Here is a 44,687-nt window from a genome sequence, read left to right on the forward strand (position 1 = left end):
CACCAAGCGGTGCTCCTCCGTAATTCGTCTGGACCAGGCACCCGTAGCGCCATACTTCAACTGCTCGGGTTTACCTATACCGGAGTAAGGGTCACGCAGGGATGCATCAATCAGCGTGTTAATACGCTTCAATATCTTGCGATCAGCCCTCTGCCAGTACTTATAGTCCTCCCAGGCATGGGAGTCCCACACTAACCGCACAGTCAGGCTCTGCGCTCAGTTCGGTCTAATTCGTGCTTTTCAACACTCCCCGAGCGCGCGCGTTCGTACGCATCAAGCAACCGTCGGGCGTTGGCAGGAGAGCTGAAGAGATATGCAGTCTCTTGCCAGGCTGCGTACTGATCAGCCGGCATGAGTACGGCATTCCCCCGGCGGGACACAATCTCGACGGCATCTCGATCCGCGTTGACACGTTCAATGAGTGGAAACAGGGTCCGTCGGGCTTCGCTAGCACTAATCGACATCTCGTTACCTCCTCCAGTACCGGTACAATATTATGGTACCACCGATGAGGTTTATTAGGCCTAGACTGCGAAGGCTTTCAGGATCAAGCGGGCACGAGGATGGCGACGCATTCCACGTGGTGGGTTTGGGGGAAGAGATCGAAGGCGTCGATGCGCTGCGGTGCGTAGCCCTCGTTGGAGAAATAGCTGAGGTCTCGCGCTAGGGCCGACGGGTCGCAGGCCACGTAGGCCACCCGCCGCGGCTGCAACTTCGCGACTGCTTGCACGGTTCGCTTTCCTGCGCCCTTGCGGGGTGGGTCCATCACGACGAGGTCGGCGCGCTTGGGGAGGCGGTGAAGAAACTGTTCTACGGGGGCCGCCTCAAACCGGGCTTCCGGTACGTTGCGGCGTGCGTGCAGCACTGCGCGTTTGTTGACCTCCACCCCCAATACGTCACACCCCGCTCCGGCAAGGGCACCCGCGAAGAGCCCGACGCCGCAATAGAGATCAACGGCGCTCTCCCCCGCCTGTGGCTTCAACCCATCCAGCACTGCATGAACGAGCGTGTTCGCAGCCTGGGGGTGAATCTGCCAGAACCCGTCGGCGTCAACTGTGTAATCTCGACCCGCAGCCCGCTCCTGCACCGACGGTGCACCTTCCACGATGTGCCCGTCGACAAGCACCACCCGTCCAGACGCGGCTTCGACTACCTCGACGCGCTCCCCCAGCACCGCCGGCGCCTGAGATGCAGCGATGCGGCATCCACCGTCGGGAAGTGCAACGACATCATGGCTGCGTCGAGCGCGAAGCCCGAGGCCATCACCACTGCCTGAGTACTGCATCCTGGTACGCCAACCCGTGAACGGCGTGACGGCGTGCACCTGCCCACTCCATTCCAAGCCCGCCAGGCGCTGCAGCTGCTCCGCAACCACCCGTCGTTTCAAATCAAGCTGTAAGGCTGGGCTTGCATGCTGCCAATCGCATCCGCCACAGATTCCCGCGACGGGGCACGGCGCTGGCACACGTTCGTCGTGGGCATTCAGCACCCGCGTAACCCGTCCCCTGTCGAAGCGCTTGCTGTGCTCGGTGACCTCCACATCCACGCGCTCACCAGGTAGCCCTCCGGAGATGAACGTCACTTTGCCGTCGATTCTGGCCACACACCATCCGCCGTGCGCCACATTACCCAGCACCACGTCGGCTTGGATCTCGGTCACGATTTACCTCCAGGGTTTGATAGCGTGCAATGGATTCTAGGAGTATCCATGCACATCGTGATCATGGGCTGCGGGCGCACGGGCGCCATGCTCGCCCGAGGCCTCGAGAACCGAGGCCACTCACTCGCCGTGATTGACGTCGAAGAAGAGGCGTTCGGGCGTCTCGGGTCCCAGTTCAAGGGGCAGACTGTCAAAGGCGTCGGCTTCGACCGCCAAGTATTAGAGACTGCCGGCATTCGCAACGCCGGCGGTTTCGCGGCAGTCTCCAGCGGTGACAACTCCAACATTCTTGCTGCCCGAGTGGTCAAGGAGATCTATCACGTCGAAAACGTGGTGGCGCGCATCTACGATCAGGGTCGGGCTCAGGTGTATGAACGCCTCGGAATTCCGACGGTCGCCCCGGTCCGGTGGAGTACCGGCATGGTGATGCGGCGCCTCCTGCCAGAAGGTTCCGAGCCCGTGTGGCGCGACCCGTCGGGACAGGTGCGCATGCTGCAGGTGCATGTACACCCAGGCTGGGTGAATCGCCGGATCTCCGATTTGGCTGACGCGGCCGGCTGCATTATTCCCGTGATCACGCGACTGGGTACCGGCATCGTGCCGACTGCGCAGACGGTCTTCCAAGACGGCGACCTGGTGTTCGCGTGCTGCGAAGTGGAGCAGACATCAACGTTGGAAATGGTGCTCGGCAATCCTCCGAAGGGAGCTACCCGATGAAGGTATCGATCGCTGGCGCGGGTCAGGTGGGCCGTTCCATCGCCCGCGAGCTGCTGGCAAACGGCCACCAGGTCACACTGATCGAACGCGACGGCAAGGCGCTTAAGCAGGACACGGTGCTGGGAGCGACCTGGCTTCATGCTGATGCCTGCGAGATGGAAAGTCTCGAAGAAGTCGAACTCGACACCTTCGACGTGGCCATCGCCGCCACCGGCGACGATAAGGTGAACCTCGTCCACGCGCTGCTGGCGAAAACCGAGTTCAGCGTGCCGCGCACCGTGGCGAGAGTGAACCATCCAGGCAATGAGTGGCTCTTTGACGAGCATTGGGGTGTTGACGCCGCCGTATCCACCCCGCGACTCATGGCCGCGCTCGTAGAGGAGGCCGTCGGCGCCGGCAACCTGGTGCGCATCTTCAGCTTTCAAGACGACGATACACACCTGTCAGAGGTCACGATTACGGAAGAATCCGGCCTCGTCGGGCGAGCGATCGGGGAACTGACGATCCCCGACGAGGTTGCCGTCGTTGCGCTGGTGCGCAAAGCGAAGGCGCAAGCACCGAAGATCGACGAGCGCCTTGAGCTGGGCGACAAGCTCTTCTTCCTCACCCCCAACCACGCGGAAACTGACCTCGAGGAACAGTTTGCCGCCGAAGAGCCGAGCGTCACTCTCAATGCTCAAACGCTATCGGGCAGTACGGAGAACTCGGGGTTGTAGAGCACCAACTGATCGTCGAGCTTCGCCAGACGCCCGCGCGCCGTCACCACTGCCCCGTCGTGCAGGCAGTCGACACACTGCCGCCCCATCCAGATCAATAGGACGCTGCCCGTCGGATCCGTGAGCTCGGCTTCAAACCAGCCGTACACAAGATTGATACCGTGCTGGGTGATAGTGCCGCCAATCTCTACACGTTCGCGAGGCTGGCAATCAGCAATGCGGGCGCACTCCAACGCATCGCGCCTTGGAGTGCGTTCAGGTTCCGCCAAGAACCAGCGTTTTAGCCGGGTCCCGAGCGAGTTCGGCACGGCTACTCCTTCGACTGCGTTTCGTCAGCGTTGCTGATCTCCGGCAGCGTGAAAGGAATCACTGTGCCGGGGGCGATGGGCTGTTCCCCGCGGCGCACGACCAGGTTGGCGAAGAACTCCTCCAGGGTGACGGTGACGTCCTCGTTCTCCGGCTCGGTGGCCGCCTGACCAAACACGACTCCGCGAAGCACCCATGACGGTCCCTCGGCGAGCCATGTGCGCGTAATCTGCACGCCCTGGCGGCCATCTTGGGTCTGCACAGGCACAGCGCGCCTGATCTCGGTGCCGAATGGCCCCTTCGACATGGATATGCGAGTGCCCTGCTGTTGGCTGGCAGCAGCGATGAGTTCCCGACGGATTTCTGGCACGTAGGCGCTGCGCAGCGGTGCGCCGAATAGGGCAACCTCGATGGCGGAATGCTCGTCTTGCACGATAATCGCCTGCGGAACCTGCTGATTGTTGACCGAGATCTGCATCTTCATATCGGGGAACGGGGTAACGACGATGCAGCCCAAGTCGAGGCGCTTGATGTCGTCTGCGTGGAGGTCGACCTCGTCGATGTCGAAGGGGCCGTCCTCGCGATCGAACTCCTCGTCCCATGCGAGCCATTGCGCTTCGTGCTTCTCCATGGCGTGCCGGTCCTTGGCCTCATCGTCCCTGTGTTCGGGTTTCGTGTGCGAGTCGTCGTCTGCAGAAAGTTCTCCCTTCACATCGTCGACGCGCTCGTCGTCCGTTTGGGCACTCTGGCGCTTCTTGCGTCCGAAAATCACTTACGCTCCACTCAACAGTTGGCTTCCACCACTAGAACCATAGCCACGAACGCCGCGCTCGGTGGCATCCAGTTCGTGCACTTCAACGAAATTCGCCGTCACAAACGGGACAATCACTAGTTGTGCGATGCGCTCACCCCGTCTGATCTGGATGTCGTCTCGACGGTCCAAGTTCACCAGGCATACCTTAATCTCCCCCCGGTACCCCGCGTCAATGATGCCCGGAGCGTTCACGATGCTGAGCCCTGCCTTGGCTGCCAGCCCGGAGCGAGGCGTCACCATGCCGACGGTGCCTTCCGGCAGCGCGATCTGCACGCCGGTGCCAACCAGCCGCCGCTCGCCCGGAGCCAGGCATACCTCTTCACTGGCTCGCAGGTCTGCGCCTGCGTCCCCGGGGTGGGCATAGGTGGGGGCTGTGCCAACAACAGGAATGTCCATCAGTGCTCCTTCACAGCTTGGATCGCTGCCACGAGCTCGGCCGGGCGACGGGTGGAGATAAGCCAGGCCGGGTGCGGATCCGCAGGATCATCAATCCATACTCGCACCTTCTGCTGCACGTACGGCCTGGTCAGCATGAAGCTGCGCTCGTCGGTATCAGCGCGCACATCCCCGTCGACGATTTCTGCGCGGCCAACATACGGCGCCTCGAGGAGGTAACGTCCGACGGCCAGGCCACGCTCGTCGACCTTGATAACCAGCGAGAAACCAAGAATTCCAAGGACCACCACTAGCGTCGACAGCACTGCGAGGGTGATGACCAGCCAGAGGTCGACGAAGACGAATACAGCCAGGATGACCGATGCGACGAGGCCCGCACCGAGGAGCCACCACAGCCAGGGAGCTCGGAGACGTTCATGGTAGGTCACGTCGGCAAATGTACCCTGAGTCGGTAATAATGGAGCGCAGGAGGACCACCATGAAGCTGACCGAAAAGGTAATTTGGAATGTCTACTCAGGCATCCTTGGCGCGCTGGCCACGTTTATTGCGCAGAAACTCATCACGATGGCGTGGCAGGCGTCCACTGGCGAGGAGCCACCGGACCCCAACGACCCTGATACTCCCGGATTTCAGGCGATCGTCTGGGCTGCGGCGAGCGGCCTCGGCGTGGGCGTGACGCAGATTATGATGAACCGCTACGTGCAGCGCCGCTGGTGGTCAAATACTGGCCACGGTGCCCCCGGCAATCGCCGCAACCTGCTTGACGCCGCAGCAAAGCAGAAAAACAAAAAGAAGTAGTAAGGGTATTCAACACCCGGGGCGCCGGTCTGCGTCGGCTGTGACTGCTTTCATTCAGACACAGTCGACGCAGAACTGTTCTTCACCCCGACTCTCAGCCAGCTGGCTGCGCGATTTGACGAGGTAGCACGATGCGCACGTGAACTCGTCTTGCTGGCGCGGAAGCACGCGAACCGTCAGTTCCTCGTGCGATAGGTCCGCGCCTGGAAGCTCGAAGGACTCGGCCGCCTCGACCTCATCTTCGTCGACTTTGCCGGAGTTCTGGTCGTTGCGACGAGACTTCAACTCCTCGAGGGAATCTTCTTGCATCTCCTCATCTGTCTTGCGAGGAGCATCGTAATCCGTTGCCATTGCAGTCCTTATCGTTGTAATAGCTCGCGCATATTGATACCACACCTCGCCGGAGCGCACGAATATGGTCCCGGCGATCTGCGCTTTCGCTGGTAGATTGGCCCGGAAAGGTTCGACCCCGAGGAATCCAACGATGAACAGTGCACTGTCCCCCCGCGAGATCCAGGCCCGCATTCGCGGTGGTGAATCCGTCGGCGACGTCGCACGCGATGCCGGAGTTGAGGTTTCCGCGATCGAGGGATTTGCGGGCCCTGTGCTCGCTGAGCGCGAATTCATGGTGTCCAACGCCTTGAAGTCCACCATTCGCCGCCGTGGAGAACAGGCCCACCGTCGCCTGGGAGAGCTGGTGAGTGAGCGCCTTCAGCAACGCGGCCTCGACGCTGATGCCATCCTGTGGGATGCGTGGCGCCAGGAAGACCTGCGCTGGAGGGTAATCGGAATCCTCGGCGACGAAGCCGGCAACCGCACCGCAGAGTTCCTCTTCGACCACAAGCGCCGGTTCAGCGTCGCAGATAACGCCGACGCGCGTTGGATGATCGGCGAAGAGCTGCCCGACGCGGAGGGCCAGGATGAGAACACCGTCGATTTTGACGACGAGTTGGCCTTGCTGCGCGCCACCCGCGAGGCAAGTCAGCCGGCGCCCGCATCGCCTGGTGACGATGTCCCCGTCGCTGATGCGATGCATGACAGCCACGAAGATACCTCCTCGCTCGATGAGCTCTACGACATGTTGAGCGGCATTTCCGAGGATTCAGTGCGCATCTACACCGGCTTGATCGAGCCCGACGCTCCCGCCGCGCCGCAGGAGGCGTCCGGCGTCGAGGAAGCCACTCCAACCGAGCAACCACTCACCGTCGAGGAAGAGGAACCCGCCCCGGAGCCTACGCCTCCGAAGGAGCCTGTCGATACGCAGCGAAGCGTCCCTGAACCGGTACAAGAATCGCTGGTGGATGACCCAGAAGACGAAGCTCAGAAGCCCAAGCAGAAGAAACCCCGCAAACGCCGCGGGCGCGCCCATGTGCCGAGCTGGGACGAAATCATGTTCGGTGGTCCGAAGGGCTGACACCGCCCGAGCCTTACGTCCAGGCGTCGTTGTCAAACGGTAGCGGGTCGGGAGACAACGTGGCCTGCGCCATCGCCTTCGTTACCTTGCGACGATGGTGCAGCCTGCACAGCACCTCATAGCGGATCGCATGCTCGCCCCCTTGTGCGGTGTCTCCCACCTCGACCTGTGATCCCTCGGTCACCATCTTGCCATCGACGGTACGCGCATTGTGGGTACCTTTGTTGCCGCACCAGCACAAGGGCCCCAGTGGCAGCGTCTCCATGCGGTCGGCGAGCTCAACCAGGCGCTGCGATCCGGGAAACAGACGGGTGCGGAAGTCAGCCAGGATGCCGAACGCGTACACGTCGATCTGCAATTCGTCGACGATGCGCGCGAGCTCATCGATCTGGTCGGCCGTGTAAAACTGGGTTTCGTCGCAGATGAGGTAGTCGATGCGTTTAGCGTGCGTGAGTTCACGGATCACGAACGTCCAGAAATTGAACTCGTCGTCTACTTCGAGTGCCTCCGAGGACAGCCCGAGCCTGGAGGTTACCGCGGGCCTGCCGGAGCGGTCTTGCCTAGTGAAGAGCCGGCCTTGGCGGCCGTGCTGCGACTGCGTGAAATCCATCTGCAGCGCGAGCGTCGACTTGCCGCAGTCCATCGGACCCGTGTGGAACACCAGCTCAGCCACCGCGTCTCCCTCGTTCAATTGCCGTGCGATACACCTCGACATAGCGCTCCGCCATCGATGCCGGCGTGAGCCCCTCCACCACGCGAGCCACATTGGCCCGCAGCGCGGAGCGTGTGTCTGGATCTGCCAGGCGGCGCATCCCCTCGGCGAGTGAGACTGCGTCCGGGCGTACCAGCAGGCTCGATTCTGGGCTCACACCGGTGGTCAAGCGATCGTCGCAGTACAACACGGGTAGGCCTGCGAGCCCCGCTTCGAGCAGAACCATGGGCTGCACGTCAAATCGATACGATGCGAGCACGAGCGCGTCGGCCTCGGCGTACTCCTTGGCGATCTCAGCTCGGCTTTGCAACTGTCCACGGAAGATGACACCCGGCCCGGCCAAGTGTTCAAGCCGCTCACGCTGGTCTCCGTCACCCACGAACACGAGCTCAGCGCCGGGGATGCGTGCGTGGTTGAACGCTTTGACCAGTACGTCGAGGCGTTTCTCCCGAGATAGCCGTCCAACGCTGAGAAAACGCACCGTGACGTCGCCGCGGTCCGTCTGGGCCGCCGGCACGGGTTCGATCTTGGCTCTTCGGCACGCGTTCGGAATCTGCACGCCACCGATGGGTTGCCCGACGGCGTTCTCAATGTTGGTGATCATGTAGGCGGCAGGGCTCGTCACCTCGTCGACGTGCGCCGCGATCCAGCCAAGCGAGCGCCAGTCAAGCCGCGAGAAGTAGTTGTTGTTGTCTGGTTCCGGGGTGGCCGGCGGCAACGTCGGGTAGAACCTTGGCGAGCGCCCCGATGCGACGGCAAGGATTCGCGTCACCAGGTACTCGTAGCTCAGCGATCCCCACATCGCGGAGAACGGAAGCGTCGCGTGCGTGCCTGCAATGTTGGCATGGAAGGTGTGCACGTGCGGCACACCCTGATTACGAGCGATGCGGGCACCGAGCACCACGGCCCCCCGTTCGGTTTGGGAGTGCACGATGTCGAATCGTTCACGGATCATGCGCGCTGCCCACCGTGAGGAGTGCAGTACGTTGAGGTGCGCCGGAAGCCCTTCGATGTAGTGCGACTTGCAGGCGATGGTGCGGCACTGCTCGGGAATGCTCAGGTGCTTGGCGGGAGCCAACAAGGTGACATCGTGGCCCAACTCGGTGAGCGCCTCGATCTGGGTTTGCATCGAGCGCGCGATACCGCCTGAGGCGGGGAAAAAGTCGTCCAAGAGGAGTGCGATCCGTAAGCGTCTCACTTAGTTCCTCCTCGCGACAGCAGCGGCATCACCATTTCGGCGTGGGTTAGTGAACCATGCATACCAACCAGGCCAAACTCGTCGGGGAATCGCGTGCTCATCACCGCCCAATCGTCTCGCATAGCGACGAGCACGTCGCCGATGCGCTCGCGGGTGTCGGGTGTGACCTGCTCGCCGAACCATCCCGCGGCGACGGCTTCGTCTCGCAACACCACATGGGCGCGCTCCCCCAAGAATTCCTGCCAGGCCTCCGCCAGGGACTCGGGCGCGTCGGTATAGAGCTGGCGAAAGCGTCCTTCGCCGGCGATTCGTTGGAACCCATCCAGACGCGGTTCGTGCTCTGCAACGATCCTGCGGTGCGGTGGAACGGTAATCATGCCGTGGTCACCCGTGACCAGCACGCACACATCGTCGTCGGCCAGGGCAACGATGCCCGCGACGAGGTCGTCGACGGTCTCCAGCTCCTGCAGCCACCGCCACGACCCTGGCCCCGACGTGTGCCCAGCGTGGTCAAGCAGCCGCTGGTAGCAGTACACGACGTCGTGGTTAGTCAACGCCTCTTCTACCAGCGCGACAGTGCCGTGCACGTCGGATTCGTCCTCCGGTCTGGGATGCAACGCTGTGCCCTCGAACGCTAACCGGGTGAGCGCGCTGCCGTCGAAGCGCCCGAGCGTCACGGCCGCGCTGGCCGTGCCTTGCTGGGCGAGTTGCTGAAACACCGTGGGTTCCTGCCGAAACAGCTCCACGTCGGCCTGCCCGCGTTCCCAGGTGAGCGCATTCACCACCGCGTCCACCTGCGGATCGAAGAAGGTGTATCCGACGACGCCGTGCCTGCCTGGAGGACGCCCAGTGCCGAGGCTCGTGAGGGAACAGGCCGTCGTGGACGGCACGGAACACGTGAGCGGCTGCTCATCCAACGACAGCAATCGCTCCGCGTGGTTGCCCCATTGGTGCATCACGTCCAGACCGAGCCCATCCACCATCACGATGACGTACTTGTTCGCACGCGGCACGTCGATGATCGGCGGCTCGCCCACAAGGCGAGCTTCGACGCTCGGCAACACGTTGCACAACGCCCCGCCGTCGTAGCGGGGCAGCACGAAATCGTCAGTCATCGTACTGCCGCCTGCAGCAGATTTCCGAACTCGACCAGTTTGTGCATGCTCGCAACCCCGTCGGCGTCGCGGCTCATGCGTACCACGTAGTCGTCGGCGGCATCGACTCCGGTGTAGCCGTGGTCGGCTTCGCACGTCGGATTGTCGCAGGCAGCGGGGCCGACATCGATGCGCCTAGTCGCGCCCCAAATGACGGTGAGCCACGCCTCGGCCAGGTCGGGGCGAGGGGAGGCTGGATCTGCAACGGATTGGGTGAGGACCACCGAGTCGATAGCCGCGAATTTCACTACTTCCGTCGAGACGATAGCCCGCCCGAACTCGCCCTCATCGGCATGGCAGATGACGAACGCTCCGTCGACGAGCACCAAGACCGTCAGGTGACGGTGAGCCTCGCTACCCGCGAACGTCGCCTCGTGATGCACGAGATGCGCGGTGACCCGACGCTCGCCCACCGCCCCGGCAATAGCTCGACAAATGATGGTTGGGTAGAAGCCGCAATCGGCCACCTCAACGAGGAGGCGGTCCGGCAGCGTTGCGATGGGATCAGCGCTGGAACTCACCGCACCATCATAGGCACCTTCGACGTCACCGTGCGCCAGGCAGTAGGTTAGGCGCATGCGTAACCGCCCCTTCATCGGAGCCCGGTTGGAAGACCGTCTCAACAAGATGCTCAATTCCTTCATGCGCAGGCGTGGTTGGCAAGAGGCGATCCGCCCCTATCTGGGATACGGCTCGAGCAGCATGATCCGGGTGCTGGCGCGCATCGTGCTCGTGCCGCCCAAAGACCTCGGTATCGTGCAAGCCGCCAACGCTGTGCTGTACCGTCGGGGCTGGCGCAATTTCGTCGCGCTGAGCAAGGTAGACGCTCGCGCCACGATCCGCGTCGGCGACGTGGCCATCCCCGTCCGCGCTGATCGGGGCGGCTACATCGACGTGCGCATCGACAACCCCGGGCTCGATCCAGGCTGGCACACCATCACCATCGAAGGATCCGACGGCGCCTCCGCACTCACGCAAGTGCACGTCGTGGGTGAGGAAGTGACGTTCGGAATCGTCTCCGATATCGACGACACAATTATCTCGACGTGGCTGCCCCGCCTGATGCTCGCGGCATGGAACTCGTTCGTCCTCACGGAGCAGGCCAGACAGGCAGTGCCCGGTATGGCTCGCTGGTACCAACAGCTGCTTGCCGCGCATCCGGGTGCGCCCATCATTTATGTATCGACCGGCGCGTTCAACACGTTCCCCATGATTCGTCGTTTCCAGCAACGCCACGGGCTCCCGGCTGGTCCGATGCTGCTCACGGACTGGGGGCCGACGAACACAGGATGGTTCCGAAGCGGCACGGATCATAAGCGTTCCGCACTCCGCGAGCTTGCCCGCGATCTTCCGAACATTCGCTGGCTGCTGGTGGGCGACGATGGGCAGCACGATCCAGACCTGTACGGTGAATTCGCTGAACTGCAGCCGGCTCACGTGTTGGCCCGCGCCATCCGCCAACTCGCCCCCGGCGAGGCCGTGTTGGCGCACGGTATCCGCATCGAAGGGCCTGAAACGCGTGGGAATCTCCACATCGCCCCGGAGTTTCGTGCCCCGGACGGCGACGGTCTCGCGGATAAGCTGAGGCAGTTGGACATCATCGATTTCTAGGAGGCCAACGTGGCGAAGGCTGACGACGACATCATTGACGAGGAACAGATCGTCGACATCGACGTCACCGCCGAGATGGAAGCGAGCTTCCTGGAATACGCATATTCGGTGATTTACTCCCGCGCGCTACCCGACGCGCGCGACGGCTTGAAGCCGGTGCAGCGCCGCATCCTCTTCTCCATGGGAGAGATGGGCATCACTCCCGACAAAGGACATGTGAAGTGTGCTCGCGTCGTCGGGCAAGTGATGGGCTCGCTGCACCCCCATGGCGACGGCGCCATCTACGATGCACTCGTCCGCCTAGCACAGCCGTGGACGATGCGGCTCCCGCTCGTTGACGGGCACGGCAACTTCGGTTCCCTGGATGCCGGCCCCGCCGCCATGCGTTACACCGAGTGCCGCATGGACCCACCGGCGCTCGCAATGACGCAAAGCATTGATGAGTCCACCGTCGACTTTCGCCCCAACTACGACGGCAAGGAATCGGAGCCGGAGGTATTACCGTCGGCCATCCCGAACCTGCTGGTCAACGGCGCGTCCGGCATCGCCGTCGGCATGGCCACCAACATTGCGCCCCACAACCTCGTCGAGGTGGTCGGTGCGATTCGGCAGCTCGTGCGTGACCCGGAGGTGTCGCTCGATGAGCTCATGCAACACATTCCCGGCCCAGACTTCCCCTCCGGCGGCAAAATCGTCGGGCTCGACGGCGTTCGCGACGCGTATGCCACCGGTCGCGGCAGCGTGAAGGTGCGCGCTACCACCCGCATCGAGAAGGTGGGGCCGCGACGTCAGGGCATCGTTGTCACCGAGCTGCCGTACATGGTGGGCCCGGAACGCATTATCGAGCAGATTAAGAAAGCCGTCGGCTCGAAGAAACTCACGGGCATTCACGACGTCAAGGATCTCAGCGACCTGGAGCGCGGCACCCGCCTCGTGATCGAGGTGAAGAACGGCATCAATCCCGAAGGACTGCTCGAACAACTCTACAAGCAGACGAAACTCCAAGACACCTTCGCCATCAATAGCGTTGCGTTGGTGGATGGCCAGCCGCGCACTATGACGCTGAAAGAGATGCTCGAGGTGTATCTTGAGCATCGCCGGCAGGTGATCGACCGCCGCACTGCACACCGTCTTGGCAAGGCCCAGGATCGCCTGCACCTAGTCGAGGGGCTCATGATCGCCATCCTCGACATCGACGACGTGATCGCCATCATCCGCAGCTCCGACGACGTCGCCGAAGCCCGCGAGCGTCTCATGGGCGCCTTTGAGTTGACCGAGCCGCAGGCGAATTACATCCTCGAGATGCAGCTGCGCCGCCTGACTAAGTTCTCAACACTCGAGCTCGAGAAAGAAGCGAAGGATCTGCGCGCCAAGATCACGCAGCTCCAAGCCATCCTTGACGACCCCACGGAGCGCGACCGAGTACTCATCGGCGAGCTCGACGAGATCGCCAAGGAATACGGCACTCCGCGACGCACGGTGTTGCTAGCTGGCGCGGGTTCGTCGTCGAAGGCTGCCACCCCACTCGAGATTCAAGACGTGCCCTGCCGGATCCTGCTGAGCGGTTCTGGACTGATCGCCCGCGTTGATGCCGTCGATCTGCCGAGTGCGACGGGGCGTGCCGCACACGACGTGATCATTTCGTCGTGCATCACCACTGCCAAGGGCCAGTTCGGCGTGATTACGAACACCGGGCGATGCATCCGCGCGGAGGCCATCGAACTGCCCACCGTGCCCGTCTCGATGCAGGCCCCCAATCTGCAGGGCGGCTCCCCCGTCGAGGAGCTGTGGCAGCTCGATAAGGGCGAGCGCATCCTGGGAGTGGTGTCGCTGGCAGATGATTCGCTCGGCATCGCGCTTGGCACTCGCGACGGCGTGGTCAAGCGGGTACGGCCCGACTACCTTGCTAGGGATTCGTGGGAAGTGATTCGACTCGCAGACGGCGACGAAGTGGTTGGCGCGCAGGAGCTCGTCGACGAGCACTGCAACCTGGCCTTCATCACCTCCGACGCCCAGCTACTCCATTTCAAGGCCGATTTGGTTCGTCCACAGGGACGAACCGGCGGCGGCGTCGCGGGAATCAAATTGAGCAAGGACGCGTCGGTGATCTGGTTTGGGGTGGCCGACCCAGAAAGCGACGAAGTCGTGACCGTGTCGGGTTCGTCTGAGTCCCTGCCCGGTACTGAGGCTGGATCCGCGAAGATCACACCCCTGGCCGAGTATCCGACGAAGGGCCGTGCCACCGGCGGCGTACGCTGCCACCGTTTCTTAAAGGGCGAGGACGCGTTGACCGCAGCCGGCATCGGTGGCGCCCCGATGATGGCAACCGCCGCATCGGGCAGCCCCGTCGTGTTGCCCGAGAGCCATGCCAGGCGCGACGGTTCGGGCACACCGCTTACCCAGCCCGTCGTCAAAATCGCGGGACGTCTGTCCACCGCCACTGAAAAGGAGTAGCCTCCATCAGGTGAGCTTTGATGACCTGTTGGAATCTAACCGCCGCTACGCCGAATCGTTCCCGCATGCCGGCTTCGATGGTATTGCAAGAGCAGGTGTGCTCATGCTCACCTGCATGGATTCGCGTATCGATCCGCTCGACGTGATCGGGCTCACACACGGCGACGCCAAGATCCTGCGCTCCCCCGGCGGGATCCTGAGTGAGACCATGCTGCAGGGCTGCATCCTCGGAGTGCACCTGCTGGGCGTCGAGCGCATCCTCGTCATGCCGCACACGAAGTGCGCCATGGCCTCCGGCACCGACGCCAACATCCGCGAACTCATCACCGAACGCAGCGGACTCGACACCACGTGGGTCACCTTCGGCGCAAGCCCCGACCAACTCACGCGCCTGAACTCCGACGTGGCCACCTTGCGCAACCATCCATTGCTCAAAGATCGTGTTGAGGTGGGCGGTTTCATGTACGACGTTGACAACGGCTTCCTCGAGCAGCTCCTGTAGTTTGGCTAGGCGATAACCACTGCCCAGGTTTCGATACGCGGCCCGCGGCCGCTACTCAACCACCTGCGTAGAAACGCGCTCGCTACTCAACCACCAAAGCGAACTACTCGCCGACCTTCGATAACGTTTCGGGAACAAGGAGGGCCTATCTCCCGGCAGCCCAAAATGTTCAGGTACAGTACTTATTGCTTTCAATCAAGAGCAATTGCACTCTCAAAGAGGAGATCCCTTCATGAGTATGAAACATCGAAGCCCCTGGTTGGTTGGCTGCACGATGGCCACCGCACTGGCATTGAGCCTCACCGCATGTGGCGGTGACGGAGGTAGCGAAGGCACCAAACCTGGTGAGACCGGAAGCGGCTCGGCCGCGCAGTCCAAGAAACCGGGCGAGAAGATCGAACTCGACTTCATGCACCGCCTCCCCGACGGTGAGGGCATGACTCCAGTATCGGAGATCGTCGAGAAGTGGAACAAGGAACACCCCGACGTCCAGGTTAAGGCTACCAAGTTCGACAGCAAGGCAGCCGAGATGATCGTGCGCCTCGAGTCCGACTTCAAGGCCGGCAACGCCCCCTGCATCGCGTTCACCGGCTATGCCGAAGTGCCGGAACTATATGTGAAGGGCATGTTGGCTGACGTCACCCAGGAAGCCGAAAAGTACAAGGCCAACTACACCGAGGGCGCATACAACCTCATGAGCGTGGGCGGCACGATGACTGGCCTGCCCCAGGACGTCGGCCCGCTGGTGTACTTCTACAACGAAGACGCCTTCAAGGAACTCGGCATCGACGTTCCCACCGACCTAGCAGGATTCCAGGAAGCTGCCGCCAAGGCGAAGGAACAAGGCAAGTACATCTCTGCCTTCACCCCTGATGAAGCCCAAAACTGGCTCTCGGCGCAGTCCGCAGCCGCCGGCGACTCGTGGTTCTCCGCAGAAAACGACCAGTGGGTCGTCTCCGCGAACGGAAAGGGCTCCGAGGCCGTCGCTGATTTCTGGCAGAAGATGCTCGACGACAAGACCACGCTCGTCACTCAGCGCTGGGGCGATGGTTTCACCAAGGCCCTCGTGGACGGCCAACTCATCGGCCATATTGGTGCAGCGTGGGAGGCTGGCTTCATTCTTGACCCCCTCGACGGCACTGCGCATGAAGGCAAGTGGCGCGTTGCACAGCTGATGGACTTCGGCGCAGGCAAGGTCACCGGTCCCGACGGGGGCTCCGGGCTCAGCGTCATGAAGGACTGCAAGTACCCGGCCGAGGCCATGGAGTTCATCGACTGGTTCAACACCCAGACTGATGATCTGGCTACTCAGGGGATCGTGACCGCGAGCACCAATACCGTTGCAACCCCCGAGAAGATGAAGAAGCAGTTTGGCGGACAGGACGTGTTGGCTGAAATGAAGACCGCATCGGAGAACCTCGCCATAGACTTCGGCTACGCTCCCGGATTCTCCACACTGTCCACTATGAACCAGACCGCCGACGAGGTCGGCACTGGCGCGAAGAAGATGACCGACATCTTCGACACCGCCCAGAAGACGGGCATGGACACGTTGAAGAACCTTGGCCTGCCTGTCAAGGAAGGCTAATTCCCCCTTCGGTTGGGCGTGAGGCACACACCCGCCTCGCGCCCAACCCCTCATTGAGGACATCCCTATGAGTTCCGACACCGTTACGCAGCCACGGCGCCAGCACCGTCGCATGAGCCGAATCCGCCGATCCGAAATCATTGCCGGTTGGGGTTTCATGGCCCCGTTCGCAATCCTGTTTGCGTTCGTGCTGCTGGTTCCTATGATCACGGCGATTCGGTCGTCGCTCTATCGCATGGAGTCCACTGGTGGCGGACTCTTCGGCGGAGGCGAGATGGCCGAGAAATTCGTCGGATTGGCCAACCTGCAATGGGCTGCGACGAATGAGGCCTTCTGGACGGGTATCACCAGGGTGGGCGCCTACGCACTCTTCCAGATTCCGGTGATGACCCTCGGCGCGATGCTCCTCGCGCTGCTGCTCGACTCGATTGTGGTCCGCCGCCCGGGCTTCTTCCGTATCTCGTATTTCCTGCCCTTCGCGATTCCGGGCATCGTGGCGGCAATGCTCTGGCTCTACCTCTACACGCCAGAGCTTTCCCCGATCATGCGCTACCTGCCGTCGTGGGTGAACTTTATGGCGCCCGACGTCGTCTTGGCCTCCATGGCCAACATGACGACATGGACGTACACCGGCTACAACATGCTCATCTTCCTGGCCGCGCTACAAGCCATTCCTCATGAACTGTACGAGGCAGCGCGCATCGACGGGGCGAAGGAATGGCAGATTGCCACGCGCATCAAGATTCCCATCATGGGCAACGCTATTTTGCTTTCGGTGCTCATGTCGATCATCGGCACGGTACAGCTGTTCAACGAACCCGTCGTCATGGAGACGGTGAACCCGTGGATGGGCAAGGCCTACACCCCCATGATGATGGCCTACAACACCATGACGGGCGGCCTTTCCCCGTCGGGTAACGGCCACGCCTCCGCGATCTCGGTAATGATGGCAGCGGTAGCGGGCGTGATGGCCTTCGTCTACTGGAGCGTGCAACGAAAGGTGACGAAGTGACTACTGCAACCGCCAAGCGCTCTGCGAAGCGCCACGACATTCCCCCCGCCCTGCGTCCGACGCCAACAGCGAAGACGATCACCTGGATCATCCTCGTGTTCGCAGCCTTGTATTTCCTACTGCCGGTGGTCTGGCTCGTCATGGCTGCTACGAAAACCAACAATGACCTGGCGACGTCGTTTGGCTTCTGGTTCGCCGACATGAACCTGGCCCGCAACTACGAGAGCCTCCTGTCTTGGACCGGCGGCATGTTCTGGCGCTGGGTTGGAAACTCCATCTTCTACTCCCTGTCAGCGGCCACGCTAGGCTGCCTCATCTCCGTGATGGCGGGCTACTCGGCCACAAAGTTCCGATACCCCGGCCGGCGCATCATGATGGGCACCATCTCCGCGGGGCTACTCATCCCCGTTTCGATCCTCACGATCCCGATGTACACCGTGTTCCACGGCTTGGGGCTCACCGACACCGTGTGGGCGATCATCATCCCGTGCTCCGTGCTTCCGTTCGGTGTGTTCCTCGGCATGGTGTATGCGGAGGCGTCCGTTCCCGACGAGCTCCTCGAGGCCGCACGCCTCGACGGACTGAGCGAGTTCCGCATCTTCTTCACGATCGTTCTGCGCCTCCTGGCACCTGCCATGGTGACGATCTTCCTGTTCATCTTCGTGAACACGTGGAACAACTTCATGTTGCCGTTGATGATGATTTCCAAGCCCGAGCTGAAGCCGGTCACGCTCGGCCTCTACGGCATGATGAGCTACTTCGCTCCCGACAAGGGCGCGGTCATGCTGGGCGCGCTGCTTGGCGTCGTACCGCTCATCATCTTGTTCCTGACGTTGCAGCGGTACTGGCAGGCGGGACTTGCCGCCGGCGCAGTCAAGGGCTGACCACATGACGATCGACGAGATCCTCGCCACGCTCACTCTCGCCGACAAGGTGGCTCTCTTGACCGGGGCGGACTACTGGCACACCAAGGCCTTCCCCGACGTTGGCGTCGAGGCCATGATGCTCGCCGACGGCCCGCACGGCTTGCGGAAACAGGCTGACGCCGCAGACCATCTCGGACTGAATGCCGCACGCCCCGCCACGTGTTTCCCCACGCCCGCGTCGCTCGCATCGACATGGGACGAGGCGCTCGTCGAGGAAGTCGGGGCAGCCTTAGGCGCCGAGGCTGCACGAGAGCAGGTGAGCGTCGTGCTCGGCCCCGGGGCCAATATCAAACGCGACCCTCGGTGTGGACGCAACTTCGAGTACTACTCCGAGGATCCGCTGCTGTCGGGGCGCATCGCCGCCGCCATGATTCGCGGTATCCAGTCTCGCGGTGTCGCTGCCTGCCTCAAGCATTTCGTTGCCAACAATCAGGAAACAGACCGGCTTCGTATCAGCGCCGACGTGGATGATCGTGCACTGCGGGAGATCTACCTCGCGTCCTTCGGTGAAGCCATCGCGGGCGGCCATCCGCGCTGCATCATGAGCTCCTACAACCGCGTCAATGGTACCTACGCGGGCGAGAGCCGTGAGCTCCTCACTGACGTGCTGCGCGATGAGTGGGGATTCGACGGCGTGGTGGTCTCTGACTGGGGCGCCGTGTTCGACCGCGTCGCCACGTTGCGCGCCGGCCTCGATTTGGAGATGCCGTACAGCGGTGGCTGCACCGAGCGGGAGGTACTGGACGCTATTGAGCGAGGCGAGCTGGACGCGTCGGTCGTGGAGGCATCTGCCCGACGCATGCTGGAACTCATTGCAGCCCTCCGGCATGCCGATGTGACGGATTCCGTGGATTTCGACGCCCACCACCAGTTGGGCCGACGAGCTGCCGCAACCGGCTGCGTACTGTTGCGCAACGAGCCCGTGAACGGTGGCTCTCCCTTGCTCCCGCTGCGAGCCGGGCAGAATCTGGCCATCATCGGAGAGTTTGCCCGCACCCCGCGTTATCAAGGCGCTGGGGCAGCCCAGGTGACCGCTCGGCAGGTGTCGAACGTATTCGACACCCTCGCCGCCCGTGGCATCCCCGCAGTGTTCGCACCCGGCTACCGCATCAACCAGGAATCCGACGAGTCACTCGTCGCTGAGGCCGTTGCTGCGGCCGCAAGCGCCGACGTGGCCGTGCTGTTCCTCGGCCTGACTCCAACCGCCGAATCAGAAGGCTACGATCGGGACACGATCGATCTGCCCGCTGATCAGATCGCGTTGCTCGAAGCCGTCGCCGCAGCGAACCCCCGCGTGGTGACGGTGCTCGCTAACGGCAGCGTCGTCACCATCAGCCCTTGGCGCGCCCAGTCGCCGAGCATTCTCGAAGCCTGGCTGGGCGGACAAGCTATGGCAGACGGCGTCGTCGATGTGCTGTTCGGCGACGTGTGTCCGTCGGGCAAGCTCACTGAGACGATCCCCGAGCGGCTCCAGGACTCACCGTCGTACTTGTCATTCCCCGGCGAGCTCGGGCATTCTCGGTATGCCGAGGGCGTGTTCGTGGGCCATCGCGGCCACGATTACCGGGGGAACTCGGTGGCGTACCCGTTCGGGTTCGGGATGAGCTACACGACCTTCGACGTGGAGCTCATAGACGTGCACATCGAGGGCGTCGGTAGCGCTACCGAAGGGCGGGTACGGGTTCGCATCACCAACACCGGCTCCGTCCGAGGCGCCGAGGTGATACAGCTGTACGTGGGTGAGGTATCCACGACAGTGGCTTGCCCGCCCAAACAACTCCGCGCCTTCGCGAAGGCGCATCTTGATCCGGGCGAGGAGCGCATCGTCGAGCTGCCACTACGTGGTCGTGACTTCGCATTTTGGCACTCGCCGCTCCAGCGTTGGGTGGTGGAAGGCGGAGAGGTCGAGCTGCATGTGGGCACAAGCTCGCGCCATATCGAGGCGAGTACGACGGTGACCCTCACCGGCGATGAACTTCTCCAACCGTTGACGCCGATGTCTACCATCGCAGAGTTGATGGCGGATCCGGTGATCGGCGACGAAATCCGCACGGTGATCCAGGCGCAGCCTGCGCAATTCCAGGCCCAGGCTCCCGACATTCCTGCGATCACCTTCGTCGACTTCAACATCTTCGGTCTCGACAGGGCGGGACTCACCGACTTGCTCACGCGCGCAAATCAACACCGAGGTGGCGGCGCAGACGCCCGCTGAGCCCTGTCACGACACTTCACGCGTCGATCCGTTCCTGATCAAGCATGTAGGCGTTGTCAACGATGAACTCCTTGCGGGGTGCGACGTCGTTGCCCATGAGCATCTCGAACACGCGTTCGGCTGCTTCCATGTCGTCGACGGTGATGCGGCGTAGCGTGCGGTGGCGAGGATCCATCGTGGTTTCCTTGAGCTGCGACGCGTCCATCTCGCCGAGGCCCTTGTAGCGCTGCGGTTCCTTGAACGCCTGGCCCTTCTTTGTAAGTTCAGCGAGCTTGCGCTGGTATTCCTGCTCTGTGTAGGTGTAGATGTACTTGTCGTAGCCGCGTTTCGGCCGCACGAGCTCAAATCGATGTAGCGGAGGAACTGCAGAGTACACCCTGCCTGCCTCCACCATGGGGCGCATGTACCGGAAGAACAGCGTCGCCAAGAGCGTGCGGATATGGGCGCCGTCGGAGTCGGCGTCGGCCATGAAAATGACCTTGCCATAGCGGATGCTGTCGAGATCGAACGAGCGCCCCGACCCCGCGCCCACCACCTGGATGATCGACGCGCACTCGGCGTTCTTCAGCATATCGCCAACGGAGGCCTTCTGCACGTTGAGGATCTTGCCGCGGATAGGCAACAGTGCCTGATACTCGGAATCTCGTGCGACGTTGGCGGTGCCCAGCGCGGAGTCTCCCTCCACAATGAACAGCTCTGTAGCTTCCACATCGGTGCTGCGGCAGTCCTTCAGTTTCGGTGGCATCGACGACGACTCGAGCGCCGTTTTGCGTCGCTGGTTTTCCTTGTGGGCTCGGGCGGCCACGCGCGTTCTAGACGCGTTGACCACTTTCTCCATGAGCTGCCGGGCGACGGTGCGGGTTGCTGGCTTCGTCGATTGCAGGAACTCGGAGAACTCGCGCTCGACGATCTTCGCCACGAGTCGAGACACGGGCGGCGTGCCCAACACTTCCTTCGTCTGGCCTTCGAACTGCGGCTCAGCCAGACGCACGGTGACTACTGCGGTGAGGCCCTCCAGGCAGTCGTCCTTCACTACCTCCTCGCCCGCTTTGAGAATGCGAGTGCCCTCCAACGACTTGGTGAAGGCGCGCGTGAGGCCGCGCTCAAAGCCAGACACGTGCGTGCCGCCCTTCGGCGTGGCGATGATGTTCACGAACGACTTGAGCTTGGTGTCATACCCAGTGCCCCACCGCACGGCGATGTCGACATCGAGGTCGCGTTCGACGTCGGTGGGGGTCATGGCGCCATTCTCGTCGAGGATCGGTACTGTCTCGGTGAACGTATCGCGACCTTGTAGGCGCAACACCTCGGTGAGGGCCGCATCCGGGGCGAGGTAGTCAGCGAACTCGGTGATGCCGCCAGCGAATAGGAAGCTCTCGTGGGTGGCTTCATCCGTGCGGTGGTCTTCGACGGTGAGCTCCAGCCCGGGTACCAGGAATGCTGTCTGGCGGGCTCGGTCACGAAGGTGATCGACGTTGAGTTCCGCGTCTGCGAGAAAGATCTGGCGGTCCGGCCAGTACCGTACCCGCGTGCCCGTCTTCGATTTAGCTACCTTGCCAACCTTACGAAGGCCACTGGCAGGTGTGAAGGGTGCGTTCGGCCCATCGCCATCGAAGGAGCCTGGAACGCCACGCTGAAAGCTCATCTCCCAGGTTGCGCCTCCCCTATCGACCTGTACGTCAAGCCTGGACGCCAACGCGTTCACCACGGATGCGCCGACGCCGTGAAGGCCGCCCGTGGCGTTGTACGACGAGTTCCCGAACTTGCCGCCAGCATGCAGACGGGTGAACACCACCTCGACGCCACTCAAGCCTGTCTTTGGTTCGGTATCGACGGGGATGCCACGCGCCGTGTCGTGCACGACGATGGAACCGTCGCGTTCGAGTTTAATCTGGACGCGATCACCGTAGCCCGCGAGTGCCTCGTCGACGGCGTTATCGATGATCTCCCACAGGCAATGCATGAGGCCGCGGGTGTCCGTCGAACCGATGTACATGGCCGGACGCTTACGAACAGCCTCGAGCCCCTCGAGCACAAGAAGGTTCTTCGCCTCGTAGTCGCGCGAATGCTGTTGTGTTCTCTGAGAAACCTGCACCGACTCACCCTATCCGTGGTGTTGCGACTTTGCTTGCAGCGAAATGCCTTTCGGGCCGCTGGATACTGTTGCAAAGCACGTTATCGTTGATGGCGTGACGATAGTTCTTCATTCGGAGGTGTCGTATGACTGAAATGCTTTCTTCCCCGACGCTCACAGCCCTTGATCGCTGCGACCGCTGCGGCGCGCAGGCGTACCTCCGTGTGTTCCTGCGCAGCGGTGGCGAGCTGCTCTTCTGCGCCCACCACGCCGCCGCGCATCGCGAGAAGCTGGCAGAGGTTGCCAGCCACATCCACGACGAAACGTCGAAACTGCATGAGCCGCAGTAATCTCGTCGTGCTGCAACATCAGCCATGAAACCAGCTTTCGATCAGAGCCCGGCCGATGGATGTCGTACCAGGCAGCGTGATTGAGTTACCTGCGATGCGCGAGGCCAGCTCCTTCCTAGTGAGGAAGCTGGCCTCTACTATTTCCTCACCGTCAGGGCGCACGTCCTCGGGATGGTCGGTGCGCGCGGTGAAGCCGAGCATCAGCGAGCGTGGGAAGGGCCACGGCTGGCTGCCAAAGTAGCGAATGCTATGCAGGTTGAGCGCAACTTCCTCGCTCGCTTCGCGTGCGCAGGCCTGTTCCAAGGATTCGCCGACCTCCACGAAGCCTGCAATCACGGATACTCTTCCTTTCAGCCACTGGGTGTGTCTGGCGAGCAAGAGGCGATCGTCGGGGTCGGTGATTGCGACGATCACCGCCGGGTCTGTGCGGAAGAACATGAGGTAGCCGCAAGCGGTGCATCGGCGCCGCTGGCCCTTCTCCACGGGTTTCGTTTCACCGTGGCATCGCTCGCAGGCGAGGGCCTCGGTGTGCCAGCGCACAAGTGCCGACGCGGTAGCAACCACGTCGTCGGGTAGTTCCCGGAACGTCACAGTAGGGCCTGCTGGCTCGGGAGAATATCGCGCAAACCAGCGGATGCCATCGACAGCCCCAACCAGCACGTCGGAATCCGCCGGTTGCACACCTGCCAGTGGCTCGAGTGCCACCCGCCCGTCGCCACTGACCTCATGCACTTCGGCAGGCAGTGCTGGGTTGGGTGTGCGGTCCAGCGCGGATGGCTGTGCCCAGTCCATGATGCTCCTAACGTTGCAGTTGAGCGGCTGCGTCGACGAGTTCCGGTGGGGCGCCCGCGAACACCAATCGGTCGGATCGTACGTGGTAGAACGCAGCCCCCACGCGCTCCGGTTCGAGCCCGCGCGCCTCAGCCCAAGCGCGACGATACACCGCTAGCTGCAGTTCGTCGGCGGGACTGTCGAACGTTTTCCAGTCGACGACGAGCTCGTCGAATTCCCCTTCCCAACGATAGACAGCATCTATGCGGCCACGAATCTGGAAGCCTCCAACGACCATCGAAAAAGGCACCTCACACGCCAACGGGGTACGCTCGGCAAATCTTCCGCGTTCAAACGCGTCAATGAGCGTTTGCAGCGCGGGCGGTTGGCGCTCGAACTCGTCGAATCCGCTCGGCATCTCGAAGCGACGTTGCACCCAATCATGGAAGGCCGTTCCAAGCGACGCCGCTGAGGACGGCTTCCGGGGCATCCGCCGCACGAGCTGCTCCGCCAAGGCCTGCGGGTCATCGCGCAACTGCATGAGCTGCGTGGCTGACAACCCCTGCGGAAGGCGAATTTCTCGTGGCTGCTGCCGCGACAGCACGTGGGCCGCAGACTCGTCCCAGAGCCGGAACTGGCGCAGCTCCTCGTCGGCGACTCGCCCCGACTCCAGCACCCACTCGTCCGCACCATCATGCTGCTTGGCTGCATGCACGAGCGCTGCGGCCTGCGATTGTCGCTCTTGATCGTCCTCATCGCGGAGCGCGGGCCAGGCGAACGCGACCTTGGTTTCCAGTTCTGGGTTCTCGCAGCCTGTAGTGGCATCTACTGCCGTGCCTGCGTGCCGAGCTTCCTGCTCGCAAACCAGGAAATACCGCGACGGTTCACGCTCGTTCTTAGCCTGGTTCGCCCAGCGGTGGCAGGTAGCCACCAGCCGTGTTCTGGCTCTCGTTGCAGCGACGTAAGCAAGGCGATCTTCTCCGTGCTCGTGCTCGCGTTTCAGCTCCGCTGCATACTGTTTGAGTGCCGCGTCGGAATATTCCTCGAGTTGAGGAATCGAGTGGGCATCGCCGCGCAGCGGACTCGGGAGGAGTTCAGCGCGAGTTACCCAGTTCCCGCTTCTATTCGTCGAAGGAAACACCCCTTTATTCAGCGCTGGGAGGAAGACGTGGTCCCATTCGAGACCTTTCGCGGCGTGCACCGTCGCGAGCTTTACCGAGTTGGACTCGGAGATCACCGCCTGCTCGAGGCCCTCACCGTCCGAGGCCTCCGCGTCGAGGAAGGCAACCAACCCGGCGAGCGACGTGTCGCCTGCGATGATGGGCCTGTCACTGCAGGCGGCGATAAATGCGTCGAGCTGATCCGTCGGAAGGCCACGAGCGCGCAACTCCTCCTCGATGCCCAGCACCCGAACGACCTGCATAAGCAGGTCGTTGACGGGCTCTACAGCGTGGTTCCGCAAACGGGCAAACACGTGCATGAACGTAGTCAGCTCGTATGCTCCGGCATCGGTGAGCCCTGAGGGGCGATGCTCGGCTGCTTCGAGGAGGCAAGGCTCTCCCCCATCTGCGAGCCTCACTGCGTGCCGTCCCAGCAGCTCCAGATCAGGCAACGGAAGATTCCATCGAGGCCCGGTGAGTAGCGTGGCCAGCGATGGGTTGTCGAGCGGATCGACGAGTAATCGAAGCATCGCGACAATGGGCACGATCTCGGGCAGCCACAGCAATCCGCCCAGTCCGACGATCTCTGTCGGAACGCCGCGTGCCTGCAACCGTTGGTGCATTGCTGCGAGCAGGCTCCGGCGCCTAGAGAGCACTGCGATGTGCCTCCATTCGCAGGTGTCTTGCAGCTGCAGGATGTGCTCGGCGATGGCGTCGAGTTCTTCGTCTTCTGTGTCGAAGCGAAACGCTTCGACGGCGCCTGCCTGGGTGCCCGCAGGAGCTCGGAGCTCGACGCCCTCGTCTCCGGGAATGGTGGAGGCGAGCAGGTTGCCCACTGTGAGGATGGATGTGTGGCTACGGCGGTTCACCGACAGGGTGTGCACCGTGGCGGCACCGAACTCGTTTTGAAACTCTGGGATATTGCTCGCGGCCGCCCCGCGCCAGCCATAAATGGCCTGGTACGGATCTCCAACGGCGGTGACAGGGTGGCCTGCAAACAATGCCTTGAGCAGGGCTGCTTGTGCCGACGAGGTGTCCTGGTATTCGTCCAACAGTACGACGGCGTATTGGCCTCGCAATGCTGCCCCCACAGCCGGCACTTCGAGCGCCAGCGTGGCGGCTGTGGCGAGTTGATCTGAAAACTCGGCGACCCCTAGTTCACGCTTGTAGGCGCGGTATTCCTCGACGATACGCAGCAATTCGAGGCGTTCGCTACAGCGTTGTTCTGCTTGCAGCATCGACTTATACGGTTTGTTGTGCTGCGTGCCGTACCCCGGCGCAGCCTGGAATTGGGCCTGTGCATCCTCAGTGAAGCTCTGCACTTCCTCCGGCTCCACCAGGTTGGAGCGCATCGCGGCATCGAGTTTCCAGGCGCGTTCGATGATGGTGGGCAGGGAGTACTCCGCTAGCGCTGGGTAGGGGCCCACGGAACGGAGCACAACGTGGTGCATGAGCCTCGTGCTCGTTGCCCCCGCCACCAGCATCGGAGCGTCGTCGATGCCTGCCCTCAGGCCGTGCTCGACGACGATGCGTGCGGCGAACGCGTCGTAGGTGCTGATACTGGGGACGCCCTCATCACGACCTACAGCGCGCAGCCCAGCACGCTCGAGAGCTGCCAGGACGCGCTCTCCCAACTCGCCTGCAGCCTTGCGCGTGAACGTGAGCCCGAGAATCTCGTCGGCACGTACTTGCCCGGTGCCGACAAGCCACACCACCCGGGCTGCCATCACCGTCGTCTTGCCCGTGCCTGCACCGGCGACGATCACGCCTGGTGCGAGCGGCGCGGTCACAGCGGCAAGCTGTTCATCGCTCAGCTCGATGCCTAGCGCCTCGCACAGTTGATCGGTGGTTTCCATTAGGCCATCTCCTGAATCGCAGGGCAGTCTGAGCGGAATTCGCACATGCGGCAGGCATCACCGGGCGTCGCTGGAAACTCGCCCGTGTCCAGCACGGCCTTGGCCGATGCAAGGCGATCGTGCATCCACGTCGGGCCAACCGTCAGTGGTTCGTCCGGCAGCTGCGGAGCTGCCGTCAACGATGACTGTTCCATCACCAGTGGCATCCCGGATGCATCGAAACGCAGCATGACCAAGGCTGCCGACGCCACTGCACGAACGCCAGGGGCGAGCGCATCGAAGGCACCCGTTTGAGCAGCCAACTGGTAGAGCCCAAGTTGTACGTTCGTGGCGACAGCGTTGGCTGTGGGCTTCGAACGTGTCGTTTTGAAATCCAGAATTCGAAGCTTTGGACCTTCCTCGGTGTGGAGCAGCTCGAGTCTGTCGACGAAGCCGTGCAGCACTACTTCGCGCCCCTGCACCTCGACACGAGCCTCGAAGCCTTGCTCTACACCGAGCAATGTTGCCGATTGTTCCGGGAACCATGCCGCGAGCCGGTCGATCATGTCCTCGGCCTGCGCCCGCTCGCTGATTTCCTGCCAAGGAGCAACGAAATCGACGGTGCTCCAACGCTCGTCGAGCAACGCTCGCATGCCAGCCGAATCGAGGTCGTCTGTCTGCCCGTTCTGCGCAACCTCATGGATGAGACTGCCGAAACTCGCTGCGTGGTTGGCCGGGCGCTTGGCCCGCGCTCGTCGAGCTAGGTAATACTGGCGAGGACATGTGAGGATGTTCTCGAGCGCGGACCCGCTCAGACGCAGGGCAGTACAGCCAGCGAGTGGTGAGCGTTGCGGCGCCTGCCACCAGTTGGCCGGGTTCGCTGAGGCAATTCCTTCGGCAGCGAGACGTTGCAACCGGGCCGCTGCCCCCCTGCGCAGCACGGTGCTGCGTTCCGGGTCTGCGAGCGCCTGCCGAAGCTCACCTACGAGTGCCTGCGATGTGAGCGGACGTGCGGGAGAACCGGTGACCTCGGTGAGAGGCACACCCAACTCGGAAAGGAACCGCGAGGGCTGGAGATCGCTGCTAGCGACAGCACTCACATGGAGAGAAGTGCAGGCCCGAGCGCAGGCGAGGTAGAACAGTCGACGCTCTTCCTGCAAGTGTTCCGCGATGGTGCGCGGCTCCCCGTCAAGTAGGCGCCCAGGGTCGAGAAGCTGTCCGCCAGGGGCTGCCTGCGGCCATCGCCCTTCTTGCACGCCCACCACCCAGACGTGTTGCCATTCGCGCCCCTTGGCACGGTGGGCAGTGGTAACCAGCACACCTGTGCCGGTGATTCTTGATTCTCTCCCGGTGTCGGCGGGGATTTCTTGGCCTTCCAGGTCGCGAGCAAATTTCCATACGCCAGCGGCGCCGCTTAATACCGGCTCGTGGCTCGCGCGCTCGAAGAGTTCGACCACCGCGTCGAGATGATGGTTGGCATGCCTGTCGCCCTGTAACGCTGCCTGCTGCAGCGCCGATGGCCAACGCGTGCACGACCACACCTCCCACAGGGTATCGGCAACGCTGCGTCCTACTTCTAGCCACGAGGAGACGCGCGTTAAGGTGTCGGCTACGATTCGCGCGGTTGCCCATTCCCCTTCTGAATCAGTGCCGAGCATCTTGGCCCACACACCGTCGCCATCTTCGTGGCGCTCGAGGCGTCGCAGCGCGATGGCATCCAACCCAACCAATGGCGACAGCGCCAAGGCTCGCGCCTGATCATCAGTGGGTTCGTCACTCGAAGCAGCCAAACACAATGCGGAGAGCAGCGCCGCCACCGCCTCGTCTTCGGCGAGCACTAATTCGTCGGCAGCGACTTCCACCGGAATGCCCAGCCGGAGCAGCGCTCGCGTCAGCGGCATGAGCTGCGCCTTCCCAGCCCGTGCGATGACAGCGATGTCGGACCACGACGCTCCTGATACCACTGTCCGACGAATACCATCAGCGACGTGCGCCACCTCAGCCGATTCCGATGAACACAACTCGACGGTGACCTCGCCCTCGTCGCTGCGTACCGGCACAAGCGGCGTGCGAGCTGTGGCGGCAGCGATACGCCCGCGTAGCACATTGAGGCTGCTTGCAACAGCGACTGCGTGACGGTGGTCGTGGACAAGCTTCATGATCCGCGAAGGTTCGAGTTTCGTGAGGCTCAGCATGCCTTGTGAGGTGGCGCCACGAAATTCACTGACCACCTGGTCGGGATCACCAAACACTGTGACGGGAATGCCGAGCATGGCGAGATCGCCGAGCAGAGCGGTTTGCGCTGGATCGAGGTCGTGTGCGTCGTCGACGAAAACCTCGCGGATACGTTCGCGTACCATGCCGCTGGAGGCGGGATCGTGGAGCACCACGCGGGTGCGGTACACCAACTCCGCGTAATCGAGCGTTTGCGCAAGATCGCCGACGTTGAGGTACTCGTCGAGGAAATCGGCGATGGCGGCGAGCGTCGAGCTTTGGCGTTGCTGAGCAAGACGGGCTACATCGTGTTCGTCGAGCGAACGCTGACGAATACGCGCGAGGACTTCTCGAAGCTGTCGGGCGAAACCGCGGGTTTCCAAGGCTGGCTGCAAGGATTTGGGCCATTCGGCACGTCCGTGCACGAGGAGATCGCGGATGCGTTCTTCTTGCTCTGGTGCTCTCAGTAGCGCCCATGGGAGCTGGTCGGAAGGTTCAGCCAGACGAAGTAGCCCCAGTGCTAGGCCATGCACCGTGGTGAACAGCGGTTGCGTCTGCGCTTGGCCGATGCGCCCAATTACCGTTCTGCGCAATTGTTGTGCCGCTTGTCGGGAGCCTGCCAGCACGGCGATCTCTGACAGCGACGCGCCTTCCTGCACGCGTCGAACAACGCTCTCGACAAGCGTGACCGTCTTGCCCGTACCAGGCCCACCCAGCACGCAGGTGACACCTGAGACGGGCTCACGGGCTCCGCGCTGGGAGGCATCGAGCTCGTGGCTAGGAGCTGACTGCGGGGGAAGTAACGTCCACATGCCCACTATGCAATCACGAAGCACTGACAATTTTCGTTGGGTCTAGTTGTACCGTCCGGCAGCGGTTGCCTCACTCGCACACCGAGTCGGCGCGCCGCGCTGGGCAGGCGACCCCTTAATGCCATTAGATTGAGAACACCGTAACCGTTTGTGAGCCAGGAGATGTGATGTCGAAGTCAGAGCGCTCTCATTACACCCGGATGCCCGCCCCCTGGGTAGCCGGCTGCAGTGACGTCGGGCTCCGCCATGCGTCGAACCAAGATGCCCTCTGTATCGCCGTGCGAGACATGGACGACGATCGCACCGCGCTCATCGCGGTAGCTGACGGAGTATCAACCGCCACAGGCTCTGAGATCGCTTCGTCAGTCGCCGTCGAACAGTGCGTGAATGTACTGCAAGAACGCCTCGCGCAGGGCCTGCCTGAGAACGTCGCACTAGTGCAGGCCTTCTCCGAGGCGCATCGCCACGTGCTCGACGCCACCGTCGACGGGAAGCCCTCTGCCTGCACGCTGATCGCCGCGTATGTGCGCACCGGAACAATATCCATCGCCAACGTTGGTGACTCGAGGGCGTATTGGGTAGCCGACGACGGCACCTGCACGCTGCTCAGTACCGACGATTCGATGGCGCAGGCACGCATCATGCTCGGCATGTCACGCGACGACGCAGAACAAGGCGACCACGCGCACGCCATCACCAAATGGCTGGGGCGCGACGCGACCAACGTCACGCCATCGGTCACCACCCACCATCCCGCCGCGGGAGGCTGGCTGATCTTGTGCACGGATGGTCTATGGAATTACGCGAGCGCGCCGGAGGCCATGGCGACGGTGTTTCAAGAGGTTCGGACTCGTTGCGAGCAACCCAGCGATATCGCCAAGGGACTTGTCGATTGGGCTAATCAACAAGGCGGCAAAGACAACACCACGGTCACGATCGCCCGCCTCGACGTTTGACCCAGCTCGCTAGTGTGAATCAGGGCATCACTCACTCACGTACATACAAGGAGCATCATGGAAATCAAGCTCGGCATCGCGCATGTTGCCAGAGAGATTGCGCTCGAGACGCAGGAGTCTCCCGACGAGATCAGCAACCGCCTGGCCTCGGCTGTCGAATCCAACGGAATCTTCGAACTCGCAGACGACAAGGGGCGCAAGATTCTCATCCCCGCAGATCGTGTGGGATATGTGGAGCTGGGTTCTCCCAATGCCAGGCCTGTGGGCTTCGGTCGCGTCTGACCCGTCCCGCAAGCAGACGCTGATAGGATCGAGTTCGGGGCAAATTGCCCGGAGATGCGCATCAGCGCACCGCGTTGTTCGAACAAGAGGTTGAACCCTGACTGAGCAGGCAGCAAACGACACATTCCTGGATCTCGGCGTCGCCGAACCCATCGCAGAGGCACTCGCTGCCGAGGGCATCGTGAAGCCATTTCCCATCCAGGCACTCGCCGTCCCCCTCGCGCTGGGAGGCACCGATCTCATTGGGCAAGCCCGAACCGGCACCGGCAAGACGCTGGCCTTCGGAACCGTGATGCTGCACCGGCTGGAAGCGCTCGCGGAAGACCACGCGCCAACGCACGGCAAGCCGCGCGGGCTCGCAGTGTGCCCCACCCGAGAGCTCGCGCTCCAGGTTGGCCGCGACCTCGAGACAGCCGGGAAGAACCTCCATACACGCGTGCTGACAATCTACGGCGGCACCGGCTACGACGACCAGCTTCAAGCACTTGACAAGGGCGTAGATGTCGTGGTTGGCACTCCCGGGCGCCTACTCGATCTCGTCCAGCGTCGCGCGCTCGATCTTTCCGAGATCCAGGTGCTCGTGCTCGATGAAGCCGACGAGATGCTCGACCTCGGATTCCTCCCTGACGTGGAACGCATCATGGACGCCACCCCTAAGTCGCGCCAGACGATGATGTTCTCTGCGACGATGCCTGGCCAGATCCTCTCCCTGGCTCGCTCGCGTTTGAACCGCCCGATCAACATCCGCGCCGAAGGGGAAAACGCTCAGGCGACGGTGCCGGACACCGTGCAGTTCATCTATCAAGCCCACCAGCTCGACAAGCCAGAAGTGGTCTCACGCATCATCCAGGCCAAGGATGCGGGCAAGGTGATGATCTTCACGCGCACGAAACGCGAGGCCCAGCGCCTCACGGAGGATTTGGTGGATAGAGGCTTCCCAGCCGCATCCATCCACGGTGACCTCAACCAGAGCGCCCGCGAGCGCTCCCTAAAGAAGTTCCGCCAGGGCACCATCCGAGTGCTCGTTGCCACCGACGTCGCTGCCCGCGGAATTGACATCACCGGGGTGACGCACGTTGTGAACTACGAGTGTCCCGATACCGATGCCACCTATGTGCACCGCATTGGCCGCACCGGCCGGGCTGGGCATAACGGTGTGGCAGTCACCCTCGTCGACTGGGCGGATGTGCATCGCTGGAAGCTCATTGACCAGGCTCTCGAGCTGGGCAAGCCGGAGCCTGTGGAGACGTACTCGTCGTCGCCGCATCTATACTCTGATCTTCACATCCCAGAAGGCACGAAGGGGCGCATCGCTACCGCGCCTCCCAAGCGAGACAAGAACGCGGAGAAACCACACGGACAGCGGGAGCGTCGTCGTACTCGTTCTTCGAAACCTCGACGACGCAGGCGCGTGCGCAACGGCGTCGAGGTTGTTCGCGAGCCACACGACAAGGCGCAGCCGCCGTCGCAGTGACGGCGGCTGGCGGTAGGACTTAGTAATACACCATCTGCATCGCAGCACGGACCTCATCCAAGGTCCGTGCTGCGATGTCGCGTGCGCGCTCGTTGCCCGCTCGCAGCACGCTGCGAAGGAAGCTCGGGTCTTGTGCCAGCTCCGCGCGGCGAGCCCGAATGGGTGCAAGGTATTCGTTGAGCGCTTCGGTGACGAGCTTCTTGAGGCCGCCGCCTCCAGCATCGCCGAGCTCTGCGGCAACGTCCACGGGGTCGCGGTCGAGTGCGAGGGCCGCAATGTTGACCAGGTTGGATACCTCGGGACGCTGCTCGGGTTCATAGGTGATGTGACGATCGGAATCGGTCACAGCGCGCTTGATCAGCTTGGCGGTTTCGTCGGCGGTGAACCCGATCTCGATGGTGTTGTTCCGCGACTTGCTCATCTTGGTGCCGTCGAGGCCGAGCACAGTTCCGGACTTACTTAGCAACGCTTCGGGCTCAGGGAATACTGGCACTGCCTCGTCGGCACGTCCGTAGCGCTCGTCGAACCGCCTGGCGATGACGCGGGCTTGCTCAAGGTGCGGCAGCTGATCTTTACCAACCGGCACGAGATTGGCTTTGCAAAACAAGATGTCAGCCGCTTGATGCACAGGATAGGTGAGCAACAGCCCCGACATGGGGCGCCCATCCGTGGCCTCCAGCTCCGTCTTCACCGTCGGGTTGCGACGAAGCTCGGCATCGGTGGCGAGGGACAAGAAAGGCAGCATGAGCTGATTCAGTTCTGGCAGTGAAGAATGCGTGAAAAAGGTGACTTCCTCCGGGTCCAAACCCACCGAGAGATAGTCGGTCAACAGCGAGTAGATGCGCTCCCGGATGGGCCCCACGCCATCGCGATCAGTGATGACCTGGTAATCAGCGATAAGCACCATCGTCTCGACGCCCGCGTGCGCCAATCGCACCCTATTCTGCAGCGACCCAAACAGGTGCCCGATGTGCAGGTTCCCCGTGGGGCGGTCGCCCGTCAGGATCCGGAACTTGGTGGGATCCTTGGCGATCTCCTGTTCAATGGCTTGGCTGCGTTGCGTGGAACGTGCGAGCGATGCTTCCGGATCGAAGTGGGTCGAAGTCGTCATGCGCTCCAGGGTAGCGTCTCGCATCGACTTCGTGCCCACACGTTTAGATGACGCCGCCTCGCCTGCGGATCCGAGCGATCAATTCATTGTAGGCCTGCACCCTCGTCGTGTTGCAGCCGAGTTCGTGGTTGACCTTCCCTGTGCCGTGGTAGTCCGACGATCCTGTGCGGATGAGCCCGAGCCGGCCGCCCATCTGGAACAGCAGTTCCCGCACCTCGGGAGTGTGGTCCTGATGTTCTACCTCGATGCCGTCGAGCTGGTGCTCGTGGATGAGCCGCTCCAGCACCTCGGCGGTGAGCACCTCTCGGCATCCGCGCGACCACGGGTGAGCGATTACCGCAACCCCGCGGGCGCCGTGGATCAGATCGATCGCTTCCTCCAGCGGACAGGCATAGCGTTGCGCGTATCCCGGCTGCCCTTCCCCAATCCACGTTTGGAAGGCCTCCGTCCGACTTGCCACGACACCTTTTTGCACCAAGATGTCGGCTACGTGCGGGCGCCCCACCGCCGACGCGTCTCCCGCGTGGTCGTACACTTCGTCGATCGTGATATCGATGCCCGCGGCCCGCAGGTTATCGATCATGCGCGGCAGGCGTTCCGTCCTTCCGGCGCGAATGCGAGCCAACTCAGCTTTCAAGTCGGCATTGCGCGGGTCACAGCCGTAGCCGAGCAGGTGAACCGATTTGCCCTGAAATTTTGTCGACATTTCGAGCCCATTCAGCACTCGGAGCCCCGACCGTTTTCCTGCCTCCTGTGCTTCCGTCACACCGGCGAAGGTGTCGTGGTCCGTCAACGCCACGACGTCCAGCCCTGCAGCGATGGCTTTTTGCACCAACATGGTTGGTGAATCTGTGCCGTCCGAGACATTCGAGTGAGTGTGCAAGTCGATCCGCATGCCCCCATGGTAGTTGTCCGCGCTCGCCCGCACGCAGAGTCTGCATTTTCCGTGTAGAACGGGCACGTGCGGACCACTAGAGTAGTGGCATGAAACTAGCCTTTCAGCACTCCTACCCAGCTCCTCCCCGCGACGTCGCTGCGCTCCTGCGCAACGAGGCATTTCTCGACGACGTGGCCCAGCACGCTGGTGCGGTACAACACACTGTCGTGACTGGCGATGTTGGTACGCGCATTGATATGACGCTGCCAGCACCCGACCACGTGCAGAAAGTCCTGGGCAAGACAGTGAAGGTTTCGATCCTCCTGGCTTTCTCCGACGAGACCTCGGACGGCACCATTCCAGGGACGATGAATGTCGACGTGCCCGGCATGCCCGTCGAAGCGCGTGCTACATCGAAACTGGTGCCGACGAGCACAGGCACTGTGGGCGACTACGCCGGGGAGCTCAAGGTCAAGATTCCGCTCGTGGGCAAGAAGGTCGAGGCGCAGGTGGAGCCCTTTATTGTCCAGGCGTTTGCAGGCATGGAGAAGCGTGCCCACGTGTGGCTGACACGCTGACTGCGTAACTAGCCGCGTCGATACTCCACGACATCGTTCCACAGCAGGTCGTGTTCTTGTAGTAAGGCTTGCACCTCGGGCAGGCCCCAAGCGTCGTCGATACTCGCACCTGCGGGCACCGTCGGCAGCTCAACCCCTGGGGCGTCTTCGAACCAAGCCGTCATAGCCTCAGGTGAGCAGCGCACGAGCAGACATTCGCCGTTCTGTGAATCTTCGCCCGCCTCGACGAGTGCTGCATCGACTTCCGCGACGATGACCACGCGCTCGCCGAATTCGATCAGCCCTGAAATGGACGCCAACACCATGGCGGCGTACTCGGCGTCTTCGGACATGTCTGAGGTGTACCCCAACTCGTCGAGCAGGTCCGGCGTCACGGTAAACGCGCGGCGTTGCTCGACGGGAACCGCCCCGGTGAGCATGGGGAGCTCTGCGGCGGCGACGGGAATGAACACAAGCTTTCTGGCCACACACCAAGCGTAGGCGCACTTCCGCTCACCACGCCCCAGCCACGCGCCAATGTGGGCACTCGTTGATAGGTTTGCTCCTGTACGGTCAACCGACCCGAAGAAAGAGATGTGGATGTTTCGCAGGACGTTCCTTGCCGCTGCCGGCTCGATGCTGATCTTCACCGCGTGCGGCAATGGCCGCTCCGCCGACCCAGTGACAGTAAACCTCGACGTCCCCGAGGGTGGCATCGCGACGCCTATCAAGCAGTCGGTTCCGCTCGGATCCGAGCTAACCCTGATCGTAACGACGGCCTACGACGACGACATCCACGTCCATGGCTACGAGCACTCGTTCTCCACGAAAGCCGGTGAACCGCACGAGATTACTTTCACCGCCAACATGGCTGGTGCCTACGAAATCGAAAGCCATGGCGCCAATCAGGTGTACATGAAGTTGGTGGTGGAATGATTCTCCTCCACGGAATCGCGTCCCGATCTGACCTTCCGCTTCCCTTCTGGCTCGTCCTGCTGGCCGCAGCCGTGGTGTTGTTCGTCACGTTCTATTTTCTGTTCTTCGCGTGGAAACGCTCACGCTTTGAAGACGATGATGGCGTGCCCATGCCACGTCTCACCAAGGCAATCGACAGTCTTCCCGGACGCGTCATCGCTCGCACCCTCGTGGGGGCGGTCTGGATTCTCAGCGCGGTTGCGCTTATTTTCGGCGCCGACCGTATCGACAATCCCGTGGTTGGCTTCATCTACGTCTGGCTGTGGGTTGGGCTCGTAGTGTTTTCCGTCTTTCTAGGCAAGGCGTACAAGGCGACGAACCCCATCCGCACGCTGCTCGCCTTCCGCGGCAGCGCGGCGGTGGCTCCCGACGGTGCAGGTTCCCGCGCCCCCGCGGCACTCGCTCTCGCGGGCTTCCTCTACATGGAGCTCGTACTCCCTCAAGGCATCACTTTGCCGGCCCTGCGCATTGCGGCTGGGCTGTGGTTGGCGTGGTGCATCATCGGATTCTTCGTGCGCCCGCACTGGATTGAACGGGCTGACCCATTCGAGGTGTACGGCACGACGGTGGCCAGCCTGTCACCGTGGAAACGCAAAGACGGCGTCGTGCAACGGATGAATCCGGTGCGCAACCTTGCCAGCTGGACCCCGCCCACGGCGACGTACACCGTCGCGGTGGTGCTGCTGGGAGGTACCGCATTCGATGCCATGTCCAACACGCCGCGCTGGCAACGCATGGTTCAAGACGTGTCCACGCCCGCGTGGGTGCTGGGCACCATCGGCCTGGCCGCTACGATCGCACTCGTCACGGCCCTCTACGCACTTGGCTGCAAGTTCCTCGATGAGGGCGAAGGGCTGCGCTCCACCATGAACCGCCTCTCCCCCGGCTTGGTGCCGCTGATCGTCGGGTACTGCCTAGCCCACTACGGCACCTACCTGTATTTGGAGGGGCAGCGCACAGCCATCCGATTCAACGATCCACTCGGCACGGGGCAGAACTGGTTCGGGTTCGCAGAAGCAGGCCCCAACGTCGACCTGTTCGCATTTCCCACCTTCGTGGCTTGGTGCCAGGTGCTACTCATCGTTGGCGGGCACGTGCTTGGCGTCGTCGTCACACACGACGTCGCCCTGCGCCGCCCAGCAGGCAAGGTGATGACACGGCAGCTGCCGCTGCTGCTCGTGATGGTGGTATTCACCGTCGGTGGATTGCTGCTCATGTTTGGTGGGAGTTAACTGGCGTTCTCGGCCTGACCGCAGGGTCAGAAGAAAGTGTTGTCCGACGGTTTGTAGTACCTAGTTTTTGGGCTGCCCTCACGCTTAGCGTGGACGCATGCTTCTCAAAACCATTGCACATGCCGGCGCTCAGCGCCCCCGTATCGCCGGGTCACCCCCGCCTCGTCAAGCGATCGCACTCGCTACCGCCGTCCTCGAGTCGCTCTTCGGCCGACGCCCCCTCCACCACCTACGCCAACACCTCAGCACACACGCGTTTCAGAGCTTGGCGGAGGGTAGAGAGTCAGGTCGGTTCCTGCGGTCGACCATCGGCTCCTGGCGATGCCAAATGCCAACGTCAACAGCCGCCGAGGTCTGCATCAGAGTGTCACTGCACGGGCGATGGCTCGTGTGCGTGATGCGTCTGGATTTCCTCAACCAGTGGCGCTGCTCCGAATTTCGCATCCTCGGCGCGTGAAGCCCACACGCGAGACGGCATGCGGTGCTGGCGTCACCGCTTGGCGCCGTGGCAGATCTTGTACTTCTTACCAGAACCGCAGTAGCAAGGCTGGTTGCGGCCGGGCTTCTTCTGCGCGGTCGCCTGCACAGAAGACTTCGTGGCCTCACCAGATTCGTCCGGAGCGGAGTACTGCAGCGAGCGGCGTTCCGTCTCCTTGCGCTCCAGGCCCTTCGCAAGCGGTGCAGCCCCAGTGCCGGCTGGAGCCCCGTCGTTCGCATCGCCTGCCTCGGTTTCACCTTCAGCGTCGTCTTGTTTCGGCACCTCGAGGTGGAACAAGAAGCCGGTGACTTCCTCCATGAAGGCGCCCATCATGGCGTTGAACATGTCGCCACCCTCACGCTGGTATTCAGTGAGGGGGTCACGCTGAGCCATGGCGCGCAGCCCGATACCGTCGCGCAAGTAGTCCATCTCATAGAGGTGTTCACGCCATTTACGGTCGAGCACCGTGAGCAGCACCTGCCGCTCGAGTTCGCGCATGCGCTCCTCGCCGATCTCTTCCTCGCGGCGATCATAGGCCTGATCGACATCGTCGACGAAGCGCTCCACCATGCCTGCCTGGTCGGGCAGATCGTCCTCAAGTTCATCGAGCGAGATGCTCACCGGGTAGAGCGTCTCAAGCTCAGTCATCATCTGCTCGAGATCCCAGTCCTCCTCGAAGCCTGAGGTGTGCTCGATCACCACGTCGGAAACCAGACGCTCGGCCGTCTTGCGAAGCTGCGGAGACACGTCGACACCGTCAAGCACGCGCCGACGGTCACCGTAGATGGCGTGACGTTGACGGTTCATGACATCGTCATACTTCAAGACGTTCTTTCGCATCTCGAAGTTTTGGCTCTCCACCTGTTTCTGGGCACCCTCGATCTGTTTGGAGACCATCTTGGAGTCGATGGGCATGTCGTCGGGCACGTTGAGCATTGTCATCGCACGCTCGAGCAGCTCGGGTCGGAACAGGCGCATCAGGTCATCGGCTAGCGACAGGTAGAAACGAGATTCTCCGGGGTCCCCCTGACGGCCTGAGCGGCCGCGCAGCTGATTGTCGATGCGCCTCGATTCGTGGCGTTCGGAGCCGATGACGTAGAGACCACCGGCCTCTTTGACTTCATCGTGTTCGCTGGCGACCTGCTCCTCGAGCGCCTTCAGCGTGTTCGGCCACTGGGCTTCGTACTCTTCGGGCGTCTCGACCGGGTCAAGGCCCTGCTTGCGAAGCTGCAGGTCAGCGAGAAACTCGGGGTTACCGCCGAGCATGATGTCAGTACCGCGGCCCGCCATATTTGTCGAGACCGTCACCGCTCCCTTGCGGCCCGCCTCTGCCACAATCGACGCCTCGCGCTCGTGATACTTCGCGTTGAGCACGTTGTGCGGGACGTTCGCGCGCTTCAGCATTGCCGAGAGCAGCTCCGACTTCTCGACAGAGGCGGTGCCGATCAGGATGGGCTGACCAGCTTCGTGGCGTTCTACCACATCGTCGATGATGGCTTGGAACTTTGCCTCTTCCGTCCGGTAGATCAGGTCGGGGTTGTCGATGCGGATCATCGGCATATTCGTCGGAATCGAAATGACGCCCAGGCCGTAGATCTTCTGGAACTCCGATTCCTCGGTTTTTGCGGTACCCGTCATACCCGCGAGCTTGTCGTACATGCGGAAATAGTTCTGCAGGGTGATGGTGGCGAGCGTTTGATACTCGTCTTTGATCTTGACGGATTCCTTCGCTTCGAGCGACTGGTGCAGACCATCGTTGTACCGGCGCCCTTCGAGGGTGCGGCCGGTGTGCTCATCGACGATCAGCACCTCATCCCCAGCAACGACATAGTCTTTATCGCGCTTGAACAGTTCCTTGGCCTTGATAGCGTTGTTCAGGTACGAAATGAGCGGCGTATTCGCGGATTCGTAGAGGTTGTCGATGCCGAGGCGGTCTTCCACCTTCTCGATACCGGAGGCAAGAATCGAAATGGTGCGCTTCTTCTCGTCAACCTCGTAATCTTCGTCACGGGTGAGGGTTTTCACCATGCGCGCGAAGACGGGGAACCATTCCTTCGAGTCCTGTGCAGGGCCCGAGATAATGAGCGGCGTACGGGCTTCGTCGATGAGAATCGAGTCAACCTCGTCGACAATGGCGTAGTGGTGGCCGCGCTGCACCATATCTTCTTTGCGTAGGGCCATGTTGTCGCGCAGGTAGTCGAAGCCGAACTCGTTGTTGGTGCCGTACGTGATGTCGGCGGCGTAGGCGTCGCGTCGCTGCGCCGGTGTCATCTGCGCCAAGATGGCGCCCACGCGCAGCCCGAGGAAGTGGTGGATTCTACCCATCTGCTCTGACTGGTACTTGGCGAGGTAATCGTTCGTAGTGACGATGTGCACGCCCTTGCCTGACAGCGCGTTGAGGTAGCTCGGCAACGTAGCGACCAGCGTCTTGCCTTCGCCTGTCTTCATCTCGGCGATATTGCCCCAGTGCAGTGCGGCGCCGCCCATGAGCTGCACATCGAAGTGGCGCTTGCCGCTCACGCGCACCGACGCCTCACGCACCGCTGCAAAGGCCTCCGGCATGATCTTGTCGAGCGACTCTCCGTCGGCCACCCGCTCCTTGAATTTGTCTGTTTCAGCTCGGAGTTCCGCGTCGGAGAGGGCCTGAAAGTCTTCTTCGATCGAATTGACTTGGTCTGCCACCTTTTGCAGCTTCTTCAACTGCGAACCAGAGCCCAAGCCGCTCAGGAATTCCATGAAACCCACGTCGAGTGTCCTTCGATTGCACAACAGATGCCTTGGCCATCCTAGCGCCGTCGCGCAATACCGTAGAAATGTTCACGGGCGTCCGGCGTGACTACGCCGAACGCCCGTGAACGAGCACATTGTTGTAAGGTCACTTGTCGACGTTCAGGTGGATGACACCATAGTTGTACGCCTTCCGCCGGTAGACCACTGATGGTCTGCCCGTCTCGGCATCCTCGTAGAGGAAGAAGTCGTGCCCGACGAGTTCCATCTCGTCGAGGGCCTGCGCCAGCGTGAGCGGCACCGCATCGAATTCCTTCTCGCGCACCACTAGCGGGCCATCGCCCGTGACCACAAGGCCGGCCACTTCCTGCTGTGGCACCGCATCGTCATCGTGTTGCTCCGACATCGCCGGGAGCGGAGGCATCTCGCCTGTCGCAGAACGAAGCCCGCGGTGGTTCTTGCGTCGGTCTGCCGCCTTCCTGAGCTGCGTCTTCAGCCGATCCAGCGCCGCTTCAAAGGCGAGCATCTTGTCGGACGAACGCCCTTCTGCCCGAATGACGGGGCCTTTGCTGCGCAGGGTGATTTGAACAACGACGGCGTCCTCAGGATCCTTGGTGGCCTCACGGGCGTGAAATTCGACCTCGGAGCGGATGACCCGATCCCGCAGCTTTTCAACGGTTTCGAGCCGTTGGGCAACGGCTTCTTTCAACTCGGGGCTGAGGTTGCAGTGCCGGCCGGTGACGACGATGTCCATGACTCCTCCATGAGTAGAAAACGCGAAACCGCAAAGTTCAGTGATGTCGCTGAGCTCTGCGGTTGTTCCATATGACAACGTTACCGCCTACTTCCAAAGCTGGTGACGACGATTGTGAATTTGTTCACGATTGCGCTGGTTTATCGACGTTCGCGATCACTGCGGCGGCGAGCACGTCGACACCCGAGCACTCCAAAGCCCGAATGCCCTCTGCGAGCGAGGCGCCGGTGGTGACGATGTCGTCCACGACGACGACCCTGCCAATATGCATCGTCGAGCGCATCGAAGCGCGCATGTTCTGGCTTCGGGATGCTCGACTGAGCTCAAGCTGATCGGCTCCCCTTGAACTTCGACGAAGCCCGCGGCGGCTGCGGAGCCCCGTCGCACGTGCCGCTGCACCCGCCAGGCGAGCTGCATGATCGAAGCCTCTAGCCCGTACCGCACTCGGGCGCGACGGGATGGGCACCAACCACGTATCGCTGGGCAGCTGCAACGCTTCGACCGCCACGGCGAGTCGGTTCGCTAGCGCTCGCTCGATGTGTAGCGCGCCATCATCCTTGTAGCGGGGAATGATGTTGCTCAGATGGGGGCGATACGGGTTGGCCGCCATGATCGTCGGCACACCGGCGCGCTCGACGAGGGTCGGGGCGACGTCGAGAGCCAGCGCACATTCGGGGCACAGCCCCCAGCGGGGCTGGTCACACCCAGGACACTGCGCGCCGAGCAACAGATCTGCGAGGGCATCGATGAGGTTCACACTCCTTTAGTGTGTCCACTCACCCTTGCCGATTTGCATTCTCCACAGGACGGTTATCCGAATCAACCAGCGAACGCCAAATCGGTTACCTTTACGTCGACGTGCGCCCAGCGATTGGGTGCGGTGTACCGCCATACCGCACCGCCACTGCCACGCAATGCGATCAGGCCACCACCTTGACGAGGTAACGCGGCGACACTTTGGATGGGTTCGCGGAAACTACCGATCTCCTCGACGAATGCCCCATCCGCACTGACGACGACCACACCCCAGCTCTCATCGATATCCCCTGTAAGCACAAGTGTGGATTCCGAGTTCCATTGCACATCATCAATACGCGTGATCGATTGTCCGCTCGGGCCCGTGGGCGGTAGCTCCTGCCACCTGTCGAGCACACCAGGACTCGAAGCCACCATCAGCCCGAGGTGAGTACTTCCGTTGCGCTCCCCCACGACAGCCGCCACGGCACCAGTCTGGTGCATCGAGAATCCTCGCAGAGCCATGCTTGCAGGCAACCGGACCTCCATCACCTCCACTTCGTGCTGCGCGGACACCCGGAACATTCGGGTCATGCCTTGCGCGTCGTCGCCAAGCGCATAGAAGTAACCGAGCGCCCACTGCCCTCCGTGAATCTTCGTGAATCCCGGCTGGATAGGAGTCAGCGCGTCGTCACTAAGGCCGACGGACACGGTTTGACGGTCGGCCCCGATCAACGCGGTATGAGTACCATCAATCGAGATGGCCACCTCCGCCGACGGAGGCAACTCGCCGCCCAAGGGAACGAAGCGCCCGTGGTCATTCAGCGTTCCAGGCGTGTGATCTTGCACCGCGAACAAATCCTGCGACAGCGTCCGAGACAGCACGGAATACCCTTGCTGCGTTGCCAGTTCGAGCACGCCATCGGCGCTTTGCCCGGGCAGGGCGAATTGGATGCCGTCGACGGTGACCTTCAGCGCCGTGACGCGTGGCACAGACGTCAGCGACCACAGCAGCTGCGCTCCGAGGCGCCGTCGCTGCTCCGGCGGCATTGACGGCGCTATCCCAGTGAGATCCACCGTCGCTACTCCGTCCTCGTCAACGCTTGCGCCACCAGCGCCGAGCTGCACTCCTGATGGGATGGTGTTGCGCACGACGTTGGCCATGCGTTCAGAAGGTCCTCGCAGCACGGCCTCCACGATTCGGCCAGGCGATACTTCCGTTTCTGGAATGATGAGCAGGTCGGGTACGCCAACTTCGTTATCTAGCGCGGAGAAGTAGATGGTGACCTGCCGATAGTTCCGGGCGAACAGGTATCTGGAGAGCAGCACGCCGTCGGATGGATTACTGATGCGCCACTGCCCCTGTTCTTTCACGAGTCCAAAGTCGTGCCTCAGCGGCTCTCCGATCGGCTGGAAGCGGTCAGCATCATCGATTTCGCCAAGCAGCACGCCTTGGAGGAGATAATGATCGTCGGCTTCTATCACGGACCCCTGGAACACCTGCGTTGGCCGTTCAGGCGCCCACTGCTGAGCGGCTTCAGCGGTGAGATAGGCGCGTGCTGTGCGATACGTGGCGTCGCCTTCAGACATGGCCAGTAGGAAGCCTTCGATGATCTGCGCAGGTTCGTCATCGCCTCGCGGGGGTTGCGGGGCAATCTCGATGCCCGCCGGATCTTCCGGAATCGGAACCTCTTCGATGGGGCCTTCCGTGGGAATCGACGCGCAGCCCGTACATACCAGCAAGAATGTGAGAAGCAGTATCCGCAATCTCATTCGTGGCTCCCTTCATCGAAAGTAGGCGAGACGGGAAGTGGCGACACGAGCACGTTGTGGTTGCGGGTTCGGGGCAAGGTGAGGCGAAATTGCGCCCCTTCCCCGGGCCTTCCCCATGCCGAGAGCCAGCCACGATGGAGTTTGGCATCCTCCAACGCGATGGACAGCCCAAGCCCGGTGCCCCCGACTACGCGGGTTCGGGCGGGGTCGGCACGCCAGAATCGGTCGAATACCTTCGCAGATTGATCGCAATCGAAGCCGACGCCGTGATCGCGTACCGTTAACGCGACGGTGTCCTCATCGGCAGCGACCGTCACCTCGACTGGTTTGCCTTGCCCGTGGTCGATCGCGTTGCTGAGAAGATTGCGCAATATTCGCCGCACGCGGCGATCATCGAGTTCGGCACGAGTATCGTCGCTCAGCACGCGCAGCCGTAGCTCGATGCCTTGGCGTTCGGCAAGCGGGCGTTGAGCCTCTATTTCCTCCTTGACGAGCTGCGAGAAATTGTGTTCGTCGAGTGCGAGCACCGCTGCGCCGGCGTCGAATCGAGAGATCTCGAGCAGATCGGCCAGCAACTCGTCGAAGCGTTCGATCTCGCTCCACATCAGCTCGATCGTGCGACGTGATTCGGCGCCGATGTCATGGCGGCTGGCGTACAGCAGGTCTGAGGCCATTTTGATGGTGGTGAGTGGCGTGCGGAGCTCGTGCGACACGTCGCTCACGAACTGGCGTTGCACAGCCGACAGGCTCTCGAGCTGACGGATGCGAGTCTGGAGTTCGCCTGCCATCTGGTTCATCGAGGAGGCGAGCGCTTGAATCTCGACGGTGCCTCGTTCTTCCATGCGTTCATCGAGCTGGCCAGAAGCGAGCCGCAGCGCGGTGACGCTCGCGCGTCGAATCGGCGTCACTGCCTGCCAGGTCACGGCGTAGACAATGACGAGCATGGCGCCCAGCAGCAACGTGAAGCTGACGATCACGGCATTCTGGATGAGCCGAAGGGTTTGGCTTTCTGCTGTCATGGGGAAGACGTAGTAGACGGGAACTCGCTCGTTCGTCGCGGTGATGAGGCTTGCCCCAATCACGAATCCGGGTTCGCTTTCCTTGGCGGGATCAGCCCAGTGCACGGAGGTCGGGGTGATGTACATGCCGTCGACTTCATGCACCTTCGCGGCCAACGCTGCTGGCACGGATGACGCCTCGAGGCCGCCTGATACGAGCGTGGAGGTGGATGACTGGATCACCATCTGATACTGCGTGGTTTGCGCGCTGGTTTGTTCTGCCAGGCGGTTCAGCGCTTCCCCGACAGCCATGTTCCTGGCGTCGGATCCGCGTAGCTGCTGCTGCATGAA

42 protein-coding genes and 1 pseudogene are annotated in these 44,687 nt (G+C 62.2%); 19 read left to right on the forward strand and 24 right to left on the reverse strand.

Annotated elements, in window-relative coordinates; genetic code table 11:
- The 3 genes from Q0X61_RS05700 to Q0X61_RS05710 all read right to left on the reverse strand — a co-directional run.
- A partial coding sequence (locus tag Q0X61_RS05700; RefSeq protein ID WP_297741205.1) for a Txe/YoeB family addiction module toxin occupies positions 1-201 on the reverse strand: 201 nt, incomplete at its 3' end.
- A gap of 2 nt (positions 202-203) precedes the next feature.
- A complete protein-coding gene (locus Q0X61_RS05705; RefSeq protein ID WP_297741207.1) occupies positions 204-464 on the reverse strand; it encodes a type II toxin-antitoxin system Phd/YefM family antitoxin in 261 nt (86 codons plus the stop codon).
- Between the two features lie 83 nt (positions 465-547).
- Positions 548-1,660, reverse strand: a complete 1,113-nt coding sequence (locus Q0X61_RS05710) for a class I SAM-dependent RNA methyltransferase (protein ID WP_297741209.1) — start codon at positions 1,658-1,660, stop codon at positions 548-550.
- 48 nt (positions 1,661-1,708) lie between these two features.
- Here Q0X61_RS05710 and Q0X61_RS05715 point away from each other — a divergent pair, with 48 nt between their 5' ends.
- Both Q0X61_RS05715 and Q0X61_RS05720 read left to right on the forward strand, forming a co-directional pair.
- Positions 1,709-2,377 (forward strand): TrkA family potassium uptake protein, encoded by a 669-nt coding sequence (locus tag Q0X61_RS05715; RefSeq protein WP_297741210.1) that lies wholly within the window; start codon positions 1,709-1,711, stop codon positions 2,375-2,377.
- Complete coding sequence (locus Q0X61_RS05720) at positions 2,374-3,093, forward strand: TrkA family potassium uptake protein (protein ID WP_297741212.1); 720 nt, start codon at positions 2,374-2,376, stop codon at positions 3,091-3,093. The genes Q0X61_RS05715 and Q0X61_RS05720 overlap by 4 nt, the downstream gene beginning before the upstream one ends.
- Here Q0X61_RS05720 and Q0X61_RS05725 read toward each other — a convergent pair.
- From Q0X61_RS05725 to Q0X61_RS05740, 4 genes are read right to left on the reverse strand one after another with little or no spacing between them, the layout of a single operon-like run.
- Positions 3,054-3,401 carry a hypothetical protein gene (locus Q0X61_RS05725; protein WP_297741214.1) on the reverse strand — a complete coding sequence of 116 codons (348 nt, stop codon included), beginning with the start codon at positions 3,399-3,401 and terminating at the stop codon, positions 3,054-3,056. The two genes, Q0X61_RS05720 and Q0X61_RS05725, sit on opposite strands and share 40 nt — an antisense overlap.
- A gap of 2 nt (positions 3,402-3,403) precedes the next feature.
- On the reverse strand, positions 3,404-4,171 hold the full coding sequence (locus Q0X61_RS05730; RefSeq protein WP_297741216.1) for a DUF3710 domain-containing protein: 768 nt from the start codon (positions 4,169-4,171) through the stop codon (positions 3,404-3,406).
- Entirely contained in the window at positions 4,172-4,609 is a 438-nt protein-coding gene (gene dut, locus Q0X61_RS05735; protein WP_297741217.1) for a dUTP diphosphatase, read from the reverse strand.
- Positions 4,609-5,037, reverse strand: coding sequence for a DUF3093 domain-containing protein (locus tag Q0X61_RS05740; protein ID WP_297741219.1), 429 nt, complete (start codon positions 5,035-5,037; stop codon positions 4,609-4,611). Before Q0X61_RS05740 ends, dut begins: the two co-directional genes overlap by 1 nt.
- 50 nt (positions 5,038-5,087) lie before the next feature.
- Between Q0X61_RS05740 and Q0X61_RS05745 the strand changes: the two genes are divergently transcribed.
- Positions 5,088-5,408, forward strand: a complete 321-nt coding sequence (locus Q0X61_RS05745) for a DUF4235 domain-containing protein (protein ID WP_297741221.1) — start codon at positions 5,088-5,090, stop codon at positions 5,406-5,408.
- Positions 5,409-5,462: 54 nt separating this feature from the next.
- On the opposite strand, the gene Q0X61_RS05750 is transcribed toward Q0X61_RS05745, so the two are convergent.
- On the reverse strand, positions 5,463-5,759 hold the full coding sequence (locus Q0X61_RS05750; RefSeq protein WP_297741223.1) for a DUF4193 domain-containing protein: 297 nt from the start codon (positions 5,757-5,759) through the stop codon (positions 5,463-5,465).
- 64 nt (positions 5,760-5,823) lie between these two features.
- On the opposite strand from Q0X61_RS05750, the gene sepH reads away from it, so the two are divergent.
- Positions 5,824-6,822, forward strand: coding sequence for a septation protein SepH (sepH, locus tag Q0X61_RS05755; RefSeq protein WP_367270709.1), 999 nt, complete (start codon positions 5,824-5,826; stop codon positions 6,820-6,822).
- 13 nt (positions 6,823-6,835) lie between these two features.
- Here the strand turns inward: sepH and Q0X61_RS05760 are convergent, their stop codons facing one another.
- The 4 genes from Q0X61_RS05760 to Q0X61_RS05775 are packed head-to-tail and all read right to left on the reverse strand — an operon-like array spanning position 6,836 to position 10,464.
- Entirely contained in the window at positions 6,836-7,495 is a 660-nt protein-coding gene (locus Q0X61_RS05760; protein WP_297741226.1) for a thymidine kinase, read from the reverse strand.
- Positions 7,488-8,732, reverse strand: a complete 1,245-nt coding sequence (locus Q0X61_RS05765; RefSeq protein ID WP_297741228.1) for a glycosyltransferase — start codon at positions 8,730-8,732, stop codon at positions 7,488-7,490. Before Q0X61_RS05765 ends, Q0X61_RS05760 begins: the two co-directional genes overlap by 8 nt.
- Entirely contained in the window at positions 8,729-9,847 is a 1,119-nt protein-coding gene (locus tag Q0X61_RS05770; protein WP_297741229.1) for an alkaline phosphatase family protein, read from the reverse strand. The genes Q0X61_RS05765 and Q0X61_RS05770 overlap by 4 nt, the downstream gene beginning before the upstream one ends.
- The gene (locus Q0X61_RS05775) at positions 9,844-10,464 is read right to left on the reverse strand and encodes a DUF5998 family protein (protein WP_297741231.1); all 621 of its coding nucleotides are present in this window, start codon (positions 10,462-10,464) and stop codon (positions 9,844-9,846) included. Before Q0X61_RS05775 ends, Q0X61_RS05770 begins: the two co-directional genes overlap by 4 nt.
- Between Q0X61_RS05775 and Q0X61_RS05780 the strand changes: the two genes are divergently transcribed.
- From Q0X61_RS05780 to Q0X61_RS05810, 7 genes and pseudogenes are all read left to right on the forward strand, one after another.
- On the forward strand, positions 10,463-11,497 hold the full coding sequence (locus Q0X61_RS05780; RefSeq protein ID WP_297741233.1) for an App1 family protein: 1,035 nt from the start codon (positions 10,463-10,465) through the stop codon (positions 11,495-11,497). The genes Q0X61_RS05775 and Q0X61_RS05780 overlap by 2 nt on opposite strands.
- A 9-nt stretch (positions 11,498-11,506) precedes the next feature.
- A pseudogene (locus tag Q0X61_RS05785) lies at positions 11,507-14,015 on the forward strand (DNA topoisomerase (ATP-hydrolyzing) subunit A); the annotation flags it as partial.
- 39 nt (positions 14,016-14,054) lie between these two features.
- Entirely contained in the window at positions 14,055-14,453 is a 399-nt protein-coding gene (locus tag Q0X61_RS05790; protein WP_367270713.1) for a beta-class carbonic anhydrase, read from the forward strand.
- 232 nt (positions 14,454-14,685) lie between these two features.
- Positions 14,686-16,041 carry an ABC transporter substrate-binding protein gene (locus Q0X61_RS05795; protein WP_297741237.1) on the forward strand — a complete coding sequence of 452 codons (1,356 nt, stop codon included), beginning with the start codon at positions 14,686-14,688 and terminating at the stop codon, positions 16,039-16,041.
- Between the two features lie 67 nt (positions 16,042-16,108).
- On the forward strand, positions 16,109-17,053 hold the full coding sequence (locus tag Q0X61_RS05800) for a carbohydrate ABC transporter permease (protein ID WP_297741239.1): 945 nt from the start codon (positions 16,109-16,111) through the stop codon (positions 17,051-17,053).
- Positions 17,050-17,937 carry a carbohydrate ABC transporter permease gene (locus Q0X61_RS05805; RefSeq protein WP_367270710.1) on the forward strand — a complete coding sequence of 296 codons (888 nt, stop codon included), beginning with the start codon at positions 17,050-17,052 and terminating at the stop codon, positions 17,935-17,937. Before Q0X61_RS05800 ends, Q0X61_RS05805 begins: the two co-directional genes overlap by 4 nt.
- Positions 17,938-17,941: 4 nt before the next feature.
- On the forward strand, positions 17,942-20,191 hold the full coding sequence (locus Q0X61_RS05810; protein WP_297741240.1) for a glycoside hydrolase family 3 C-terminal domain-containing protein: 2,250 nt from the start codon (positions 17,942-17,944) through the stop codon (positions 20,189-20,191).
- A 16-nt stretch (positions 20,192-20,207) separates the two neighbouring features.
- Here Q0X61_RS05810 and Q0X61_RS05815 read toward each other — a convergent pair whose 3' ends face one another.
- Complete coding sequence (locus tag Q0X61_RS05815) at positions 20,208-22,286, reverse strand: type IIA DNA topoisomerase subunit B (protein WP_297741243.1); 2,079 nt, start codon at positions 22,284-22,286, stop codon at positions 20,208-20,210.
- A 125-nt stretch (positions 22,287-22,411) separates the two neighbouring features.
- Between Q0X61_RS05815 and Q0X61_RS05820 the strand changes: the two genes are divergently transcribed.
- A complete protein-coding gene (locus Q0X61_RS05820; protein WP_297741245.1) occupies positions 22,412-22,615 on the forward strand; it encodes a hypothetical protein in 204 nt (67 codons plus the stop codon).
- 18 nt (positions 22,616-22,633) lie between these two features.
- On the opposite strand, the gene nudC is transcribed toward Q0X61_RS05820, so the two are convergent.
- Genes nudC through Q0X61_RS05835 form a run of 3 tightly spaced genes read right to left on the reverse strand, consistent with a single transcriptional unit; the run spans position 22,634 to position 29,407 of the window.
- Positions 22,634-23,407 (reverse strand): NAD(+) diphosphatase, encoded by a 774-nt coding sequence (gene nudC / locus Q0X61_RS05825; RefSeq protein ID WP_297741247.1) that lies wholly within the window; start codon positions 23,405-23,407, stop codon positions 22,634-22,636.
- A 7-nt stretch (positions 23,408-23,414) separates the two neighbouring features.
- Complete coding sequence (locus Q0X61_RS05830) at positions 23,415-26,402, reverse strand: ATP-dependent DNA helicase (RefSeq protein ID WP_297741249.1); 2,988 nt, start codon at positions 26,400-26,402, stop codon at positions 23,415-23,417.
- A complete protein-coding gene (locus tag Q0X61_RS05835; protein WP_297741251.1) occupies positions 26,402-29,407 on the reverse strand; it encodes an ATP-dependent DNA helicase in 3,006 nt (1,001 codons plus the stop codon). The genes Q0X61_RS05830 and Q0X61_RS05835 overlap by 1 nt, the downstream gene beginning before the upstream one ends.
- A gap of 167 nt (positions 29,408-29,574) precedes the next feature.
- Between Q0X61_RS05835 and Q0X61_RS05840 the strand changes: the two genes are divergently transcribed.
- The 3 genes from Q0X61_RS05840 to Q0X61_RS05850 all read left to right on the forward strand — a co-directional run bounded on the left by Q0X61_RS05840 (position 29,575) and on the right by Q0X61_RS05850 (position 32,119).
- Positions 29,575-30,363 (forward strand): PP2C family serine/threonine-protein phosphatase, encoded by a 789-nt coding sequence (locus Q0X61_RS05840; RefSeq protein WP_297741253.1) that lies wholly within the window; start codon positions 29,575-29,577, stop codon positions 30,361-30,363.
- Positions 30,364-30,420: 57 nt separating this feature from the next.
- On the forward strand, positions 30,421-30,645 hold the full coding sequence (locus Q0X61_RS05845; RefSeq protein WP_297741255.1) for a DUF3107 domain-containing protein: 225 nt from the start codon (positions 30,421-30,423) through the stop codon (positions 30,643-30,645).
- A gap of 97 nt (positions 30,646-30,742) precedes the next feature.
- Entirely contained in the window at positions 30,743-32,119 is a 1,377-nt protein-coding gene (locus tag Q0X61_RS05850) for a DEAD/DEAH box helicase (RefSeq protein ID WP_297741277.1), read from the forward strand.
- Positions 32,120-32,138: 19 nt separating this feature from the next.
- Here Q0X61_RS05850 and trpS read toward each other — a convergent pair whose 3' ends face one another.
- Both trpS and Q0X61_RS05860 read right to left on the reverse strand, forming a co-directional pair.
- On the reverse strand, positions 32,139-33,230 hold the full coding sequence (gene trpS / locus Q0X61_RS05855; RefSeq protein ID WP_297741257.1) for a tryptophan--tRNA ligase: 1,092 nt from the start codon (positions 33,228-33,230) through the stop codon (positions 32,139-32,141).
- 43 nt (positions 33,231-33,273) lie between these two features.
- Positions 33,274-34,125, reverse strand: coding sequence for a PHP domain-containing protein (locus tag Q0X61_RS05860; protein ID WP_297741259.1), 852 nt, complete (start codon positions 34,123-34,125; stop codon positions 33,274-33,276).
- Between the two features lie 89 nt (positions 34,126-34,214).
- Here Q0X61_RS05860 and Q0X61_RS05865 point away from each other — a divergent pair, with 89 nt between their 5' ends.
- Positions 34,215-34,685, forward strand: a complete 471-nt coding sequence (locus Q0X61_RS05865; RefSeq protein ID WP_297741261.1) for a DUF2505 domain-containing protein — start codon at positions 34,215-34,217, stop codon at positions 34,683-34,685.
- Positions 34,686-34,693: 8 nt separating this feature from the next.
- On the opposite strand, the gene Q0X61_RS05870 is transcribed toward Q0X61_RS05865, so the two are convergent.
- Positions 34,694-35,152 carry a DUF6912 family protein gene (locus tag Q0X61_RS05870; protein ID WP_297741263.1) on the reverse strand — a complete coding sequence of 153 codons (459 nt, stop codon included), beginning with the start codon at positions 35,150-35,152 and terminating at the stop codon, positions 34,694-34,696.
- A 112-nt stretch (positions 35,153-35,264) separates the two neighbouring features.
- Here Q0X61_RS05870 and Q0X61_RS05875 point away from each other — a divergent pair, with 112 nt between their 5' ends.
- The 3 genes from Q0X61_RS05875 to Q0X61_RS13380 all read left to right on the forward strand — a co-directional run bounded on the left by Q0X61_RS05875 (position 35,265) and on the right by Q0X61_RS13380 (position 37,328).
- Positions 35,265-35,600, forward strand: coding sequence for a hypothetical protein (locus tag Q0X61_RS05875; RefSeq protein ID WP_297741265.1), 336 nt, complete (start codon positions 35,265-35,267; stop codon positions 35,598-35,600).
- Positions 35,597-36,871, forward strand: coding sequence for a hypothetical protein (locus tag Q0X61_RS05880; protein WP_297741267.1), 1,275 nt, complete (start codon positions 35,597-35,599; stop codon positions 36,869-36,871). Before Q0X61_RS05875 ends, Q0X61_RS05880 begins: the two co-directional genes overlap by 4 nt.
- Before the next feature lie 97 nt (positions 36,872-36,968).
- Positions 36,969-37,328, forward strand: a complete 360-nt coding sequence (locus Q0X61_RS13380) for an Rv3235 family protein (protein WP_367270712.1) — start codon at positions 36,969-36,971, stop codon at positions 37,326-37,328.
- A 33-nt stretch (positions 37,329-37,361) separates the two neighbouring features.
- On the opposite strand, the gene secA is transcribed toward Q0X61_RS13380, so the two are convergent.
- The 5 genes from secA to mtrB all read right to left on the reverse strand — a co-directional run.
- Positions 37,362-40,085: a preprotein translocase subunit SecA gene (gene secA / locus Q0X61_RS05885; protein ID WP_297741279.1), complete on the reverse strand. Its 2,724-nt coding sequence runs from the start codon at positions 40,083-40,085 to the stop codon at positions 37,362-37,364.
- A 139-nt stretch (positions 40,086-40,224) separates the two neighbouring features.
- Positions 40,225-40,830: a ribosome hibernation-promoting factor, HPF/YfiA family gene (gene raiA, locus Q0X61_RS05890; RefSeq protein WP_297741269.1), complete on the reverse strand. Its 606-nt coding sequence runs from the start codon at positions 40,828-40,830 to the stop codon at positions 40,225-40,227.
- Positions 40,831-40,954: 124 nt separating this feature from the next.
- On the reverse strand, positions 40,955-41,587 hold the full coding sequence (locus Q0X61_RS05895) for a ComF family protein (protein ID WP_297741271.1): 633 nt from the start codon (positions 41,585-41,587) through the stop codon (positions 40,955-40,957).
- Positions 41,588-41,649: 62 nt separating this feature from the next.
- Positions 41,650-43,338, reverse strand: coding sequence for a GerMN domain-containing protein (locus Q0X61_RS05900; RefSeq protein WP_297741273.1), 1,689 nt, complete (start codon positions 43,336-43,338; stop codon positions 41,650-41,652).
- Positions 43,335-44,687 (reverse strand): MtrAB system histidine kinase MtrB (gene mtrB, locus Q0X61_RS05905; RefSeq protein WP_297741275.1); only part of this gene is annotated, 1,353 nt, incomplete at its 5' end. The genes mtrB and Q0X61_RS05900, both read right to left, overlap by 4 nt.

Origin of the sequence: uncultured Tessaracoccus sp., from assembly GCF_947255005.1 — a bacterium.
In the GTDB taxonomy this organism is placed as follows: Bacteria; Actinomycetota; Actinomycetes; order Propionibacteriales; family Propionibacteriaceae; genus Arachnia.

Bases quoted from the DNA above. Each gene is read 5' to 3' on its own strand.
- Q0X61_RS05705 (WP_297741207.1), bottom strand. From the start codon at position 464: ATGTCGATTAGTGCTAGCGAAGCCCGACGGACCCTGTTTCCACTCATT.
- Q0X61_RS05715 (WP_297741210.1), top strand. From the start codon at position 1,709: ATGCACATCGTGATCATGGGCTGCGGGCGCACGGGCGCCATGCTCGCC.
- Q0X61_RS05720 (WP_297741212.1), top strand. From the start codon at position 2,374: ATGAAGGTATCGATCGCTGGCGCGGGTCAGGTGGGCCGTTCCATCGCC.
- dut (WP_297741217.1), bottom strand. From the start codon at position 4,609: ATGGACATTCCTGTTGTTGGCACAGCCCCCACCTATGCCCACCCCGGG.
- Q0X61_RS05745 (WP_297741221.1), top strand. From the start codon at position 5,088: ATGAAGCTGACCGAAAAGGTAATTTGGAATGTCTACTCAGGCATCCTT.
- Q0X61_RS05750 (WP_297741223.1), bottom strand. From the start codon at position 5,759: ATGGCAACGGATTACGATGCTCCTCGCAAGACAGATGAGGAGATGCAA.
- sepH (WP_367270709.1), top strand. From the start codon at position 5,824: ATGGTCCCGGCGATCTGCGCTTTCGCTGGTAGATTGGCCCGGAAAGGT.
- Q0X61_RS05770 (WP_297741229.1), bottom strand. From the start codon at position 9,847: ATGACTGACGATTTCGTGCTGCCCCGCTACGACGGCGGGGCGTTGTGC.
- Q0X61_RS05780 (WP_297741233.1), top strand. From the start codon at position 10,463: ATGCGTAACCGCCCCTTCATCGGAGCCCGGTTGGAAGACCGTCTCAAC.
- Q0X61_RS05775 (WP_297741231.1), bottom strand. From the start codon at position 10,464: ATGCGCCTAACCTACTGCCTGGCGCACGGTGACGTCGAAGGTGCCTAT.
- Q0X61_RS05790 (WP_367270713.1), top strand. From the start codon at position 14,055: ATGCTCACCTGCATGGATTCGCGTATCGATCCGCTCGACGTGATCGGG.
- Q0X61_RS05795 (WP_297741237.1), top strand. From the start codon at position 14,686: ATGAGTATGAAACATCGAAGCCCCTGGTTGGTTGGCTGCACGATGGCC.
- Q0X61_RS05800 (WP_297741239.1), top strand. From the start codon at position 16,109: ATGAGTTCCGACACCGTTACGCAGCCACGGCGCCAGCACCGTCGCATG.
- Q0X61_RS05810 (WP_297741240.1), top strand. From the start codon at position 17,942: ATGACGATCGACGAGATCCTCGCCACGCTCACTCTCGCCGACAAGGTG.
- Q0X61_RS05820 (WP_297741245.1), top strand. From the start codon at position 22,412: ATGACTGAAATGCTTTCTTCCCCGACGCTCACAGCCCTTGATCGCTGC.
- nudC (WP_297741247.1), bottom strand. From the start codon at position 23,407: ATGGACTGGGCACAGCCATCCGCGCTGGACCGCACACCCAACCCAGCA.
- Q0X61_RS05830 (WP_297741249.1), bottom strand. From the start codon at position 26,402: ATGGAAACCACCGATCAACTGTGCGAGGCGCTAGGCATCGAGCTGAGC.
- Q0X61_RS05835 (WP_297741251.1), bottom strand. From the start codon at position 29,407: ATGTGGACGTTACTTCCCCCGCAGTCAGCTCCTAGCCACGAGCTCGAT.
- Q0X61_RS05840 (WP_297741253.1), top strand. From the start codon at position 29,575: ATGTCGAAGTCAGAGCGCTCTCATTACACCCGGATGCCCGCCCCCTGG.
- Q0X61_RS05845 (WP_297741255.1), top strand. From the start codon at position 30,421: ATGGAAATCAAGCTCGGCATCGCGCATGTTGCCAGAGAGATTGCGCTC.
- trpS (WP_297741257.1), bottom strand. From the start codon at position 33,230: ATGACGACTTCGACCCACTTCGATCCGGAAGCATCGCTCGCACGTTCC.
- Q0X61_RS05860 (WP_297741259.1), bottom strand. From the start codon at position 34,125: ATGCGGATCGACTTGCACACTCACTCGAATGTCTCGGACGGCACAGAT.
- Q0X61_RS05865 (WP_297741261.1), top strand. From the start codon at position 34,215: ATGAAACTAGCCTTTCAGCACTCCTACCCAGCTCCTCCCCGCGACGTC.
- Q0X61_RS05875 (WP_297741265.1), top strand. From the start codon at position 35,265: ATGTTTCGCAGGACGTTCCTTGCCGCTGCCGGCTCGATGCTGATCTTC.
- Q0X61_RS05880 (WP_297741267.1), top strand. From the start codon at position 35,597: ATGATTCTCCTCCACGGAATCGCGTCCCGATCTGACCTTCCGCTTCCC.
- Q0X61_RS13380 (WP_367270712.1), top strand. From the start codon at position 36,969: ATGCTTCTCAAAACCATTGCACATGCCGGCGCTCAGCGCCCCCGTATC.
- secA (WP_297741279.1), bottom strand. From the start codon at position 40,085: ATGGAATTCCTGAGCGGCTTGGGCTCTGGTTCGCAGTTGAAGAAGCTG.
- raiA (WP_297741269.1), bottom strand. From the start codon at position 40,830: ATGGACATCGTCGTCACCGGCCGGCACTGCAACCTCAGCCCCGAGTTG.
- Q0X61_RS05900 (WP_297741273.1), bottom strand. From the start codon at position 43,338: ATGAGATTGCGGATACTGCTTCTCACATTCTTGCTGGTATGTACGGGC.